The following is a 57671-nucleotide window of genomic DNA, read 5'->3' as shown; positions in this document are numbered from 1 at the left end:
GGGGCGGTCCACCCCGCACCGGGTCCGCTCGTCGTGCGGAGCGGGGCGGGGCGGCTACGGGATGGGATCGGCGGGGGCGAGGCCGCCAGGGAAGGCATTGTCGTCACCCATGAGCGAGTAGATTCGAACAGCAGGGAGCGGATGCCGAAATGAGGCGAAGCTGCGCGTCGCGGAAGACGGCCCTTGAGCGTCGGCTTCCCCGAAGCAGCCACAGCGGACGCATGGCGCAAGGTGCAGTGCGCTCAGTGAAACTCCTTACGGAATGAGGTCCTTGTGCGTCAACGTCCCCGGGAAAAGTGCCAGGAATTCCTTGTCCGATGGCACCACGAAGGTTCCCCACGAGTTGTCCATGAACCCGAACTGGAACTCTTTCCCGCTGCTTTCCCGGCGGCGGGTCCAGAGGAGGTCAGCACGGCGGAAGCAGGCGCCCGGCTCTACGGCGGGGATCTCCTGTGACCGGCGGACGTTCTGCACGTACACGAAGCGCAGATGGGTTGCGCTCAACGCCACATACGTGATGACGCCGGTCTCCGCCTGTGGCTGGCCCGCTGCCAGCCACAGGCCGGCCAGGCTGTCCCAGGTTCCGAAGAACCGGCCGTTCCTCTTCTGCCGCTTCGCCCGGTCCGCGGGGTCGTTGGTGGCCCTGACCGGTCCCGGTTTCGGGTCCGTGAGCGTCGCCGATTCAAAGAGGAACGACAGCAATCCGCGCCGTCGGTCCCCCGGACGCCTGCATCCGGCCAGTACCTTCGGCTGCCGCTCGGGCGGCGCGTCGGCGTCGTCCTCCCGGTTGCTGGCCATGGCGCGGCGGACCTCGAAGCTGCCCAGGAGTGTTTCGTCAGCGGGAAGCGCCGAAGCCAGTATCCGATTCAGTTCAGTTGGCACGGTTCCAGGACCCTTCGGTGATGCTCTTTCTCAGGGGCGGGCTGCAGGCATTCTGGGGGTTCGCGTTTCGGGATCGGGCAACGTGCCCATATGGAAGCCGAATCGCCTCTCATCGTAGGGGAGCCGACTCTTCGGGGCGCATTCCGCCCAGGTGAACCTGATAGCACAGGGACTGCTACCCCGATCGGTCCGTGACGCCTTGGTTCCTCCCTCTCAGCCGAAGAGGGAGTCATTGGCAGCGGAGGAGGTGCGGGTGCATGGCGCGATCACTTCTGCGGTGAACGTGCCGGCTTCGGCATTCACGGAGACGGTGAATGAGTGCCCCGCCGACCGCTGGGCGGCCTCGTCCCCGGCCAGAAGACTGACCCGCTCTCCGGTGCTCGCACCATCTGCCGACCACCCTTGCGACGTGAACCATTCGACCACCCGCGGCAGTGCACGGGCGAGGTCGCCGACGCTGACCTCACCGATGTACCAGCTGTGCTGGGCTGAACAGGCGGACCGCAGGCCCTTGGCCCAGCACGCGGCACAGGTGAGCGAGGCGACGTCTCCGCCGCCCATGCGGCCGCGCAGAGCAACGGAGTCCATCAGCCTGCTGGAGTGCCAGTACAGCTCCTGCTTCACCCCCTCTGCTGGTTCGACTGCTGTCGGGGTGCTCTGACTCATGGCGCGATAGTCCTCGATCTCCTGGTCCGTGCACCAGTCGATCGTCTTGAGGATCTCGGCAAAGAGCTCCGAGTGCAGCTCCCAGCCCTCCGGGGACGGGGATGCCAGTTCGAAGATCAGCATTTCCGCGGTGTTCGGCAGCGGCACGAAGACCTGAATCTCGGACTGCGCGACCAGCTCTTCCTGTCCGGTGGGGGAGACTTCTGAGGCCAGAGCGAAGCTGGAGCCACCTACCCGAGCGAGAGCTGGGCCGCATGGAAGTTCCACTGACTGGAGGTCGTCTTCCGGGTGTTTCCTCTCCAGTACTTCCTGGACGGTGCGCAGTGCAGACGCCTCATCCTCGCCGTCGTGCTCGACCTGGCTGGCCATGATCGTCGATACCGTGGGGCGCCCTTCGACCTCCAGGAAGCACAAGCCTGCGTAGATGACGTTGGCCTCCTCCATCGCCTCCAACTGCGCTCCCACTCCGAGCGCGAAGCGAAATTGATCGTCTGCGGAGTGATCGGGCAGGAGGTCGGTGGCGAGCGCATGCAGGCTCTCGACGACCTCGTCGGTATCCGTGCTGTTTACCGGCAGTTCCCGGACGAACTCCGGCATGATCCACCCGATGCGCAGCTGTGAGGAGCGTCGGACTGGCGTTGGTGCGGATGTCGCCTCGGCGCCGGCGGCTGGTTCCGTCAGGGACATTTCTCGACTCTCCTCTTACTCAGGCAGCGAGTGTCCGGTGGAATGTCGCTCCCGAAGTCGCAGCCCGGGCCTCGCCGCCATGATGCTGAGCGACGCCATGAATGAACGAACCCGTTTTCGTGGCGAACTGAATGCCGTGAATGGCGCCGTCCGAAAGTCCCTTGCCCATCGTGCCCAGGCCCTTGTTCATCCACTTCATGCTGAGTGGTTTAGCGAGCCCCTCGCGGATGGCATTGGGTGTTTCCTGCGCGATCTTCTTCACGTTCCCGAGGCCTTTGACGGCTCCACCGACTTTGGCCAGCTTCGATGCGGAGCTGACTCCCTTGAAGCCGGCACCTGCGGCCTTGAACACGCCGCCGACGCCCGGGAGGACGCCGAGGCCGTCCAGCACGATCTTCCACCCCGACGTGCCGTTGCCGCGCGCCATGCCCATCCAGTGCCCTGCCATGGCGCCGGCTGCGCAGACAGCGGAGGCCCCACCGAGGAGGGCGGACGCCGCCTGGCCCACGACGGGAATCACGTTGACGGCCAGTGCCGCCGCCGCCAGCCCGGCGGAGATGGTCGAGAGCGTGTCCGCGTGCTCGACCAGCCAGTCCTTGAATCCCCGCCACGCGCTCTTCAGGCCGTCGACCGCGCGGTTCCACCAGTGGATGTCCGGGGGGTGGTTCTCCGAGGCCTTGAGGATGGCGCGTTCAGCCTCGCCGGCGCGGTCCTTCCACTGGGCGTAGATCCGCTCCGCCTCGCGGACGAGGTCGTCGAGCTTGTCCTGGGAGTGGTCGGCCTTGTCCCGGGCGGAGTCCAGGTCCTTCTCCAGCTGTTTGGCCTTCTCCGGCTCCATCACCTGGCCGAAGTACGGCTCGCACTTGCGGTACACGGCGTTGTAGTGGTCGCGGTCGGAGTCCGCCTGCTTGCGAGCCGTCGCCGCCTCGGCCTCGATCTTCTCGGCCTTGTCCTGGAATCCCTGCAGATGGGTGTGCCAGCCGCGGAGCGCCTTCGCGCAGTCGTGCATGGACTCGCTGCCCTGCCGGAGGTACTTGGGCAGTTCGCCGAGCTTCTTCGCGAACTTCTGGGCGGCCTCGCCCTCCCAGGCGCCGTCGCTCTTGCCGACCGTCTTCAGCAGGTGGTCCAGCTCGTCCAGTTCGTCGCCGACGGACTTCACGTCCGAGGCGAGGGCCTGGATGGCGTGCAGGTCCCCCTTTGCCGGGTTGAAACCGACGCCGGGCCATCCCGAGTCGTCGTCGATGAACATGCTGCGCCAGGACATGGCAATCCCCCTAGATTGATGGCTTCACAAGTCGGACGTGGGCTACTTCTTGCCCATCATCTTGGCGTTCTCTTCCTCGCCCGCCTTATAGGCGTCCAGCGTGGTCTTGAGCTTCTCGTGAATGTCCTTCGCGGCGTCCGCGATCCGCTTGATGCCGTCTCCCCACTGGCCCTGGAATTCATCGCAGGCGTCGTCCAGGCCATCGGTTCCCAGAGCCTTCGGGCCGACCTTGTTGAGGCGTTGCTGGGCGTCGCGCATACGGTCGTCGGCGTTGGCGAGCTTATTGAGCATGCCCTGCACCCGCTCGACATCGATGGTGAAATCTGAACCCATGCCGAATGTCCCCCTCGTGCCTGTGCGTGTGTCGGCGCCGTGTATTCCGTGGCCCGCCGCGGGGAATCCGCGGGAGGCTTCCGTGCGGAATCGGGTACGCCGGTCGGAGCGCCCCGTTGCGGTCGGCGCATCAGTTCACCGTAGCGCGGCTCCGGTGGGTGGGGAAATGCGCCGTGGCTGAAAAGCCCTGGTCGGGTCGGGTGTCATGAGGTAAACGAAGGGAAGTGCGGGATACTTCGCGAGTCTGGTTATTTTCTCGGAAATGTCCGGTACGGGGAGGGTGGCGAAGTGGACGGGCAAAGTTCGGGCCGGGGCGGCAAGGCCCGTCCGGGGCTTTGTCGTTGTGTGGAGAAAGGGCCCCGTACGGCATGACGAAGGCACCCGTGCGGTTGAGGAGGGAAAGCGCCGCGCGGCCGGTCAGTTCTTCCGGTGCCCTATCAACCGAGGTCTCGCCTCCAGGTTTCCCAGGCCGTGCCAGGCCAGGTTGACCAGGTGGGCGGCGACCTCCGCCTTCTTCGGCTTGCGGGTGTCCACCCACCACTGGCCCGTGAGGGCGACCATGCCCACCAGGGCCTGGGCGTAGAGCGGGGCGAGCTTCGGGTCGAAGCCGCGGGCCTTGAACTCCAGGCCGAGGATGTCCTCGACCTGGGTGGCGATATCGCTGATCAGGGAGGCGAAGGTGCCCGTCGACTGGGCCACGGGGGAGTCGCGGACGAGGATGCGGAAGCCGTCGGTGTACGTCTCGATGTAGTCGAGGAGCGCGAACGCGGCCTGCTCCAGGAGCTCGCGCGGGTGGCCGGCGGTCAGCGCGCCGGTCACCATGTCCAGCAGCTGACGCATCTCGCGGTCCACGACCACCGCGTACAGGCCCTCCTTGCCGCCGAAGTGCTCGTAGACCACCGGCTTGGAGACGCCGGCCTTCGCGGCGATCTCCTCCACCGAGGTGCCCTCATAGCCGCGTTCGGCGAAGAGCGTGCGACCGATGTCCAGCAGCTGCTCCCGACGCTCGGCGCCGGTCATCCGGACCCTGCGGGCCCGGCGCGTCGCCGCGGCCGGAGACGGCTTGCCCTTGCTGATGTTCGTGCTGCTGTTCTCGATCGCCACCCGTCAATCATGCCTTCCTCAGCTACCGCTGGGGGGTACCCCCACGCTGGCCGGGTCCTGGCGGCGGGCATCGAGGCGGGATGCGTTCGGCCAGCGGACGTCATACGCCCAGCCCGCCTTCTCGAACCAGCGGATCAGCCGTGCACTGGAATCGAGCTGCCCCTTCAGCACGCCGTGCCGGGCGCAGGTGGGGTCCGCATGGTGCAGGTTGTGCCAGGACTCGCCGCAGGACAGCACCGCCAGCCACCACACGTTCCCGGAGCGGTCACGGGACTTGAAGGGGCGCTTGCCGACCGCATGGCAGATGGAGTTGATCGACCAGGTGACGTGGTGCAGCAGCGCCACCCGGACCAACGAGCCCCAGAAGAACGCGGTCAGCGCGCCCTGCCAGGACCAGGTGGCCAGGCCGCCCACCAGCGGCGGGACCAGCAGCGACACCGTCGTCCACAGCACGAACTGGCGAGAGACGGTGCGGACCGCGTCGTCCTTGATCAGGTCGGGGGCGTACTTGTGCTGCGGCGTCTGCTCCTCGTCGAACATCCAGCCGATGTGCGCCCACCACAGGCCCTTCATCAGGGCCGGGACGGTCTCGCCGAAGCGCCACGGGGAGTGCGGGTCGCCCTCGGCGTCGGAGAACTTGTGGTGTTTGCGGTGGTCGGCCACCCAGCGGACCACCGGGCCCTCCACGGCCAGCGAGCCCATGATCGCCAAGGCGATGCGGAGCGGACGCTTCGCCTTGAACGCGCCATGGGTGAAGTAGCGGTGGAAGCCGATCGTGATGCCGTGGCAGCCGATGAAGTACATCGCCGTCATCAGCGCCAGATCCAGCCAGCTCACCCCCCAGCCCCAGGCCAGCGGCACCGCGGCCACCAGCGCTACGAAGGGGACGGTGATGAAGAGCAGGAGTGTGATCTGTTCCACCGACCGGCGCTGCTCACCACCGAGCGTCGCGGACGGAAACGGAGCGTCGGCGGCCCCGGCGGGCGCACCGGCGGAAAGCGGCGGATCTTCAACGGCTTCAGAACCAGCGGTCATGGTGTCCCTCGTCGGGGGTCGGGGGCACGGCTACGGCTACGGAACCGTAACCTACGGTGTCGTAAGTATGGCAGTGCCCCCGCTACGGGCAAGGGCGTGACAGGCCCCACACCTGCGCCGCCCCGGCAGATGCCCACTCCTCGGACGGTGTGATCTGCCGGAACGGGGCAGACCTATCCTGGGGACGTCGGACAGCGCGGTCCGCAACCCGCCCGCATCAGATCCAGTTCATGCGTCGCCCCGCCACCGCCCACCCATGCGTGCGGTGCCACGCCCCTGATCGCTGCAAGGAGCCGCACCTGTGAGCAGTGCCGACATCACCGCCGCCGAGACCGCAGCCACCGACGGCCCGGAGGCCGGCGACAACATCGCCCTGCGCGCCGACATCCGCCGCCTCGGCGACCTCCTCGGAGAGACCCTCGTCCGGCAGGAAGGCCAGGACCTGCTCGACCTCGTCGAGCGGGTACGCGCCCTGACCCGCTCCGACGGCGAGGCCGCGGCCCGCCTCCTGGGCGAGACCGACCTGGCCACCGCGGCCAAGCTCGTGCGGGCCTACTCCACGTACTTCCACCTGGCCAACGTCACCGAGCAGGTGCACCGAGGCCGCGAGCTGGGCGCCCGGCGCGCCGCCGAGGGCAGCATCCTCGCCCGCACCGCCGACATGCTCAAGGACGCCGACCCCGAGCACCTGCGCGCCACCGCCGCCAACCTCGGCGTACGGCCGGTCTTCACCGCCCACCCCACCGAGGCCGCCCGCCGCTCGGTGCTCACCAAGCTCCGCAAGGTCGCCGAGCTGCTCGACCTCACCGACCCCGGCGAGCGCCGCCGCGCCGACCTGCGGCTGGCCGAGAACATCGACCTCATCTGGCAGACCGACGAGCTGCGGGTGGCCCGCCCCGAGCCCACCGACGAGGCCCGCAACGCCATCTACTACCTCGACGAGCTGGGCCGCGGCGCGGTCGGCGACGTCCTGGAAGACCTCGCCGCCGAGCTGGAGCGGGCCGGCACCGCACTGCCCGCCGGCACCCGCCCGCTCACCTTCGGCACCTGGATCGGCGGCGACCGCGACGGCAACCCCAACGTCACCCCGCAGGTCACCTGGGACGTGCTGATCCTCCAGCACGAGCACGGCATCACCGACGCCCTGGAGCACGTCGACGAGCTGCGCGGCGCGCTGTCCAACTCCATCCGCAACTGCGGCGCCACCGACGAGCTGCTCGCCTCGCTCCAGCACGACCTCGATCTGCTCCCCGAGATCAGCCCCCGCTACAAGCGGCTCAACGCCGAGGAGCCCTACCGCCTCAAGGCCACCTGCGTCCGGCAGAAGCTCCTCAACACCCGCGACCGGCTCGCCGGCGACACCCCGCACGTCCCCGGCCGCGACTACCTCGGCACCGCCGAACTCCTCGACGACCTCACCCTCATCCAGACCTCGCTGCGCGAACACCGCGGCGGCCTGGTCGCCGACGGCCGCCTGGAGCGCACCCTGCGCACCATCGCCGCCTTCGGCCTCCAGCTGGCCACCATGGACATCCGCGAGCACGCCGACGCCCACCACCACGCCCTCGGCCAGCTCTTCGACCGCCTCGGCGAGGAGACCTGGCGCTACGTGGACATGCCGCGCGACTACCGCCGCAAGCTCCTCGCCAAGGAACTGCGCTCCCGCCGCCCGCTGGCGCCCACCCCCGCCCCCCTCGACGAGGCCGGCGCCAAGACCCTGGGCGTCTTCCGCACCATCGGCAAGGCCAAGCAGACCTTCGGCCCCGAAGTCATCGAGTCCTACATCATCTCCATGTGCCAGGGCTCCGACGACGTCTTCGCCGCCACCGTCCTCGCCCGCGAGGCCGGCCTGATCGACCTGCACGCCGGCTGGGCCAAGATCGGCATCGTCCCCCTGCTGGAGACCACCGACGAGCTCAAGATCGCCGACCAGCTCCTCGACGAAATGCTCTCCGACCCCTCCTACCGGCGCCTGGTCGCCCTCCGCGGCGACGTCCAGGAAGTGATGCTCGGCTACTCCGACTCCTCCAAGTTCGGCGGCATCACCACCAGCCAGTGGGAGATCCACCGCGCCCAGCGCCTGCTGCGCGACGTCGCCCACCGGCACGGCGTCCGGCTGCGCCTCTTCCACGGCCGCGGCGGCACCGTCGGCCGCGGCGGCGGCCCCTCGCACGACGCGATCCTCGCCCAGCCCTACGGCACCCTCGAAGGTGAGATCAAGGTCACCGAACAGGGCGAGGTCATCTCCGACAAGTACCTCGTGCCGTCACTGGCCCGCGAGAACCTCGAACTGACCGTCGCCGCCACCCTCCAGGCGTCCGCCCTGCACACCGCCCCCCGCCAGTCCGACGAGGCCCTCGCCCGCTGGGACGCGGCCATGGAGACCGTCTCCGACGCCGCCCACGGCGCCTACCGCCGGCTCGTCGAGGACCCCGACCTGCCCGCGTACTTCTTCGCCTCCACCCCCGTCGACCAGCTCGCCGAACTCCACCTCGGCTCCCGCCCGTCCCGCCGCCCCGACTCCGGCGCCGGCCTCGACGGACTGCGCGCCATCCCGTGGGTCTTCGGCTGGACCCAGTCCCGGCAGATCGTCCCCGGCTGGTTCGGCGTCGGCACCGGCCTCAAGGCCGCCCGCGAGGCCGGACTCGACACCGTCCTCGACGAGATGCACGAGCACTGGCACTTCTTCCGCAACTTCCTGTCCAACGTCGAGATGACCCTCGCCAAGACCGACCTGCGGATCGCCCAGCACTACGTCGACACCCTCGTCCCCGACGAGCTCAAGCACATCTTCGACGTCATCAAGACCGAGCACGAACTCACCGTCGCCGAGGTCCTGCGCGTCACCGGGGAGAAGGAGCTGCTCGACGCGAGCCCCGTCCTCCAGCAGACCTTCCACATCCGCGACGCCTACCTCGACCCGATCTCCTACCTCCAGGTCTCCCTGCTGCACCGCCAGCGCACCGCAGCCGAAAGCGGCGCCGAACCCGACCCGGTCCTCGCCCGCGCCCTGCTGCTCACCGTCAACGGCGTCGCCGCGGGCCTGCGCAACACCGGCTGACCCCGACCGGCTCGCACACACCACGGCGGCCCGCCCCCATGGAGAGGGGGACGGGCCGCCGTCGTACGTCCTGACCCACAAGGGCCGCACACCACGGGCTACATCGCCGCGAACGCCGCCCCCAGCAGCACCGCGCCCAGCAGCCCCATCACCCACGCCGTACGCCGCAGCCGCATCCCCCCGGCCACCACCAGCGCCGCCAGCAACAGCGCCCCCGCGAACGGCACCCAGGCGTGCAGCACCCCAGCCGCACCGGTCCGCACCGCATGCGCCGTGCCCGGCTTCAGCACCACCTCGACCCGCTCGCCCTTGTCCGGCGCCGCCCCCGCGGCGATCGACACCTTCGCCCGCGGCCCGCCCTTCCCCGCCGTCGGCACGTACGGGCCGGTGCACGTCTCCTCCGTGCACGACGACACCGTCATCGTGCCCCGGCCCTCCGCCTTGACGAGCATCGCGTACTGCGCGGTGTTCCACGACGTCCAGACCCCCGCCACCAGCAGGAGCAGCGCCAGCAGACCCATCACCCCGGTCCTGGCCACGAGCAGCAGCCCGAAGGCGCTCTCACCCAGCCTCCGGCTACGACTGCGTCGGACCGAACTGGTGCGCGTACTGGTTCTGGGCATGGCGGCGATACTTGGCCATCCACCGGCGCCCGGTCAACCTCCGACGACCATTCGTCAGGGCCTGACCCGCGCTGTCCCGTTCAGGAGTTGTACGTGCCCTGCGCCCGTTCCAACCCGTCCACGATCAGGGTCTCCACCGCGTCCGCCGCCCGGTCCACGAAGTAGTCCAGCTCCCGCCGCTCCACCGACGAGAAATCCTTCAGCACGAAGTCCGCCACCTGCATCCGCCCCGGCGGCCGCCCGATCCCGAACCGCACCCGGTGGTACTCCGCACCCAGCGACTTCGTGATCGACTTCAGCCCGTTGTGGCCGTTGTCGCCACCCCCCAGCTTCAGCCGCAACGCACCGAAATCAATGTCCAACTCATCATGGATCGCCACGATATTGGCCACCGGCACCTTGTAGAAATCCCGCAGCGCGGTCGTCGGCCCGCCCGACAGATTCATAAACGACGACGGCTTGGCCACCACCACCCGGCGGCTGCCCGGACCCGGCGGCCCGATCCGGCCCTCCACCACCTGCGCCCGCGCCTTGTGCGCCTTGAAACGGCCCCCCATCCGCTCGGCGAGCAGATCGGCTACCAAGAACCCCACATTGTGCCGGTTGCCGGCGTACTCAGGACCGGGATTGCCCAGCCCCACCACCAGCCACGGGCTGACTGCATCCGTCATCTGCACGCTCCTTCAACGACGCGACCGTCGCCCCGCGCAGCAGCGCGGAACGACGGTCACAGCGAAACACACCGGGGCGCGCCCACGACGGAGACCGCCGGCGCCCTCCCCGGAAGGGGAATCAGGCCTCGGCGCCCGCTTCGCCCTCTTCAGCGCCCTCCTCGGCCGGAGCCTCGGCCTGCGCCGCGATGACCTGCAGCACGACCGCGTCCTCCTCGACGGCCAGCGAGGAGCCGGACGGCAGCGCAATGTCCTTGGCCAGCACCGAAGCACCGGCGTCCAGGCCCTCCACGGACACCGTGACCGACTCCGGGATGTGCGTGGCCTCGGCCTCGACCGGCAGCGCGTTCAGGACGTGCTCCAGCACGTGCTGGCCCGGGGCCAGGTCACCCTCGACGACGATCGGCACCTCGACGGCGACCTTCTCGCCCTTCTTCACGGCCAGGAAGTCCACGTGCACCAGGAAGCGACGGATCGCCTCACGCTGCACGTCCTTGGGGATGACCAGCTCGGACTGGCCGTCGAACTCCAGGCGGATCAGGGCGTTCGGGGTCTTCAGCGCCATCATCAGCGCGTGGCTGTCGATCGCCACGTGCTTCGGGTCGGCACCGTGGCCGTACACCACCGCGGGGACCTTGTTCTCGCGCCGCGCGCGACGGGCGGCACCCTTGCCGAAGTCGGAACGGACCTCGGCGGCAAGCTTGATCTCAGCCATGACGCACTCCTCGTGATCTCAGAAACATCTGGTGGGCGTCACCCGGCCCACGACAGACCTGCTACGAAGAGCGCGTCGATAACGGAGCACCACCACACAGGGGCGGCCTCCCTCGCCGAGCAACTCCACGAGTCTACCCGGCGGGAAGGCCGCCCCAAAGTCGATCAGTGCGGACCTAGCTCACCGCACGCCTCACTGCTCCTCGAAGAGGCTCGTCACCGAACCGTCCTCGAACACCTCACGGAGCGCCCGGGCGATCGTCGGCGCCATCGACAGCACCGTGATCTTGTCGAGCTCCAGCTCCGACGGCGTCGGCAGGGTGTTGGTGAACACAAACTCGCTCACCTTGGAGTTCTTCAGCCGGTCCGCGGCCGGACCCGACAGCACACCGTGCGTCGCCGTCACGATCACATCGGACGCACCGTTCGCGAACAGCGCGTCGGCCGCCGCGCAGATCGTGCCACCGGTGTCGATCATGTCGTCGACCAGGACACACACCCGGCCCTTCACATCACCGACGACCTCGTGCACCGTGACCTGGTTCGCCACGTCCTTGTCGCGCCGCTTGTGCACGATCGCCAGCGGCGCACCCAGCCGGTCGCACCAGCGGTCGGCCACCCGCACCCGGCCCGCGTCCGGCGAGACCACCGTCAGCTTGTCCCGGTCGACCTTCGCACCCACGTAGTCGGCCAGCACCGGCAGCGCGAACAGGTGGTCCACCGGGCCGTCGAAGAAGCCCATGATCTGGTCCGTGTGCAGATCCACCGTCACCACACGGTCCGCACCCGCGGTCTTCATCAGATCGGCGATCAGCCGCGCGGAAATCGGCTCACGGCCACGGTGCTTCTTGTCCTGACGCGCATAACCGTAGAACGGAACGACCACGGTGATGCTCCGGGCCGAAGCCCGCTTCAACGCATCAATCATGATCAGCTGTTCCATGATCCACTTATTGATCGGAGCCGTGTGGCTCTGAATCAAAAAGCAATCCGCGCCACGCGCCGACTCCTGATAACGGACATAGATCTCACCGTTGGCGAAGTCGAAAGCCTTCGTCGGGACCAGCCCCACACCCAGCTGATGCGCGACCTCCTCCGCCAGCTCGGGGTGGGCGCGGCCGGAGAAGAGCATCAGCTTCTTCTCGCCGGTCGTCTTGATCCCGGTCACAGCAAATCTCCTCGAATCACAGTTTGCCTGCGCTCATCACGGTACGCCCCGCACGGCGGACCCGTTGCACGATCACTGCTCGCCCTCCGACTCCCGGCGAGCAGCCGCAGCAGCCTGCGCGGCGGCACTTCCGGGCCGCTTACGCGCGACCCAGCCCTCGATATTCCGCTGCTGGCCGCGCGCGACCGCCAGCGAACCCGGGGGCACATCCTTGGTAATCACCGAGCCGGCCGCTGTATATGCGCCGTCCCCGACCGTGACCGGAGCCACAAACATGTTGTCCGACCCCGTCTTGCAATGCGAACCGACCGTGGTGTGGTGCTTGGCCTCACCGTCGTAGTTCACAAAGACACTCGCCGCACCGATATTGGTGAACTCACCAATGGTCGCATCCCCCACATACGACAGATGCGGCACCTTCGTGCCCTCACCGATCGACGCGTTCTTCATCTCCACGTACGTACCGGCCTTCGACTTCGGACCCAGATCCGTCCCCGGACGCAGATACGCATACGGACCCACCTGCGCCCCCGCGCCGATCCGCGCACCATCGGCCACCGTGAACGACACCACCGCATCCACGCCCACCGACGTGTCCGCCAGCCGCGACTGCGGGCCCACCTCGGCGCCCGTGGCCAGATGCGTCGTCCCCAGCAGCTGGGTACCGGGGTGCACCACGGCGTCCTGCTCGAACGTCACCGACACATCCACCCACGTCGACGCCGGGTCCACGACCGTCACACCGGCGAGCATCGCCCGCTCCAGCAGCCGCTCGTTCAGCAGCCGGCGCGCCTCGGCCAGCTGCACCCGGTTGTTGATCCCGAGGATCTCCCGGTGGTCGGCCGCCACGGCCGCCCCCACCCGATGCCCGGCCTCCCGCACGATGCCGAGCACATCCGTCAGGTACTCCTCGCCCTGGCTGTTGTCCGTGCGCACCTTGCCCAGCGCATCGACCAGCAGGCGGGCGTCGAAGGCGAACACCCCGGAATTGATCTCCCGGATCGCCCGCTGGGCCTCGGACGCGTCCTTGTGCTCGACGATCGCGGTGACGGCGCCGGAGGCCCCGTCCCGCACGATGCGTCCGTAACCGGTCGCGTCCGGCACCTCGGCCGACAGGACCGTCACGGCGTTCCCGTCCGCGGCGTGCGTCGTGCTGAGCCGCTGGAGGGTGTCGCCGGTCAGCAGCGGGGTGTCGCCGCAGACCACGATGACCGTGCCGTCGAGGGCCACACCGCGGTCACCGAGCTCCTCCAGCGCGGTGCGGACCGCGTGGCCGGTGCCCTTCTGCTCGTGCTGTACGGCGGTGTGTGCGGCCGGGTCGATCTCGGACAGGTGGCCCTGCACCTGCTCACGGGCGTGACCGACGACCACGATCAGATTCTCGGGGTCCAGCTCACGGGCTGCTGCGACGACATGTCCGACGAGGGAGCGGCCGCAGAGGGTGTGCAGGACCTTTGGGGTCGCCGACTTCATGCGGGTTCCCTCACCCGCTGCGAGAACGACGACGGCTGCCGGGCGGTTGGCGCTCACGGGGATGCCCTTCGGCTTCTTGGCTACTTCGGGTGGTGGTCACCCGAAGGATACCGGTGCGTATTGCAGCCGAAACGCGGGCGGGTCCTGACCTGGTGGTCAGGACCCGGAGAAGTAGGGAGAAGCGGATGGGGTGGTGTGGCTCCCCTGCCAGGACTCGAACCCGGACATAAGGCACCAAAAGCCTCAGTGCTGCCAATTACACCACAGGGGATAGCAAGTTGGGTCAAGTCGGACATTCGTCCGGCCTGCCCTGCGTGGCACCCCACACTATGCCGTACCACCAGCCTTCGATGCGACGATATAGCTCCGCACTTTGCAGCACTCTGATCACCAGGCAGCCGTGGTAGTGCTCGCCGGTGTTCTTGCGGTTGGTCTTCGGGTTGTGCTTCTTGAGCGTGGTCTTCTGGAGCGTCGCGACGTCGACGCCCACGAGATCGGCCCAGTAGCGCTCCGCGGCCCCCGCGTCGGCCGTGGCGTGGATCATCACGCGGTAGCCGATGCGCTCCGGTTCCACGCCCAGCAGGCGTAGCCAGGCCAGGAAGGTGCGGATCACGCCCGGGTCGCTGTTGACGAAGGCGACGTGTTCGCGCGGGTCGTGCGGCTTGCGCTTGGCGCCTTCGGCCCAGTACAGGGCCGCGCCCGTGAGGAGCAGCTCCCGGTCCGAGAGGGCGCCGATCTCGCTCGCGGCCCTGGCCCTGACCTCTTCCCGCTGCCGGTCCCGCGCCTCGCGGTACGGCGCCCAGCGAGCCTCGCGCATCCGGTGCAGCGATTCCGGGGACCTCTCCGGCCTGGGGAGGTCGCGGACCCACAGCGAGACCGAGCTCTTGGACACGCCGAGCTCCGCAGCGATCCGGTCGTAGGTCCAGGCTTGTCGGCGGAGCTCGCGGGCTTTCGCCCGCAGGTCGTCCTTGGCGTTGGGGCGCTTGGTCCACTCGGGCGGCGGTTCGCCCTCCAGGAGGCGGGTCAGGGCGGCGTCGGGCACCCCCAGGCGGTCGCGGATCTGGCGGCGGCTGAGGCCGGCGCGGCGCAGGGCGACGGCCTGGGGGCGTAACGCGGCGTGGTCGGGGGTTTCCCGATGGGTGTTCGGCATGGGAACAGCGTGTCGCGTACGGGTGTGTGAGGCGGGGAAAAGCTGGGCGATTCCGCACTTCGGGGGATAACCGGCGGTAAGGGCTTGTAATGGGTCAGACCTCGGCGTGGCAACTCTTAGGGGGATCCCCGGCGGGCGCCCGTAGGCTGGTCGGTATGACCACGACGGGGGCAGGCGAAGGTGTGGGTGCGCGGGGTGCGCCGGTGAGCGGGCCGTGGTGGTGGGCCCGGCGGCGGAGCGCGGTGTTGGACGTGCTGCTGGCGGTGGCGTCCGCGGTGGAGTGTGCGGTCGAGGGCGTCAATTTCGCGGGTGAGGCGCGGCTGCCGGAGGTGGCCGGGGTGCTGCTCGGCTTGCTGGTGGGTTCGGTGCTGCTGGTGCGGCGCCGGTGGCCGGTGGCCGTGGTGCTGGTGTCGATAGCGGTGATGCCCGCGGAGATGGGCGGGCTGCTGAGTGTGGTGGGGCTGTACACGCTCGCCGCGTCGGACCTGCCGCGCCGGGTCATCGCGCTGCTGGTGGGGATGACGGTGACCGGGACGTTGGTGACGACGTTCCTCGGTCTGCGGCAGGACGTGGCCACGCAGGAGGACTTCCATCCGCCGGGCTGGTTCGTGCCGGTGATGGCGCTCGCGGTGGGGCTGGTGCTGACGGCCCCGCCAGTGTTGTGGGGCCTGTACATCGGGGCCCGGCGGCGGCTGGTGGAGAGTCTGCGGGAGCGGGCGGACGGTCTGGAGCGGGAGTTGTCGCTGCTGGCGGAGCGGGCCGAGGAGCGTGCGGAGTGGGCGCGTAATGAGGAGCGGACCCGGATCGCGCGGGAGATGCACGATGTGGTGGCGCACCGGGTGAGTCTGATGGTGGTGCATGCGGCGGCGCTGCAGGCGGTGGCGCTGAAGGATCCGGAGAAGGCGTCGCGGAATGCGGTGCTGGTCGGTGACATGGGCCGGCAGGCGCTGACGGAGCTGCGGGAGATGCTCGGGGTGCTGCGGACGGCCGATGGGGCGGCGGTGCGGCCTGGTGCGGGGGCGGATGCGCCGGAGCGGTTGGCGGAGGTGGCGTCGCGGGCCGGGGCGAAGGCGCAGGCCGTGGTGCGGTCGTCGGTGCCGGCGCAGGCGCCGGCCGGCGGGGCGGTTGCCGCGGGGGTGGTGGAGCCGGACGGGGAGGGGCCCTCGCTCGCCGATCTGGGGGATCTGGTGGGGCAGTCCCGGGCGGCCGGGATGGTGGTGGAGCTTTCGGTCGATGGGGCTGTAGACGCTTCCGGGGACGGGTCCGTAGACGGATCCGGGGACGGGGAGGGTGAGTCGGCCGGGGGTGGCGGGCGTCGGTATGCGCCGGGGGTGGAGCAGGCGGTCTACCGGGTGGTGCAGGAGGCGCTGACCAATGTGCACAAGCATGCGCCGGGGGCCCGGGCGCGGGTGCGGTTGGCGCACCGGGACGGTGAGTTGGCGGTGCAGGTGGAGAACGGGCCGGTGGAGAGCGGTGCGGCGGATGCGGGGCTGCCGAGCGGTGGCAACGGTCTGGTGGGGATGCGGGAGCGGGTGACGGCCCTGGGGGGCGTGTTCGTCTCGGGGCCGACGGAGGCGGGGGGCTTCCGGGTCTCGGCGGTGGTGCCGGCCGCGGTGCCGGCGGGCTGAGTCCGCCGGGCGGAGCGTGCTGGGCCGCCGCCGTGGGGCGGGCGGCCCGGTCGCGTCAGCCGGCGACGCCGAGCCGGCTGGGCCGGGTGCCCAGCACCAGTGTGCCCAGGGCCGCGTCGATGTCGGGTCCGAGGTACCAGTCGCCGGTGTGGTCGAGGCTGTAGACGCGGCCTTCGGCGTCGATGGCGAGGGTGGCCTGGGTGTAGACGGTGCCGTTGAGGTCGGTGAGTTCCTCGCGCCCGAGGGGGGCGACGTCGGTGTCGAGGGCGCGGCCGAGGTCGCCGAGGGTACGGGCGAGGTGGAGGCCGTGCAGCGGGTCGATCACGAAGGGTGTGGGGGCGATGTGGCGGCCGGGGCCAGCGCCGGCGATGTGCAGGCCGCCGAACTCAGCCCAGGCTTCGACGGCGGTGGGGAAGACGGTGTGCCGGTGGCCGGCGGGGGAGGTGTGGGCGCGCAGGGCGTCGGCCCAGTGTTCGGCCTGGTGTATGTCCCAGCGGCCGGGTTGCCAGCCGGCGTTCTGGAGGGCGACGTCCACGGCCGCGGGGAAGCGGGTGGAGTCGGTGCGGTCGTGGGTGGGGGTGCGGGGGCCGGGGGTGGTGGGCGACATGGTGGCGGTCAGCTTCCTGTGGGCGTCGCGCCGACGGGCATGACGCCGAAGTGGGCGAGGAGGGCGTCGCAGGAGCGGCAGGGTGGGGCGTAGCTGCCGTGCTGGGGGTCGCCGTCCTCGCGGATGTGACGTGCGGTGATCTTGGAGTGTCTCAGGGCGCGGCGGGCCTCGCCGTTGGTGAGGGGCTTGCGGGAGGCGCGCTTGGAGCGGCTGCCTTCGACGGCGGTGAGGTGTCGGGAGAGCAGGACGGCCTCGGGGCACCGGCCGGTGAAGCGTTCCCGCTGTCCGGTGGCGAGGGTGTCGAGGAAGTCCTGTACGAGGGGGTGCAGGGCGGGGGGTTGTTCGCCGCGTCCCGCGGTGCAGGTGAGGGTTTGTCCGCGTACGGACAGGGCAGCGCCGATGGTGGGGAGGATGCCGTCGCGGCGTTGGTGGAGCGTGGGTGCGCGGTCGGCGTCGGCGGTGCCGCTCCAGCCGATGCGAGGGTCCCCGGCGGCGCTGCCGTGGCGTGTGGTGGTGCTCATGGTGCTGCTTTCCCTCCCTGCAATCCCCCCGGTTGCGGGGGATCAGACTGCCAAATGTGCTGGGTGTTCCGGTAGTCGGACGGCCTGTCGCAGAGATCACGAAGAGCTGACGGGGTGTCGGTCGGCGGTCAACGGGGCTGGTGAGCGGGGTGGTGCGCGGGGGGGCTCGTAGGTGGTGCGGCGGTGGGTGACGTCGGTGTGTCGCGGGGCTGACGTGCGGGGGGACGGGGCGCGGGCGGCTGTTGCGGCACGGCTTAGGCTGTGCCTCAAAGCCAGCTTCAGCCAGGGGGCAACCGCGATGACGTCAGGTCGGCCAGGGCTGGGAGTTCCTCCCGGCCCCCAGGCGGCGGGACATGCCGCGCCACCGAATTCGGCCTATGCCGGGCAGGTCGTGCATTTTCCGGACCCGGTGCGTGCCGCACGGTACCCCGCCGGGGTGCGGATGGACGAGCGGGGCTTCCCGGAGTTCACGCCGTATGCGCGGGCCGCGGCGGAGATCGCCGAGCCGCCGGAGGGCTTCGGCGTCGACGAGTTGCGGCTGACCGACTATGTGTCGGCGAACGCGGCGCTGCACGCCCAGGGCCACGAGCTGTGGATAGATGTGCCGGCCGTGGCGACCCCGCACGGCTGGACCTGGCATCACGTGGCCGGTACGCGGCGGATGGAGCTGATCCCGGTCGAGGTGAAGGCGCTGCTGCGGCACCACGGCGGGCTGGCGACGGCGCCCGTGGCGCACGACAAGCGGGGGACCAGGCCGTTGCAGGAGACCCGGCCGGCGCACTTCGGGCTGCCGCACCGCGATCTGGCGGTGGGTGAGGAGCAGGTGGCGCAGGCCGAGGAGACGCTCGGCTACCGACTGCCGGGCGCCTACCGCTCGTTCTTGAAGGCGGCGGGCGGCTGTGCGCCCGTCGGGGCGGCGCTGGACGCGGAGTTGGGGCTGCTGGTCGACCAGCCGTTCTTCTCGGTGCGCGATGACGCGGCGGTCAACGACCTGGTGTACGTGAACAAGTGCCTGCGGGACCACGTCACCAAGGACTACCTGGGCGTGGTGTTCGTCCAGGGGGGTGTGGTCGCGGTGAAGGTGCGCGGCGAGGCGGTGGGCTCGGTGTGGTTCTGCCCGTACGACGACGCCCGGGACCAGGACGGCTGGACGGTGCAGGAGCGGGTGGAGCGGCTGCTGCTGCCCTGCGGCGCGGATTTCGACGAGTTCCTGGAGCGGTTGGCGGGCAATCCGCCGGAGTTGGAGACGGTGGCGGACCTGATGGTGGACGGCGGATTCGCGTATGCCGTTCCGGTGGGGGGCTGAGCGCGATGGTGACGTATGCGCAGGCGCAGGAGCGCGCGGAGCGCTGGGTGAACGGCGAGGTGCCGGCGCCGCAGCAGCGCGAGGTGCGGGTGCGGGAGTTCGACCTGGGCTTTGTGTGCTGGGCGGAGGACCGGGAGGGCGGCCCGGCGGCGGATGCGGCGTCCGGTGAACCGGGCGGCGGCCGGGTCCGGTTGGTGATCGCGCGGGACAGCGGGGAGACCACGCTGTGGCCGGGGTTGCCGGTGGGTGAGGTGATCCGCCGGTACGAGGAGGAGTACGGCACGCCGGTGGACGGTGGGTCGGGCGCCGCCGAGCCGCCGCCGCAGCGGATCGACCTGGAGGCCACGTCGTTCCTGCTGACGCCGCCGGAGTGGCTGCAGCAGGCGGCGGATGCGCGGGGTGCTGCGGACCGGCGGAGCGATGCGGGGACGGGGGCCGGTACCGGCCCGGTGGCGCCGGCGGCGCCCGCCCCGGCGGAGCCGGTGCACACGTCCACCCCGCCCGCCCCTGCGGCCCCGGACGCCTGGGCCGGTGTGAGCGTCAACGGCGCCGGCGACACCGGTGCGCAGACCGGTGCCGGGCCGTCGGGCGCCCCGGGTGGCGCCGGTGACGCCTCCGGCTGGGCCGCGGCGGACACCACCGGCACCGACCAGGGGGCGGACGACCGTTCCGTGGGGCTGCCCCAGACGGTCTTCGCGCCGCCGCTGGCCGGGTTCGACGGGGAGGACGGGGCGGCGGACGCACCGCGTTCCCGGCCCGAGGCCAAGACCGAACTCCTGCAGGGCGGCAGCCAGTTGCCGCGTACTCAGGTGGCGCCCGCACTGGACCTGCCGGAGGGGGCCGCGCCCGCCGGCGGTCCGGCCGGTGCGCCCGCCGGCGGGCCGCTGCCGCCGCCAATGCCGTCCGCGCCGCCGGCAGCTCCCGGGCTGTCGGACCTGCCGCCGCCGTCCGGCCCGCCGGCCGCCGATGTGCCGCCCCCGCCGGGGACGGCCGGTCCCGGCGCGCCGGTGCCGCCCGCGCCGCCGGTGCAGGGCGGTCCCGGCGGGGGCGGGGTGCACGCCGCGGCGACCATGCTTGCCGACGGCTCGTCGTTGCCCGGCAACGCCGCCGCGGGCCCGCCCCCGCCCCCGGGTGTGCCCGGTGCGGGCCGGGCGGGCGGGCCCCAGGATCCGGCGGACCGCGCGGCGGCCGCCCCGGCGACGTCCGGCGGCCCGGCCGCGTCCGGCCCCGGTGCGCCGGCCGGCGGCTATGTGCCGACGCAGCTGGTCTCGCAGCTGGACGCCGCCGATCTCGACCTCAGTGCGGTGGACGGGCCCGGCGGCCCGGGAGGGGCGTCGTCCGACGGGCCCTCCGGCGGGACTCCGGCCGGCGATGCCTCGTCCGGTGGCGCCCCGTCCGGCGGTCCGGCTCCCGGCAGCGGCGGTCCCGGTGGCGGGGTGCATGCGGCGGCGACGATGCTCGCCGACGGTGCCGCGCTGCAGGCCGGCCCCGGCGGCGTCGGCGGTCCGGCCGGCGGCCCCGGTGGCCCCGGGGTGCCGCCGCCCCCACCGCCCGGTGTGCCCGGTGCGCCCAAGCCGCCCGGCCCGCCCGGCAAGCCCGGTGTGCCCGGTGGCGGCCAGGCAGGTCCGCCTCCGCCGCCCACGCCGCCCGCGCAGGGTGGTCCCGGTGCCGGCGGGGTGCACGCCGCGGCGACGATGCTCGCCGGTGGCGCGGTGCCCGGCCCGCCCGGTCCCGGCGCGCCCGGTGTCCCCGGCATGCCGCCGCCGGCTCCCGCCCCGGGCCCCGGCGCCCCGCCCCCCGGGGTGCCCGGTCCCCCGCCGGGGATGGCCGGTGCCCAGGGCCCCGGTGGCGCGGGGGCGCCCGGCGCCCCCGGTGCGTACGGCTATCCGCAGGCCCCCACGGGGCAGCCGACGGTCGGCCCCGGCTACATGGCGGTGCTCAGCTACCGCGCCCCGGACGGCTCGGAGCAGAAGATCGTGCGCCGCTCGGCGCCCGGTACGCCGCACCCGGAGTGGCAGCTGCTGCACGAGCTGCGCGGGATGAACGTCCCGCCGCAGCAGGTGCTGGAGCTGCACACCGAGCTGGAGTGCTGTGACCTGCCCGGCGGCTACTGCGCCCGGATGATCCGGGACAACTGGCCGCAGGTGCGGATCAGCCACACCGCCGCGTACGGCCGGGACCACGCCTCGCGCCAACAGGGCGTGCGGCACCTCGTCGAGCACCAGGGCGAGCTGCACCAGGTCGCCGACGGTCCGGCCCGGCCGGCGCCGGTGCGGGTGCCGTTGCCGCATCCCTCGCAGGTGCAGCCGATGCCGCCGGTCCCGCCGCAGGTGATCGGGCAGGAGCTGGAGCAGGCCTTCGGGCCGCAGGCGATCTTCCGCTTCGACCAGCGGGCGGTCTCCCGGCACGGCGTGCCCGACGTGGTGGCGCAGATGCTGGTGTGGGCCGGGCTGCCGGTCGAATTCGGGCCGTTCTTCTGGGCCCAGGCGCAGCCGCACCGCCCGGTGCCGACGCTGGCGGAGCTGGCGGCGGAGCGCGGGGTGCAGCCGGCGCCGGACGCCGGCTCGTACCTGGTGATGGGCAACGACTTCGGCCGTCAGCTGTGTGTGCAGTACGGGACCGCGAACATCGTGGCGGTGCCGCTGGAGGGCGCCGCCGCGGGCGCCGGGGCCGCGCCGCAGTTCGTCAACTCCGGCCTGCCGGAGTTCGTGCGCTGTCTGGCGATGCTGGGGCGGATGTGGCGGCTGCGCTACGGGCTGACGCCGGAGCAGGCGGGCCGCTGGACCGTCGACTTCCAGGCGCAGCTGGTGGCCCTGGACGCGCCGGCGCTCGGCTCGCCGGAGACCTGGTGGTCGGTGCTGCTGGAGCAGATGTGGGACGGGCTGCTGTAGCCCGGCGCACACCGGATACCGCGCCGGCTCTGCGGTAATCGTGCCTGGTCAGGGCGCTCGACCTGCGGGATGGGTCGGGCGCCTGGACCATGCGTATATGGGCCGTCCGATACCTCCGTCGTGGCCGGCGTCGTCGACGACGACGCTCTACCGGGCGGGGCGGCCGCGGTGGCGGCACCGCAGGCGGCCCCCGGTGCGGGCACGGGGACCGGCGCGCCGCCGCCGGTGGTCCTGGCTGGTGTGTCTGCTGGTGCCGCTGGTGGTGCTGGTGGTCCTGGTGGCGGCGGCCGGGGCCGGGCTGTCCATGCGGGCCGGGCGGCAGCTGCGGCACACCGCCGCGCTGGCGGACTATCCGGGCCGGCCAGCCGCGGGCCGGGGCACCAACTGGCTGCTGGTGGGGTCCGACAGCCGCTCCGGGCTGACCCCGCGCCAGCGCACCGAGCTGCACGTTGGCAACAACCAGGTGCGGAACACCGACACGATCATGGTGCTGCACTCCGGTGCGCACGGCCCGTACCTCGTCAGCCTCCCGCGCGACAGCTACGTCCCGATCCCGGGGCACGGCAGCCGGAAGATCAACGAGGCGTATGCGGACGGCGGTCCGAAGCTGCTGACCCGGACCGTGGAGCAGGCCACCGGGCTGCGCATCGACCGCTATGCCGAGGTGAACTTCCTGGGGCTGGTGCAGGTCGTGGACGCGCTGGACGGCGTCCGGCTGTGCCTTCAGAGGCCGCTGACGGACCAGAAGTCGGGCGCGGACTTCCCGGCCGGCTGCCGGCGGATGAACGGTGCCCAGGCACTGGCGTACGCCCGGGCGCGGTACACCGACCCACAGGGGGACCTCGGACGGGTGAAGCGGCAGCGGCAGCTGATCGGCGCGGTGGCGGACGCGATGACCGCCCCCGCGGTGTATCTGGACCCGCCGCGGCTGACCCGGGTGCTGGACGCCTCGGTGGCGGCGCTGACCGTGGACCAACGGGCGGGGATGGCGCAGCTGCTGGACATGGGCTGGTCGATGCGGCGGATCTCCGGGGGGTCCGGCGCGGCGGCCACGGTGCCGGTGCGGCAGCCCGGTGTCTTTGTGCCCGGCGCCGGGTCGGTCCTGCTGTGGGATGAAAACGGGGCGAAGCGGTTGTTCCAGTCGCTGCGCAACGATGATCCAATTCCGACTTCTGCCGATAAATGACGCATCCTGGTGCGGTGGGCCGGTCGGCGTGCCGCACGACCCGGGTCCGCAGTCGATCCGAAGAACAGCGCGTAACTGCACAGAGGGGCTTGAGGGATGAGTGCACCGGTTTCGCCTCACGGGTTCGAGACGGTACGAGGGCGGGGCTACCGGCCGGAGGACGTGGACCGCCGCTACGAGGGGCTCTCGGTCGACCGCGACTCCTGCTGGGAGCGTGCCGCGCGGCTCACCGTGCTGTGCAACGAGATGGAGGCCGAACTCGGCGAACTGCGGCTCTTCCTGGCGAAGCTGCCGCCGCAGACCTATGAATCCCTGGGCAGCGAGGCCCGGTTGATCCTCACCACTGCCGAGTCCGAGGCGCAGCGGCTGCGCACCGAGGCGGAGGAGGCCGCCGAGCAGCTGCGGGACGGGGCCGACCGGTACGGGCGCGAGGTCCGCGACGCTGCGGACCAGGCGGCGTACGCGCTGCGCACCGAGGCGGACGAACTGGCCCGGCGGACCGAGGAGCGGACGCAGGGCGAGGCGACGCGGCTGGTGGCCGCGGCCACCAAGGAGGCCGGGGAGCTGACCTGCGCGGCGGCCGAGCGGCTCGCGGAGACCGAGCGGCACACCGAGGAGCTGCTGCGCGACCAGGAGAAGTACCAGACCGAGACCTGGGACGCCGCCGGGCGGGAACTCGCCGAGCGGGAGGCGGCGGTGGACCAGCTCGTCGCGGAGCTCCAGACCCGGGGGCAGGCCGTACTCGCCGAGCAGCGCCGGCTCTACGCCGAGGCCGAGGAGGCCGCCCGGCACCGGCAGGAGGACGCCGAGGACCGCGGCGCCGGGCTGTTGGCGCGGGCGAAGGTCGAGGTGGAGCGCACCGAGCGGGCCACCGAGCGGATCCTGCGCGAGCACGACGAGGAACGCCAGGAGCTGCGCACCCATATGGCACACGTCCGCAACAGCCTGGCGGCGCTCACCGGCAAGGCCCCGCTGGCGGAGACCGGCGGCGCCGGCACCGCCGGCGGTCCCGAGGAGGAGGACACCGTGGAGACCGAGGTGCCCCGGCCGCGCCGCTGATGGCCCGCCTGCCGGTACGCCCTCTCCGCCGGCACATCCCGCCCGCCGGTACGCCGTGCACCCCGGTTGGGCCCGGCAACCCGGCTACGCCCTGCCCCCGGCTTGCGCCCCGCCGGCCTCGCTCCCGTCGTCGCCCTCGCCCGTACCGGCCGGGCCGCCCGCTTCGGTGCGCCCGTCGCCGGTGCGCCCGTCGCCGGTGTGTGCGTCGGCGGCCCGGGCTTCGGCGGCCCGGGCTTCGGCGTGCACCGGGAAGTGCCGCGGGGCCAGCAGCACCAGCGCGACGAGGGCGAGCCCGGCGGCCGCCGCGGCGCCCAGGTAGACGTGGTCGACGGTGGCGGCGACCGCCCGGCGGAGGTAGTCGGCGGTGTGGGCGGTGAGCGCGCCGGCGTGCTCCAGGGCGCGGGAGACCGCGTCGAGGTCGTCGGGCAGCCCCGTGCGGATGTCCCTCGGGGCGTCGGCGAGGCGGGAGTTGAGGGTGGCGTTGGCGACGGCGCCGAAGAGCGCGGCGCCGACGGACTGGCCGACCTGGCGGCAGAAGAGGATGGCGGCGGTGGCGGTGCCGCGCTCCGCATGGCCCACCGAGGACTGGACACCGATGATCAGCGGCAGTTGGAAGAGGCCGAGTGCCCCGCCCAGTGCCAGCATCACCAGCGCGGGCTGCCAGGCGGCGCCGGGGTAGGGCAGCAGCGGGAAGGCGAGCAGGACCAGCCCGGCGCCGCCGGTGCCGAGCATCGCGCAGTTGCGGATGCCGATGCGGCGGTAGACGTGACTGCTCAGGGCCGCCGACACCGGCCAGCTCAGGGTCATCACGGACAGCACGAACCCGGCGGCGGTCGGCCCCAGGCCCAGCACCGCCTGGGCGTAGGTGGGCAGGAAGACGGTCGGGGCGACCATCAGCAGCCCCAGCGCACCCAGGGCGAGGTTGACCGCACGGATGGTGGGGCGGCGCCAGACCCAGCCGGGGATGATCGGTTCGGCGGCGCGCCGCTCGATCAGCACGGTGGCCGCCGCGCACACCGCACTGCCGGCGAACAGCAGCAGCGACGGGGTGGACAGCCAGGGCCAGGCGACACCGCCCTGGACCAGCGCGGTCAGCAGCAGCCCGCCGCAGGCGAAGATCGCCAGCGCGCCGGGCCAGTCGACCCGGGTGCGGCGGGCCGTGGCGGGGCGGTGCCCGGTCTCGGTGAAGCAGCGCACGATCAGCCACAGCGCCACCAGGCCGACCGGCAGGTTGACCAGGAAGATCCACCGCCAGTCGGCGTAGGTGGTGAGCAGCCCGCCCAGCCCGGGCCCGACCACCGACGAGGCCGCCCACACGCCGGAGAGCTTCGCCTGGATCTTGGGGCGCTGCTCCATCGGGTACAGGTCGGCGGCGATGGTCTGCACGGTGCCCTGGAGCGCGCCGCCGCCCAGCCCCTGCAGCACTCGGAAGGCGATCAGGGACGCCATGTTCCAGGCGCTCGCGCAGGCCAGCGAGCCGGCGAGGAACAGCACGATGCCGGTGATCAGGATGGGCTTGCGGCCGAAGGTGTCGGAGAGCTTGCCGTAGACGGGCAGGGTGACGGTGACCGCTAGCAGGTAGCCGGAGAACAGCCAGGAGAAGACCGAGAAGCCGCCGAGGTCGCCGACGATCCGGGGGACGGCGGTGGCGAGGATCGTGGAGTCCAGCGCGGCCAGCGCCATTCCGAGCATCAGGGCCGCGACGACCGGGCCGCGCCGGCGGGTGTCCGTCCCGCCGGCGCCCGGTATCGGGGGGCGGCCGTCGCCCGGCCCCCGTTCCGTGGGGCTGTCACTGTCCTTGGCGGTGCGGCGCACGGTTCCCCCTCCGTGGGTCTGGCCCGGTTGTGTGTAATGGGCACGGTTCCCGGCACAGCCAACCATGCGCGGCCAGGATGCGGAACGGCGTTTCCCGGCATCCGGACGCCCCCGGCGTGCGCCGCGCCCGCCGCACGGGGAACGGGACGGGGCGCCGCCGGGGGCGGTCCGCTCCGGCGGCAGCGTGTCGGTGGTCGGGCGTATCGTGGGCAACCCGCCCGTGCCACGCCGCGGGCTGTTCGCGTTGTTCGCCTCGCTTGCTGGGACGGAAGCCTTTCATGAGCCTGACAGGTCTGCTCGACGCCGTCGTACGGGATCCGGCGCTCGCCGAAGCGGTGCAGGCCGCGGCCGACGGACACCGTCCGCACGTCGATCTGGTGGGTCCGCCGGCCGCCCGCCCGTTCGTGATCGCCGCGCTGGCCCGCTCGGCGCAGCGCCCCGTACTCGCGGTGACCGCCACCGGCCGGGAGGCCGAGGACCTCGCCGCGGCGCTGCGCAGTCTGATGCCCGCCGGCCAGGAGAACTCCGTCGTGGAGTTCCCGTCCTGGGAGACGCTGCCGCACGAGCGGCTCTCCCCACGCTCGGACACCGTCGGCCGGCGCCTGGCGGTGCTGCGCCGGCTGGCCCACCCCAGCCCGGACGACCCGACCGCCGGGCCGGTCTCGGTGGTCGTCGCGCCGATCCGCTCCGTGCTCCAGCCGCAGGTCAAGGGGTTGGGCGAGCTGGAGCCCGTCAGCCTGCGCAGCGGCCGGACCGCGGACCTCGAAGAGGTCGTCGACGGGCTGGCGGCGGCCGCCTACGCCCGCGTCGAACTGGTCGAGAAGCGCGGTGAGTTCGCGGTCCGCGGCGGCATCCTGGACGTCTTCCCGCCCACCGAGGAGCACCCGCTCCGGGTCGAGTTCTGGGGCGACGACGTCGAGGAGATCCGCTACTTCAAGGTCGCCGACCAGCGTTCCCTGGAGATCGCCGAACACGGCCTGTGGGCGCCGCCGTGCCGGGAGCTGCTGCTGACCGAGGAGGTCCGCGGCCGCGCCGCGGCGCTCGCCGAGCAGCACCCGGAGCTGGGCGAACTCCTCGGCAAGATCGCCGAGGGCATCGCCGTCGAGGGCATGGAGTCGCTGGCCCCGGTCCTGGTCGACGAGATGGAGCTGCTGCTGGACGTGCTGCCCAAGGGCTCGATGGCCGTGGTCTGCGACCCCGAGCGGGTGCGCACCCGGGCCGCCGACCTGGTGGCGACGAGCCAGGAGTTCCTGCAGGCGTCCTGGGCGGCGGCCGCGATGTCCACGGACGACGGCCGTTCCCCGGCGGGCGCCGGCGCGGCGCCGATCGATGTGGGCGCCGCCTCACTGTGGGGCATCGCCGACGTCCGCGACCGGGCCCGTGAGCTGGGCATGATGTGGTGGTCGGTGAGCCAGTTCTCCGCCGGCGACCTCGGGCCCGGCGCGCCGGGCGAGGAGCCGACCGCCGAGGACGGCGACACCCTCACGCTGGGCATGCGCGCCCCCGAGACCTACCGCGGCGACACCCAGCGGGCGCTGGCCGACACCAAGCAGTGGCTGGCCGACGGCTGGCACACGGTCTACCTCACCGAGGCGCACGGCCCGGCGGCCCGGACCGCCGAGGTCCTCGGCGGCGAGGGCATCCCCGCCCGCCTGGACGCCGACCTCCCCGAGATCTCGCCGTCCGTCGTCCATGTCTCCTGCGGCTCCCTCGACAACGGCTTCATCGCCCCGCAGCTCAAGCTCGCCGTCCTGACCGAGACCGACCTCTCGGGCCAGAAGGCGGCCGGCAAGGACGCGGCCCGGATGCCGGCCCGCCGCCGCAAGACCATCGACCCGCTGACCCTCCAGGCCGGCGACTTCATCGTCCACGAGCAGCACGGCGTGGGCCGCTACATCGAGATGGTGCAGCGCACGGTCCAGGGCGCCACCCGCGAGTACCTCCTGGTCGAGTACGCCCCCGCCAAGCGCGGCCAGCCCGGCGACCGGCTCTACATCCCCACCGACCAGCTGGAGCAGGTCACCAAGTACGTGGGCGGCGAGGCCCCGACGCTGCACCGGCTCGGCGGCGCCGACTGGACCAAGACCAAGGCGCGCGCCAAGAAGGCGGTCAAGGAGATCGCCGCCGACCTCATCAAGCTCTACTCGGCCCGGATGGCGGCCCCCGGCCACACCTTCGGCCCGGACACCCCCTGGCAGCGCGAGCTGGAGGACGCCTTCCCGTACGCGGAGACGCCCGACCAGCTCACCACCATCGCCGAGGTCAAGGAGGACATGCAGAAGTCGGTCCCGATGGACCGGCTGATCTGCGGCGACGTCGGCTACGGCAAGACCGAGATCGCGGTCCGCGCCGCCTTCAAGGCCGTCCAGGACGGCAAACAGGTGGCGGTCCTGGTCCCGACGACCCTCCTCGTCCAGCAGCACTACGGCACGTTCACCGAGCGCTACGGCCAGTTCCCGGTCAACGTCCGGGCGCTGTCCCGCTTCCAGACCGACACCGAGGCCACGGCGACGCTGGAGGGCCTGCGGGACGGCTCGGTCGACATCGTCATCGGCACCCACCGCCTGTTCTCCTCAGAGACCAAGTTCAAGGACCTGGGCCTGGTCATCGTCGACGAGGAGCAGCGCTTCGGCGTCGAGCACAAGGAGCAGCTCAAGAAGCTCCGCGCCAACGTGGACGTCCTGACGATGTCCGCCACCCCGATCCCGCGCACCCTGGAGATGGCGGTCACCGGCATCCGCGAGATGTCGACGATCACCACCCCGCCCGAGGAGCGCCACCCGGTCCTGACCTTCGTCGGCCCCTACGAGCAGAAGCAGATCGGCGCCGCCATCCGTCGTGAACTGCTGCGCGAGGGCCAGGTCTTCTACATCCACAACCGCGTGGAGTCGATCGACCGGGCCGCCGCCCGCCTGCGCGAGATCGTCCCCGAGGCTCGCATCCAGACCGCGCACGGCCAGATGGGCGAGTCCCAACTGGAGCAGGTCGTGGTGGACTTCTGGGAGAAGAAGTTCGACGTCCTGGTCTCCACCACGATCGTCGAATCGGGCATCGACATCTCCAACGCCAACACCCTGATCGTCGAGCGCGGCGACAACTTCGGCCTCTCCCAGCTGCACCAGCTGCGCGGTCGGGTCGGCCGGGGCCGGGAGCGCGGCTACGCCTACTTCCTCTACCCGCCGGAGAAGCCGCTGACCGAGACCGCCCACGAGCGGCTGGCGACCATCGCGCAGCACACCGAAATGGGCGCCGGTATGTACGTCGCCATGAAGGACCTGGAGATCCGCGGTGCGGGCAACCTCCTGGGCGGCGAGCAGTCCGGCCATATCGCCGGCGTCGGCTTCGACCTCTACGTCCGCATGGTCGGCGAGGCGGTCGCCGACTACCGGGCCTCCCTCGAAGGCGGCGTGGAGGAGGAGCCGCCGCTGGAGGTCAAGATCGAGCTCCCGGTGGACGCGCACGTCCCGCACGACTACGCGCCGGGCGAGCGGCTGCGCCTACAGGCCTACCGCGCGATCGCCTCGGCCGCCACGGAGGAGGACATCGCCGCCGTCCGCGAGGAACTCACCGACCGCTACGGCAAGTTGCCCGAGCCGGTCGAGAACCTCCTGCTCGTCGCCGGCCTGCGGATGCTCGCCCGCTCCTGCGGCGTCGCGGACATCACCCTGCAGGGCAGCAACATCCGCTTCGGCCCGGTGGAGCTGCGCGAGTCCCAGGAGCTGCGCCTCAAGCGGCTCTACCCGCGCACGGTCCTCAAGCCGGCCACCCAGCAGATCCTGGTGCCCCGCCCCACCACCGGCAAGATCGGCGGCAAGCCGCTGGTCGGCCGTGAACTGCTGGCGTGGGTCGGGGAGTTCCTCACCACGATCCTGGGGTGATCCCCACGTAGCTGGCTCTCCCGCCGTACCGTGCCCGCCTACGGCGGGAGGGGGCTGTGGGGCGGGGCCCCGGGTGGGTGGTGGGTGCCGGTGGCGGCCCTCCGGGGCCTGTGGTGTGGACTGCTTCGCTTTACGTCCACACCACAGGCCCCTCCGGCCCGCCCCCTTCCGTACGCGAACGGGGCCCCGCCCCGGTGGGGAGAGAAGGTGACCAGGTGCGCTGCCGCGCACCTGGTCCTTGCACTGCTCCCCGGGCTTGGGCGCCGCACCCGGAGGTCCGGCCCCGGCACCCACCCCGGGGCGGCCCCGCCCCACCACCCCTCCCGCCGAAGGCGAAAACACCCCCCACCCGCCGAAGGCGGGCACGGCACGGCGGGGGCCGACCACGTGGGAAGTCACCCGGCAGACGTGCGGTGCAGCACCAGGAGGTCCGCCGCGCCCCCCAGGACGACATAGGTGGACCGGGGGTGGCGGACGGCGGCGTCGGCCAGGGCCTGGCGCGCGGTGCCGTTGTCGCGGAGCTGGAGGGCGATGTAGTCGGGCGCCAGCCCGCCCGTGTCGCCGGTCCAGAAGACCCGGGTGCGGCCGGTGAGCCGGCTCAGCGGGCGGATGTCGGACTCCACGGTCGCGCCGTCGGGTATCCGGTCCAGCAGCCGTTCGGCGGCGGGGACGCCGGGCGGGGTGCGGTAGGTCGTCGCGTCGGTGAGGCGGGACAGCGGCAGCGCGGTGGTCAGTGCCAGGGCGGCGGCCAGCACGGCGGCCGGCAGGTGGTGGGCGTAGGAGCGCAGCCAGGGGCGGGTGGCGACGCGGACCCGCGGCAGCGCGTCGATCAGGGCGAAGAAGACCACCGGCATCAGGACGGCGTTGTAGTGCCAGTCGATGCCCCAGTAGTGCGGCTCGTGGGAGAGGAACCGCCAGCCGAGGGTGGGCAGCGCGACCAGCAGCAGCGGGGAGCGCAGGGCGAGCAGGCCGGTGGTGGGGAGCAGCACCCACAACGTGGTGCGCAGCGCGGTGTCGAGGGGGATGGTGGCGCCGCCGCCGTCCGCCCCGAACTTGCTCCAGTAGTCGTACGAGCCCGAGCCGTTGAAGGCGGGGATCAGCACGCCGAGGGTGAGGGCGGTGGCGCTCAGGCCGAAGGCGACCAGGGCGATCGGCAGGGGGCTCGCCCGCCGGGTGCGGAGCAGGGCGAGCGCGCCGATGGTGGCGGCGGTGACGCCCAGGTCCTCCTTGACCAGCACCAGCGGCGCGGCCCAGCACACCGCCGCGGTCCAGCGTCCGCGCAGCACCGCTTCGAGGGCGAAGGCCAACAGCGGCAGCGCGAAGGCGATCTCGTGGAAGTCGAAGTCGACGGCCTTCTGCACGCCCCAGGACATGCCGTACGCGAGGCCGAGGGCGAGCCCGGGGAAGCGGCCCAGGTAGCGGGCGGCGGCGCGGGTGACCGGGAGGACGGACAGCGCGAACAGGGCGGCCTGGGTGATCAGCAGCGTCTGCCCGGAGGGGAAGAGCCGGTAGAGGGGGGCGAGCACGATCAGGACGGGGCTGAAGTGATCGCCGAGGATGTTGGTGCCGGGGCCCTTGAGGTCGACGATCGGCGCCCCGAAGTGGGCGTAGCCCCGTACGGCCTGCTCGAAGATGCCCAGGTCCCAGGAGGAGATGGACATGTCGCGGAAGCGGGTGAGCGACAGCAGCGCGTAGCAGAGGAAGAAGAACCCGGCGGTCCAGTAGGGGTCCAGACGGGCGGCGCGCAGTGGCGCGGTCCGCTCCTCCAGGTGCCGGGCGGCGCGCCGCAGCGGTCCCGGTGCGGCGGGGGATATCGCGTCGGCGGCCGCGTCGGCGGTCCGGGGCCGCGGCACGGTGGTGCCGTCCTCGCCCAGGATCCGCCCCGGGACGCCCCCAGCCGATGCTGCGGCCGTGTCCATCAGGGTCCTCGCTCACTCTCAACTGCCGGAAAGATACGTGACCTGCCGGATCGGGCGGGCCGGCGGGCGGGCCGGTCCAGTGGTTCAGACGCCGCATCAGGGCCGTCCGTTCCCGGGGCAGTACGCCGCCCGGCCCGGTACCGCGGGGGCGTGGCACCGGGCCGGGGGCCGGGTGAGTGGGGGAGGGGAGTCGTCGGGGGCGCGGGTTTCCGAGGGTCAGCTTCCCGCGCACGGAGTCCGGAAGGAGGTCCGGGCGGCCTCGGGGTCCAGGCCTCTGGCGGCGGGCAGCACCTCGAGGGCGAGGTCCACGGTGGAGGCCGCGCCCGGCCGGTCTCAGGAGAGCCGCAGGGTGTACCAGGGAATGGTCTCGCCCGGCAGCAGATAGCGCTCGACCTCCACGAAGCCCTGCCGCTCCGCGAACCGCAGCCCTTCGGTGTTGGAGGCCAGCACCACCGTTTCGACCACCTCGGCGCCGAGATCCCGCGCCCGCTCCAGCCCTCGCGCGTAGAGCCGCCGGCCGAGCCCCCGCCCGCGGTGGCCGGGGAGCACCCGGGCGATCACCGTGGCGGTGCCGTCCTCGGGCGGGCGCACCGTGCTGCAGCCCGCCAGGACGTCGTCGAGGTACGCCACCTCAAGGTGGTTGCGCCCGGACCGCTCCCGCACCTCGTCGAGCGAGAGCCGGTGGGTGGGGATGATCCGGTTGTGGACGTGCTGCCAGTCCGTCAAGGAGGCCTCGTCGTCGGGCTGTTCGATGCGAAGGAGCGACATCGCAGCAGGAAAGCCAGCGCCGCCCCGGCCCGTCAACGGCATTTCCGCTCCGGGGCGGCGCCGGTGCGGCCCGCCGGCCCGGTGCGGGGAAACCGACCCCGCCGCGGATCGTTGGCCGAAGCAGTGGCCTGGGCCACCACGACTCCATAGCATCGATCACTCAAGGTCGAGACTCCGTCGCACGATCTGCCGGGAGGCCATGTGTTCCGCCGTAGGACAGCGCTCTCCGTTTCCGCCGCCACCGCTCTGCTGGCCGCGACCCCGCTGCTCACCGCCTGTGGGGGCGAGGCCCACCCCGGTGCCGCGGCCGTTGTCGACGGCAAGCGGATCACCGTCGCACAGCTACAGGCCAAGGTGAAGGACGTACGGGCCGCGCAGGCCAAGTCCCCGCAGGGCGGCCAGCTGATCATGAACACCGGACGGCTGAGCCTGGCCACCCTCAACGGCATGATCTTCGACCGGGTGTTGGCGCGCAGCGCCGCGGACGCCGGGGTGGAGGTCACCCGCCGTGACGTCCAGAAGTGGCGCGCCCGGGCCGAGCAGCAGGCCGGTGGGGCCGAGCGGCTGCAGGCGATGTGGCTGCAGCAGGGCATCGCCCCCGACGAGGTCGACGGCATGGTCCGCAACCAGCTGCTGTTGGACGGCGTCGCCCAGCACCTGCACGCCGACCGGGGTCGGCCCGAGGGCCAGCAGAAGCTCGCCCGGGAGCTGTCCCGGACCTCCCGGGCCATGGGCATCGACGTCAACCCGCGCTTCGGCAGCTGGGACGACCAGCAGGTCATCCTCGGCCGGACCAAGGACCCCTGGATCACCAGCGCGCCGCCGAAGCAGCAGGCCTGACGGCCCGGGGCGCTCCCGCGCCGCCGGGGCGGTGCGGGAGCGGCGGCCGGCGCCCGGCGCTGTCGGTGCGGTGCGTTACGTTCGAGGCGTGAACGCTGACGCCTCTGCCGCCGACACCGGCGCCGACGCCCGCACCGAGGGCGGCGGCACCGGACGCCTGGTCCTGCTCACCACCAGCCACCGGGTCGCCCCCGGCCTGCTGTCCTGGCCCGCGTGGCAGCTGCTGCGGGCGGCCGCGCGGGTGCTGTGCGCCGACGCGGACCACCCGCAGCTGCCGTATCTGCGCGAGGCCGGCATCGCGGTGGAGACCGCCGCCCCGACGGCCCGCGAGCTGGTCGACTACTGCGTGCCGGACGACCGTACGGCCGTGGTGCTGACCTCGGCGGACGGTGAGAGCGCGCTGACCGACGGGCTGGCCCGGCTCGCCGGATCCGGCCGCGAGACCATGCCCGACCTGGAGCTGCTGCCCGGCTCGTACGACCTGCCCGGAGCCCGGCTGCTCGACCTCGTCCAGGTCATGGACCAGATCCGCGCGGAGTGCCCCTGGAGCAGCATCCGCACCCACCGCGACCTGGCCAAGTACGGCATCGAGGAGGCGTACGAGCTGGTCGAGGCCATCGAGGAGGGCGACCGGGAGGCGCTGCGCGAGGAGCTGGGCGACGTCCTCCTCCAGGTCGTCTTCCACGCCCGGATCGCCCAGGACGACCCGGACGAGCCGTTCTCCCTCGACGATGTGGCCGGCACGATCGTCGACAAGCTGATCCACCGCCACCCCCATGTCTTCGGCGAGGAAGCGGCCGAGACCCCCGAGGACGTCAAGGCCCACTGGCTGCGGACCAAGGCGCAGGAGAAGCGGCGGCAGTCGGTGACCGAGGGCGTCCCGCTGGCCCAGCCCGGGCTGGCGCTCGCCGCGAAGCTGGCCTCGCGGGTGCGGACCGCGGGGCTGGACGTCGCCCCGCCGGCGGGCGAGGGCATCGGCTACGAACTCCTGGCGATGGCGGTTCGGGCCGAGGCCGAGGGCGTCGACCCGGAGGCCGCCCTGCGGGCCGCGGCACGGACCTACCGCGACGCGGTGCTGGCCGCGGAGGCCGGTACGGAGTAGGACCCTCGGGGTGCGGGCACCGCCGGGCGCTGCGGGGGCACCGGCCGCAGCCGGTCGTAGGTCCACACGGCCACGACCGCCGCCGCCAGGCCGGCACCCAGGGCGCACACCCCGGTCCAGCCGGCGGCGCCCCACACCGCCGAGGTGAGCGCCGACCCCGCCGCCCCGCCGGCGAAGTAGCTGGTCATATACGCCGAGTTGAGGCGGTTGCGGGCCTCCGGGCGCACGCCGTACACCAGGTTCTGGTTGCTGATGTGGAGTGCGTGCGCGGCCAGGTCCAGGGTGACCACGCCGGCCAGCAGCGCCGCCAGCGCCCCGGTGCCGCCCACACCGCCCAGCGCCAGCAGGCCCCAGGAGCCCAGGAGCAGCAGCGCCGCGGTGCCGGTGACGTGGTGGGCCAGGCCCCGGTCGGCCAGCCGGCCGCCCACCGAGGCGGCGAGCGAGCCGGCGGCGCCGACCAGCCCCAGCAGCCCGATGGTCGACTCCCGCCAGCCGTAGGCCGGGCCGGACAGCAGGAACGTCAGCGCGGTCCACAGCGTGCTGAAGCCCGCGAAGGTCAGTGCCCCCAGCGCCGCCCGCCGGCGCAGCACCGGCTCCTGGCCGAAGAGGGCCAGGGTGGAGCGCAGCAGCGCGGGGTAGCGCAGGCCGGCCGTGGTGTGCAGGGCGGGCAGCTTCAGCCGCAGCAGCACCGCCATCAGCAGCATCAGCGCGGCGTTGACCCAGTAGACGGTGCGCCAGCCGCCGAACTCCGCGAGCAGCCCGGCCGCGGTACGGGCCAGCAGGATGCCCAGCAGCAGCCCGGTCACCACGGTGCCCATGGTCCGGCCGCGCTCGGCGGGCGCCGCCAGGGTCGCCGCGAAGGGCACGACGACCTGGGCGGCGACCGACGCCAGGCCGGTCAGGGCGGTGCCGGTCAGCAACAGGGCGGTGTTCGGTGCGCTGGCGGTGAGGGTGAGGGAGGCGGCGGTCGCCGCGCACAGGGTGACCGCCAGCCGGCGGCGCTCCAGCAGGTCGCCGAGCGGTACCAGCAACAGCAGGCCGAGGCCGGAGCCGACCTGGGCGACGGTCACCACCAGCGCGGCGGTGGCGGCGGACAGGCCGAGGTCGCGGCCGATGACGTCGAGCAGCGGCTGGGCGAAGTAGTTGCCGGCGACGGACAGCCCGGCGGCGAGCGACATCAGCAGCAGGGTGCCGCGTCCGAGCCCGCCGGGCCGCCCGTCCCGCGGTGTGGGTCCCGGCTCCGGGCCGTGGTCGGGATCCATCGATGACCTCCCCGTTCGGTGGGTGTGCGGGTGCCCGGCACCACCGGGGCGGCGGGCGCCACCCAGCCTGGGTCCGGCTCCATCGATGAGTCCAACGCATTGTTGTCATTTCATCCATCGCTTATCGCGATCGTTGCCGCCTAGCATCGACGCCATGGAGCTCCAGCAGATGCGCTACGTCGTCGCGGTGGCCGAGACCGGCGGCTTCACCCGGGCCGCGGAGCGCTGCCATGTGGTGCAGTCCGCGCTGAGCCATCAGATCGCCCGGCTGGAGAAGGAGCTGGGGGCGCGGCTGTTCGACCGGACCAGCCGCAGCGTCCGGCTGACCGTGGCCGGCGAGGCCTTCGTACCGGTCGCCCGGCAGGCGTTGCAGGCGGCCGAGCGGGCCCGGGCGGAGGTGGCGGCGGCGACCGGCGAGGTGCGCGGCCGGCTGGCGGTGGGGGCGATCTCGACCGTCGCGGCGGTGGACCTGGCCCGGGAGTTGGGCGACTTCCGCAGCCGCTGTCCGCAGGTGCGGATCGGCCTGCAGATGGAGATGAGCGATCCGCTGATCGCGAAGGTGCGGGAGGGGACCCTGGACGTCGCCTTCGTCGGCCTGGCGCCCGGCGTGCGCACCGTCGGCGTACGGGAGCGGGTGCTGGCGCGCGGTGAGCTGGTGGCGGTGGTGCCACCGGGGCATCCGCTGGCCGGGCGGGAGTGGACCACGCTCTCCCGGCTGGCCCGGGAGACCTTTGTGGACTTCACGGCGGGGTCGGCGGCCCGCCGGCAGCGCGATGAGGCGTTCCGGGCGGCGGGGCTGACCGCGGAGGTGGCCTTCGAGGTGACCACCGTCGAGTTCCTGGCGCAACTGGTGCGGGCCGGGCTGGGCATCGGCATGGTGCCGGAGGCGATCGCCTCGAAGCTGTCGGGACTGCACCTGGTCCGGGCCCGGCCGGCGCCAGAGCGCACCGAGCGGGTGGTGTGGAGCGCGCTCGGGCCCTCGCCGGCGGCGCTGGCGTTCCTGGCGGGGCTGGGGGTGGACGCGGGGGAGGGGTAGGGCGCGTCGTCCGGAGCGGGCCCGGTTGTCGAGCCGGGCCTGGTTGTCGGGCCGGGCCCGGTGGGGAGCGGGCCCGGTGCCCTTCCGTCCGTCGGAGCGCCGTTGTGCGCCCACCGGTTACGGTCGGAAGGTGCACCACGAGCCCCACGCCCATCCCGCGCCGAACCCCGCCGCCGCCCCGGGCACCGCCCCCGGGACCGGCCCCGCCCAGCCCCCCGCCGGCTGCCCGGCGTCGGCCGCCGACCCGGCCGGGCGGCCCCCCGCCCCCGAGCTGTTCACCTGGGAGTTCGCGGCCGACCCGTACCCCGCGTACGCCTGGCTGCGCGAGCACGCCCCGGTGCACCGCACGGCGCTGCCCAGTGGCGTCGAGGCCTGGCTGGTGACCCGCTACACCGAGGCGCGGCAGGCGCTCGCCGACGCCCGGCTCTCCAAGAACCCGGTGCACCACAGCGAGTCCGCGCACGGCAAGGGCAAGGTCGGCATCCCCGGCGAGCGCAGCGCCAACCTGATGACGCACCTGCTCAACATCGACCCGCCCGACCACACCCGGCTGCGCCGGCTGGTCTCCAAGGCCTTCACCCCGCGCCGGGTCGCGGCCTTCGCCCCGCGCGTCCAGGAGCTGACCGACCGGCTGATCGACGGCTTCGCCGGGCGCGGGGAGGCCGATCTGATCCATGAGTTCGCCTTCCCGCTGCCGATCTACGCGATCTGCGACCTACTGGGCGTCCCCGAGGAGGACCAGGACGACTTCCGCGACTGGGCGGGCATGATGATCCGCCACGGCGGGGGGCCGCGCGGCGGGGTCGCCCGCTCGGTGAAGAAGATGCGCGGCTACCTCGCCGAGCTGATCCACCGCAAGCGGGCGTCCCTGGGGGAGCACCCCGAGCCGGACGAGGACCTGATCTCCGGCCTGATCCGGGCCTCCGACCACGGCGAGCACCTCACCGAGAACGAGGCCGCCGCGATGGCGTTCATCCTGCTGTTCGCCGGCTTCGAGACCACCGTCAACCTCATCGGCAACGGCACCTACGCCCTGCTGCGCCACCCCGCCCAGCGCGAGTTGCTGCAGAAGTCGCTGCTGGCCGGCGACACCGAGCTGCTGACCACCGGCATCGAGGAGCTGCTGCGCTTCGACGGCCCGGTGGAGCTGGCGACCTGGCGGTTCGCGACCGAGGAGCTGACGCTCGGCGGGCAGCGGATCGCCGCGGGCGACCCGGTCCTGGTGGTGCTGGCCGCCGCGGACCGCGACCCGGAACGCTTCACCGAGCCGGACGTGCTCGACCTGACCCGGCGGGACAACCAGCACCTGGGGTACGGGCACGGCATCCACTACTGCCTGGGCGCACCGCTCGCCCGGCTTGAGGGGCAGACCGCCCTCGCGACGCTGCTGACGCGCCTTCCGGACCTGAAGCTGGCGGCGGATCCGGAGGCGTTGCGCTGGCGCGGCGGGCTCATCATGCGCGGACTGCGTTCGCTGCCGGTGGAGTTCCGGCCCGAGCAGCCCTGACCAGCGGTGGGACCGAAACTGACGTGACGTCAGGTGCGTGACCTAAGCGTGATCTGCGCTACACCGACTTGTGACTACCCGTGACCCCGGCTACCTTTCCACCGACGATCGACAGGATCCGAGGGGATTCACTCGATCGGCGGAAGCGGTGACGGGGCGGACCGAGGTAAGGGGACGCCTTGCCCGCATCGGCCGGCGGGTGGCCCGTCGGCACGTTCGTGGGAAGCGAACGGGGTCGTCCGACAACTCAACCGCCGCGCGAAAGGCACCTGCATGCGTTCCGGGAACGGCCGACACCGTCGCCCCCGTCAGGCACCGGCCATCTTTGTCACGGCGGGAGTCACCGGCGCGGGACTCGCGCTGCCGCTGCTCTCCGCCGGCGGTGCACACGCCGCCGACACCGCGACCTGGGACCGGGTCGCCCAGTGCGAGAGCGGCGGGGTGTGGAGCGCGGCCTCGGGCAACGGCTTCTACGGCGGGCTGCAGCTGACCCAGCAGATGTGGGACCACTACGGCGGCTCGGCCTACGCCTCCCGCCCCGACCTCGCCAGCCGCGCCCAGCAGATCGCGGTGGCTGAGTCGATCCTGGACGACCGCGGTCCGGACGCCTGGCCGAGCTGTGCGGTGAACGCGGGGCTGACCCAGGACGGGCGGATACCGCAGGTCGACCCGGGCAGCACCAGCACCCCCCGGCCCGCCCCGTCCGACGGCGACGGGTCCACGGACTCCTCCGACGAGCCCGGGGCCCCCGACAGCGGCCTGTCCGACAGCCTGCCCGGCCCCTCCGGCGAGCCGTCCCAGGCCACGCCCTCGCCCTCCGCGCCCACCGAGGACCCGTCCGGCTCCGACGGCGCCGACCGCAGCGGAGGGAAAGACCGGGAGCCGTCCGGCCCCGCCGCGCCCGGCGGTGACGAGGACGGCGGGGCCGGCTCCGGCAGCGCCGACGGCGCCACCGACCCGTCCGCCCCGGCCGACCCGTCCGACGGCGCCACCGACCCGTCCGCCCCGGCCGACCCGTCCGACGGCGGCAGCCGCCCCGACACGACCGGCACCCCGCACGACGAGCCCACCAAGGGCCGGCACCGTGGCGGTGCGGACGCGCACGAGGGTGACGGGGCCGACCGCGCCTCCGGTGGCCGGCACGCCTCCCGCGGCGACGACGCGCACCGCAGCGACCCGGTCGGCGGCGGGGACTACACCGTGCGCCCCGGTGACAGCCTGTCAGCCATTGCCCGCGCCCACCGGCTGTCCGGTGGCTGGACCGCGCTCTACGAGCGGAACGAGGGTGTCATCGGCTCCGACGCGGACCTGATCCAGCCTGGGCAGCGGCTCGATCTCGGGCGCGACGCGGGGTAGTTCACGGCCCTTCGCCCGGTTTGGCGAAAGTGAGACAAGCGTCTCGTTGCGCCGGGTGAACCCCGATCCGTACGGGGCTGTCACACGGTGCCCCACCTGCGGAGATGTGACCAGGTCGTGATCAAAAGTAGCCAACTCGGTTCAGTTGAGGGTGTTTGAACATCCCGAGGGTTACTGATTACGTTCATGACCGCTCGCTAAAGCGGGCCCTTCGACCGCACGCCGAATCCTGCCGGCGGCCGGAGGCACTTGACGCGCACGCGCCGAAGGCAGGAGCGGGGGACCCAAGGTAAGTGCCGCCCCGGCCCGTGAAAGCGGGTCAGCCGGCTTGGGGTGAAGCCGGGTGTGGGACCCACACCCGGCCGGGCCACTCACAGCCCGAACCCGACAGCTCACCTCGTAGGCGTCGGTGAGGAAACGAACCAACCATGCTGATCTTCAAGGGCAAGCACCGTCGTCCCTCCAAGGCCGCCCGCGTCGCCACCCTCGCCGGTGTCGCCGGTGCCGCCGTGGCCGTCCCGCTGATGGGCGCCACCTCTGCCTCCGCCGCCTCCGTCGCCACCTGGGACAAGGTCGCCCAGTGCGAGTCCGGCGGCAACTGGTCGATCAACACCGGTAACGGCTACTACGGTGGCCTGCAGTTCTCCAACTCCAGCTGGGCCGCCGCCGGCGGCACCCAGTACGCGCCGCGCGCCGACCTGGCCACCAAGTCCCAGCAGATCGCCGCCGCCGAGAAGCTCCTGGCCATCCAGGGCCCGGGCGCCTGGTCCTGTGCCGGTGCGGGCGGCCTGACCGCCGGCGGCCCGGCCGCCAACGTCGACACCTCCGGCTCCTCGGCCCAGACCAAGTCGGCCCCGCAGCAGGACCAGGGTGCGACCAAGAGCGAGGCCAAGAAGGCCCCGGCCGCCGAGCAGCACGCCTCGCGCTCCACCGAGCGCAAGTCCCTGGGCCACGGCAACTACACCGTCAAGGCGGGCGACACCCTCGCCAAGATAGCCAAGGCCCACGGCACGAGCTGGAAGTCCGTCTACGAGGCCAACAAGTCGGTCATCGGCGGCAACCCGAACCTGATCTTCCCGGGCCAGAAGCTCCACGTCTGAGCCGTCCGGTACCGGGATCGACCGGGCCCGGGCGGCGGGCACCGGCGGTCCCGTCCGGATCGCGTTCCTCCTGAGACGACCCCGCCGCGGCGCGCACTTCCCCCAGCGCGCCGTGGCGGGGTTTCTCGGTTCGGCCCGCTCTGCCACCCGCCGCTGACCGGCCACGATCTTGGGTTTTCCCCGTTCCGCGAACAATGTGGGTAAACATCCCGCGAACTAGGCCTTTGCTAAGTATTCCGGGCCGTTCCGTCCCACGGAGCGGGCCAAGGGCAGGCGGACGCGCCCGGGGCCGTTAGGCTCGTGCTGCAACTCCAGACACCCATGAAGGAGACAACGTGCCGTCCATCGACGTCGTCGTAGCCCGCGAAATTCTCGACTCGCGAGGTAATCCCACGGTCGAGGTCGAGGTCGGCCTCGACGACGGCAGCACGGGCCGTGCCGCCGTGCCGTCCGGCGCCTCGACCGGTGCCTTCGAGGCCATCGAGCTCCGCGACGGCGACCCGAACCGCTACCTCGGCAAGGGCGTCGAGAAGGCCGTCCTCGCCGTCATCGAGCAGATCGGCCCGGAGCTGGTCGGCTACGACGCGACCGAGCAGCGGCTGATCGACCAGGCGATGTTTGACCTGGACGCCACCGACAACAAGGGCTCGCTCGGCGCCAACGCCATCCTCGGCGTCTCCCTCGCCGTCGCGCACGCCGCCTCCGAGGCCAGCGACCTCCCGCTGTTCCGCTACCTCGGCGGCCCGAACGCGCACGTGCTGCCGGTCCCGATGATGAACATCCTCAACGGCGGCTCGCACGCCGACTCCAACGTGGACATCCAGGAGTTCATGATCGCGCCGATCGGCGCGGAGTCCTTCTCCGAGGCGCTGCGCTGGGGCGCGGAGGTCTACCACACCCTCAAGAAGGTCCTCAAGGAGCGCGGCCTGTCCACCGGCCTCGGCGACGAGGGCGGCTTCGCTCCCAACCTGGGCTCCAACCGCGAGGCCCTGGACCTGATCCTGGAGGCCATCCAGCAGGCCGGTTACACCCCCGGCCAGGACATCGCGCTCGCCCTGGACGTCGCCGCCTCCGAGTTCTACAAGGACGGCTCGTACGAGTTCGAGGGCAAGGCCCGCTCGGCCGCCGAGATGACCGAGTACTACGAGGAGCTGGTCTCCGCGTACCCGCTGGTCTCCATCGAGGACCCGCTGTTCGAGGACGACTGGGCCGGCTGGAAGGTCATCACCGACAAGCTCGGCGCCAAGGTCCAGCTGGTCGGCGACGACCTGTTCGTCACCAACCCCGAGCGCCTGGCCCGCGGCATCGAGGAGGGCTCCGCCAACGCCCTGCTGGTCAAGGTCAACCAGATCGGCTCGCTGACCGAGACCCTGGACGCCGTCGAGCTGGCCCAGCGCAACGGCTTCAAGTGCATGATGTCGCACCGCTCCGGCGAGACCGAGGACGTCACCATCGCCGACCTGGCCGTCGCCACCAACTGCGGCCAGATCAAGACCGGCGCCCCGGCCCGCTCCGAGCGCGTCGCCAAGTACAACCAGCTGCTGCGCATCGAGGAGATCCTCGACGACGCCGCGGTGTACGCCGGCCGCTCCGCCTTCCCGCGGTTCCGCTCCGCGGGCCAGTAAGGACGGCGCGCCGCCCAGCAGCGGGCACGCGCGTCCCTGCGCGCAGCGCGGCCACGACGCGGCGTCCGCCCGTCACCAGCACGTCCCCGGCGACGGTCCCGTACCGTTGCCGGGGACGTACCTGCTTGATGCAGTCCGGCGTGATGCCCTCCGGCGTCAGCCAGCGAAGGGGAGACGACGTGCCCGCGGACCGGTTCTCGACCGCGACCCGACTCAAGGCGCTCGGCGAGCAGGCCGCCGCCCGCGTCTACCGCGCCCGCCCGGCCCGCCGCAACCGCCTCACCGGCCGCGCGGCCCTGCTGGCGCTGGTGATGTGCTCCCTGGTCGTCGCGCTGGCGTACCCGATAAGGCAGTACGTCTCCCAGCGCTCCGACATCGCCGACCAGCGCCGCAGGGCCCAGGACGCCGGCGCCGCGCTGGACCGGCTGCGCGAGCAGAAGGCCCGCTGGCAGGACCCCGCCTACGTACGCCAGCAGGCCCGCCGGCACCTGCACTACGTCATGCCGGGCGAGACCGGCTACATCGTCCAGGACGGCACCGGCACCGGCGCGGCCCCCAAGGGCCCGCAGGCAGCACAGCGCCCCTGGTACGAGAACCTGTGGAGTGCGGTCGACTCGGCCGACAAGCGTTAGGCCGGCCCCGGCCCGGCCGCCGGTGTGTCCCGGGCCGTACCGCCGGTGCCCGCCGGCCCGTACTGTCGACAGGGACGGCCCCCGCCGCCTCACCACCCATCTCACCGAAAGCGCACATGGAAACCCCTCCGCCCCAGACCGAGCCCACCGAGCCCACCGCCGCGGACATCGCCGCCTTCAAGGAGCAGCTGGGCCGCCCGCCGCGCGGACTGCGCGCCATCGCGCACCGCTGCCCCTGCGGCCAGCCGGACGTCGTCGAGACCGCGCCGCGCCTGGAGGACGGCACGCCCTTCCCCACGCTCTACTACCTCACCTGCCCGCGCGCGGCCTCCGCGATCGGCACGCTGGAGGCCAACGGCGTGATGAAGGAGATGTCCGAGCGGCTGGCGACCGACCCGGAACTGGCCGCCGCCTACCGCGCGGCCCACGAGGACTACATCCGGCGCCGGGACACCATCGAGGTGCTGGCGGGCTTCCCCAGCGCCGGCGGGATGCCCGACCGGGTCAAGTGCCTGCACGTCCTGGTCGGCCACTCGCTGGCGGCCGGCCCGGGCGTCAATCCGCTCGGTGACGAGGCGATCGCGATGCTGCCGGAGTGGTGGAAGAAGGGGCCGTGCGTCAGCCCGTGCGCCGGTGACGACAACGACGAGGGGGAGTCCCGGTGAAGCGCGTCGCCGCCATCGACTGCGGCACCAACTCCATCCGCCTGCTGGTGGCGGACGCGGACCCCCGGACCGGCGAGCTCAAGGAGCTCGACCGCCGGATGCAGATCGTCCGGCTGGGCCAGGGCGTGGACCGCACCGGGCGGCTGGCGCCCGAGGCACTGGAGCGCACCTTCGCGGCCTGCCGGGAGTACGCCGCGGTGATCAAGGGGCTGGGCGCGGAACAGGTCCGCTTCGTGGCGACCTCGGCCTCCCGGGACGCGGAGAACCGCGAGGACTTCGTCCGCGGCGTGGTGGACATACTGGGCGTGCAGCCCGAGGTGATCACCGGCGACCAGGAGGCGGAGTTCTCCTTCACCGGCGCCACCAAGGAGCTCACCGCCATTGGGGCGGCAGGCGCGGAGCGGCTTCCCGGGGAGGGGGGCGGTGGGCGACGGGTGGGCCTCCCGCAGCCCTACCTGGTGGTGGACATCGGCGGCGGCTCGACCGAGTTCGTCCTCGGTGACGGCTCGGTACGGGCCGCGCGCTCGGTCGACATCGGCTGCGTGCGGATGACCGAGCGGCACCTGGTGCACCAGGGCGAGGCCCACCCGTCTCCCGACCACCGCCCCGCAACGAGTGCTTCGCACACCTCGCTCACCGACCCGCCCGCACCGGCGCAGATCGCCGCCATGAAGGCCGATATCGCCGCAGCGCTGGACCGGGCCGAGGAGGCCGTCCCGCTGGGCGAGGCGGCCACCCTGGTGGGCCTGGCCGGTTCGGTCACCACCGTCGCCGGTATCGCGCTGGGCCTGGCCCACTACGACTCGGCGGCCATCCACCACTCCCGGATCCCGCTGGCGAAGGTCCGTGAGATCACCGAGCACCTGCTGACCTCCACCCACGCCGAGCGCGCGGCCAGCCCGGTCATCCACCCGGGCCGGGTCGATGTGATCGCCGCGGGCGCGCTGGTGCTGCTGTCGGTCATGGAGCGGTCCGGCGCCAGGGAGGTCGTGGTCAGCGAGCACGACATCCTCGACGGCATTGCCTGGAGCATCGCCGGCTGAGCCGCCGCCGGGCCGGCGCACGGCAGGCAGGGGCCGGCAACGGCCTCTGCCGACGGGGCTCTTGAGCGAGCCGGCGGCCCGTCCGAGCGGCTCAGGAAGGCCTGAAGGAGGTCGCTGCGCGCGTCTGGGAAAAAAGGTTCGTGAAATCCTTCACATGAAAAAGCCTCCCGTTGGGCGAACAATCTGATCGTCCGACCCTCATTCGAAGGTCCTAGGCCCTCTCGACCCGGAAGTTGCGTGGGTGCCGCCGCGCCGGCGGTCCGCCCGTGGAAGGCGTGATTCGGCCTCCTGTGGGGGGAGAGGCCCTGATCAGTAGGGGTCTCCAACGCCTCGCGCGGCACGGTGGTTCCGCCCCGGACTATGGCGTCGGTCACGAAGCCGGCGGAGTGTAGCAGATACCCCCTACGTTCTTGTGAAGGGGCTCACGAGCGACCCCCCATGTGGGGGTGGATACTCGATTGCATGAGCACCACGGAGCGTCCCAGGATCCTCGTAGTAGGCGGTGGGTACGTAGGCCTGTACGCAGCTCGGCGCATTCTCAAGCAGATGCGCTACGGCGAGGCGACCGTCACGGTCGTCGACCCGCGGTCGTACATGACCTACCAGCCCTTCCTCCCCGAAGCCGCCGCCGGCAGCATCTCCCCCCGGCACGTCGTCGTCCCGCTGCGACGCGTGCTGCCCAAGGCGGAGGTCCTCACCGGCCGGGTCACCACCATCGACCAGGACCGCAAGGTCGCCAGCATCGCCCCGCTGGTCGGCGAGGCGTACGAGCTGCCCTTCGACTACCTGGTGGTCGCGCTGGGCGCCGTCTCCCGCACCTTCCCGATCCCCGGCCTCGCCGAGAACGGCATCGGCATGAAGGGCATCGAGGAGGCCATCGGCCTGCGCAACCACGTCCTGGAGCAGCTGGACAAGGCCGACTCCACGACCGATGAGGACGTCCGCCGCAAGGCGCTGACCTTCGTCTTCGTGGGCGGTGGCTTCGCGGGTGCGGAGACCGTCGGTGAGGTCGAGGACATGGCCCGCGACGCCGCCAAGTACTACAAGAACGTGAAGCGCGAGGACATGCGCTTCCTGCTGGTCGACGTCGCCGACAAGATCCTCCCCGAGGTCGGCCCGAAGCTCGGTGCCTACGGCAAGGAGCACCTGGAGTCCCGCGGCGTCGAGGTCTACCTCAAGACCGGCATGGACTCCTGCGTCGACGGCCACGTCAAGCTGAACAACGGCCTCGAGGTCGACTCCAACACCATCGTGTGGACCGCGGGCGTCAAGCCCAACCCGGCGCTGGCCCGCTTCGGCCTGCCGCTCGGCCCGCGCGGTCACGTCGACACCGCCGCCACCCTCCAGGTGCAGGGCACCGACTACATCTGGGCCGCGGGCGACAACGCCCAGGTGCCGGACATGGTCGGCCGCAAGAACGGCAACGAGAACGCCTGGTGCCCGCCGAACGCGCAGCACGCGCTGCGGCAGGCCAAGGTCCTCGGCGACAACGTGCTCTCCGGCATGCGGGGCTTCCCGCAGAAGGAGTACAGCCACGCCAACAAGGGTGCGGTCGCCGGTCTGGGCCTGCACAAGGGCGTCGCGATGATCGTCATGGGCAAGATGAAGATCAAGCTCAAGGGCCGTCTCGCCTGGTACATGCACCGCGCGTACCACGGCATGGCGATGCCGACGTTCAACCGCAAGATCCGGGTCTTCGCCGACTGGACGCTGGCGATGTTCCTCAAGCGCGAGGTCGTCTCGCTCGGCGCCATGGAGAACCCCCGCGAGGAGTTCTACGAGGCGGCCAAGCCGGCCCCCGCTCCGGCCGCGGCCGACAAGCCGAAGGCCAAGGCCTCCTGAAGTCCCGGTCGGGTACCCCGACCAGCCCGAAGGGCGTCCGCCATCCGTGGGGCGGGCGCCCTTCGGCGTGTGCGCCGTGGCCAAAAGTCGCCGATGTGCGGTTCCCTAGCGGGTGAACGGGACTATCCGGGCGGCCCCTTGACGTTTACGTGGTGGGTGAAACTGCTTTCGCCCGGATGCCCGACTCGTCAACACGGAGGTGTGCGACATGGCCGACGCCGCTGGGCGGCTCACCAAGCTCGCCGAGGAGGTGCTGGGGGCTCCGCTCCCGGTACGGATCCGCGCCTGGGACCACAGCGAGTCGGGTCCGCCGGGTGCCCCCACCCTGGTCTTCCGCAACCGCCGCGCCCTGCGCCGCCTGCTGTTCAAGCCCGGCGAACTCGGCCTGGCCCGCGCCTGGGTGGCCGGTGACATCGACATCGACGGCGATCTCTACGCGGCTCTCGACCTGCTCGCCGGGCTGATCTGGGAGCGCGGCCCCGACGCCCCCGGGCACCCGAGGGCCACCGCACTGCGCGCCCTGGCCCGCCCGGGGGTCCGTACCGCCGTCCGCGACCTGCTCGCCCTGGCCGGCGCGCCCGTCCCGCCCGCCCCGCCCGCCGAGGAGCTCAGACGCCGCCGGGGACCGCTGCACACCCTGCTGCGCGACAAACAGGCCATCAGCCACCACTACGACGTCGGCAACGACTTCTACGAGCTGGTGCTCGGCCCGTCCATGGTCTACTCCTGCGCGTACTGGGGCTCCGCCGACGGCACCCTGGGCACGCTGGAGGACGCCCAGCGCGACAAGCTCGACCTGATCTGCCGCAAGCTCGGCCTCACCGAGGGGCAGCGGCTGCTGGACGTGGGCTGCGGCTGGGGCTCGATGGTGCTGCACGCCGCCCGCGAGTACGACGTACGGGCCGTCGGCATCACCCTCTCCGAGGAGCAGGCGACCTACGCCCGCAAGCGGATCGCCGAGGCCGGGCTCGGCGACCGGATCGAGATCCGGGTGCAGGACTACCGCGAGATCCATGACGAGCCGTTCGACGCGATCTCCTCGATCGGGATGGCCGAGCACGTCGGCCGGGCACAGTACGCGGAGTACGCGGGCGCGCTGTACGCCCTGCTGCGGCCCGGCGGGCGGCTGCTCAACCACCAGATCGGCCGGCGGCCGCTGCCCGACGAGGAGGCCTACCGCGTCGACGAGTTCATCGACCGGTACGTCTTCCCCGACGGGGAGCTGGCGCCGGTCGGCCGGACCGTGGCCCAGCTGGAGGAGGCCGGGTTCGAGGTGCGGGACGTGGAGGCGATCCGCGAGCACTACGCCCTGACCCTGCGGGCGTGGGTCGCCAACCTGGAGGAGCGCTGGGGCCGGGCGGTGCGGCTGACCTCGCCGGGGCGGGCCCGGGTCTGGCGGCTCTACATGGCGGCGTCGGCGCTGTCCTTCGAGCGCAACCGCATAGGAGTCAACCAGGTGCTGGCGGTCCGGACCCCGGAGCCGGGCACCTCGGGGATGCCGCTGCGCCCGCGGGTCTGGGCGGGCTGACGCCTCTGGGCGGGGCTGATACGGAAGGGCGCCGGGCCCCGTCCGGGCCCGGCGCACTTCCGGCGGCTGTTCCGCGCTACTCCGCCTTGATGGCCTCCAGCATGTTCAGCCGGGCCGCCCGGCGGGCCGGCCACAGCGCCGCCAGCACACCGACCGCCGCCGCCGCTGCGAGGAAGAGGCCGATCCGGCCCCAGGGCAGCACCAGTTCGTACGTCTTCAGGTCGGCGCTGATCAGTTCACCGGCCGCCCAGCCGAAGAAGATGCCCAGGCCGATGCCGAGCACCCCGCCGAAGAGCGAGATCGCCAAGGACTCCAGCCGCACCATCCGCTTGATGCCGCTGCGGTCCAGGCCGATGGCGCGCAGCATGCCGATCTCCTGCGAGCGCTCGAAGACCGACATCGCCAGGGTGTTGATGACGCCGAGCACCGCGACGATCACGGCCATGGCCAGCAGCCCGTAGAGCATGTTCAGCATCAGCGTGAACGCCTGGGCGATCTCCTCGGAGACCTGCTTCTTGTCGGCGACGGAGATCGCCGGGTTCTTGCCGAGCGCCGTGACCAGTGCTTCCTTGGTGGCGTCGGTGGCGCCACCCCGGGTCTTGACCAGCACCTGCGTATCGGTGGCCTGCTTCTGGTGCGGGGCCAGGGTGGCGTTGTCCAGGATGACGCCCCCGAGCATCTGGTTGCCCTGGTAGACACCCGAGACGGTCAGCGTGGTCTTCTTGCCGTCCTCGAAGGTCACCGGGAGGCGGGAGCCGGGGTGCAGGCCCTTCTGCTTGGCGGTGTGGTCGTCCACGACCACGTGGTTGCCGTGGAGCGCGCCCAGCGAGCCCTGGGTGAAGTCGAGCCGGGTGAGCTTGTCGAAGTCCTTGCCGTTGACGCCGGCCAGTACCGTGTGGTCGCTGCCGGCCCGGGCCCCGGACAGGCGCAGTGGGCTGACGGCGGTGACCTCGTCCAGGGTGGCCAGCTTCTTCGCCACGTCGGGGGAGAGCGGCGTGCGGGTGGACATGGAGACCACGTAGTCGGCCTTGAGCGCGGCGGTGGCCTGCTTGTCGATGCCGGTCTGCACACTGCCGGCGATCACCGTCATTCCGGTGATCAGCGTCAGCCCGACCATCAGCGCGGACGCCGTGGCGGCCGTACGGCGCGGATTGCGGACCGCGTTCTGCCCGGCGAGGGTGCCGGCGATCCCGAAGACCCGCAGGACGGGCCTGGCCAGCGCGATCAGCGGCCGGGACAGCAACGGCGTCAGGACGAACACACCGATCAGCAGCAGCACCGCGCCGCCACCCATCACCAGCTTGCCGTCGGACATGCCGGTGGCGACCAGCACCCCGGCGGCACCGGCGCCCGCGAACAGCGCACCTATGGTGTTGCGCAGCACCAGCGACTTGGTGGTGGCGGTGGCGTGCACGCTGTTCATCGCGGCGACCGGCGGGATCCTCGCGGCGCGGCGCCCCGGCAGCCAGGCGGCCAGCACGGTGATGACGACGCCGACGACCAGGGAGATCAGCACGGTCGAGGGGGAGACCACCAGGGGACCGTCCGGAACGGTGTTGCCCAGGTTGCTCATCAGGGCGCGCAGTCCGGCGCCGATGCCGATACCGACGGCCATGCCGGTGACCCCGGCGACCGTGCCGACGACGAACGCCTCGATCAGCACCGAGCGGGTGACCTGGCGGCGGCTGGCACCGACCGCGCGCAGCAGCGCCAGCTCCTTGGTGCGCTGGGCGACCAGCATGGTGAAGGTGTTGGCGATGAGGAAGACGCCGACGAACAGCGCGATACCGGCGAAGACGAGCAGGCCGGTCTTCATGCCGTCCATCTTCTCGGCGACCATCTTGGCCATGTCGTCGGCCAGTTGCTTGCCGGTGGTGGCCTCGGCACTGCCCTTGGGCAGCACCTTGTCGACCGCGGACTTCAGCTCCGTCTGCGAGGTGCCGGGCGCGGCCTTGACGTCGATCTCGCTGAAGCCGCCGGGCATGCCGTACAGCTTCTGGGCGGTCGCGGTGTCGAACAGGGCGAGGCTGCCGCCGGCCGCGACAGCGCCGTCGTCGGTGGTGAAGATGCCGGTCAGCTTCTGCTCGTGGACCGGTCCGTCGACGGATATCCGTACGGTGTCGCCGACCTTGTAGCCGCCCTTGTCCGCGGTGCGCGCGTCCAGTGCGAACTCGTGCGGGCCGTGGGGGGCCTCGCCGCTCTGCATCGGATAGCGGGCGTCCTTGCCGTCGGAGCCGGGGTAGTAGTTGCCGCCGCTGGTGGAGAAGCCGTTGCCGAGCAGTTCGCCCTTCTTGTCGGCGATGGCGGCGAAGCCGGAGACGATGCCGGTGGCGGAGGCCGCGTTGGGCACCCGGGCGGCCTTGTCGAGCAGCTTCTGGTCGAGGGGGGCGGGTGCGCCGGGGCCGCTGTCGCCGGAGTGCGGCCGGATGGCCACGTCGACGTCGTCGAAGCCCTTTTGAGAGCTGGCCTGGTACGCGTCGGAGATGGTCGAGGTGAAGACCAGGGTGCCGGAGACGAAGGCCACGCCGAGCATCACGGCGAGGACGGTCATCAGCAGCCGGGCCTTGTGCGCGAGCACATTGCGCAAGGCGGTACGGAACATGGTGGGTCAATCCTGGAGGAGAGGTCCGGAGTGCGGATGGCTGCTGGGGGTCAGCTGGTGCGGCCCTTGGCGTCGAAGCCCTTCATCCGCTCCAGCACCAGGTCGGCGGTCGGGTCGGGCATGTCGTCGACGATCCGGCCGTCGGCGAGGAAGACCACGCGGTCCGCGTAGGACGCGGCGACCGGGTCGTGGGTCACCATGACCACGGTCTGGCCCAGTTCGCGCACGGAGTTGCGCAGGAAGCCCAACACCTCGGCGCCGGAGCGGGAGTCGAGGTTGCCGGTGGGCTCGTCGGCGAAGATGATCTCGGGCCGGGAGGCCAGCGCGCGGGCGACCGCGACGCGCTGCTGCTGGCCGCCGGAGAGCTGGCTGGGCCGGTGCTTGAGCCGGCCGGCGAGGCCGACGGTCTCCACCACGCGGTCCAGCCAGGCGCGGTCCGGCTTCCGGCCGGCGATGTCCATCGGCAGGGTGATGTTCTCCAGGGCGTTCAGGGTCGGCAGCAGGTTGAACGCCTGGAAGATGAAGCCGATCTTGTCGCGTCGCAGCTGGGTGAGCTTCTTGTCCTTCAGGCCGGTCAGTTCGGTCTCGCCGATCCTGGCGGAGCCGCCGGAGATCGAGTCCAGGCCGGCCATGCAGTGCATCAGGGTCGACTTGCCGGAGCCGGACGGGCCCATGATCGCGGTGAACTGGGCCTGCCGGAACTCGACGGAGACCGCGTCCAGGGCGACTACCTGGGTCTCGCCCTGTCCGTAGACCTTGCTGAGATCCGTGGCGCGGGCGGCCACCGCGGTGGTGCGGCCGGCGGTGGCGACGCCGGAGTGGGTGGTGGTCACGGGAGTGAGCTCCTGTCGTACGAGGGTGCCATCGGGGCCGCGGGGTGAGGGGGAACACCGCGGACGTCAGCGGACGGTTTCCATCGTGGGTCAGGAGAACGAGGAGGACGTCAGCCCCTGTGGCCGTCCTCGACCACCCCTGGGAAGTAGCCGCGGACCGCTCGATCCTCCCTGGGGAGGAGACGGGACCCTCAGGTGCGGGCGCGGTGCGGGCGCGTCGCGGGGCGGTCGGAGGCCGCCACCCGCAGGGGTGACGGGCAGGATGACGGGGCGTCGAGTTTCCGTCAATTCGGGCACCAATTTGCGCCGCGGGGGGTTCTGGCGCGGTCAGGCTTCCGGCATGTGCCGAAGGCCTGTACCCAGCGCTGATGCACCCTCAGTTGCCAATAAAATAAGACAACCTCGGGATGAGCGGCCGATCTGCATCGTGCGCTGCGGGCTACGCTCGTGCTGCCCTCTTTGAGGTGGCATGGGGGATCCCAGGCCCGGATGGTGGAATGCAGACACGGCGAGCTTAAACCTCGCTGGCCTACGGGCCGTGCCGGTTCAAGTCCGGCTCCGGGCACTGCCGCGAACCGCGGGTCAAAGACAGGCGCTTGGCTGAATTTTCAACGAGAAGGGCCGCCGGTGAAAGCCGGCGGCCCTTCTCGCATTCTTCCGTTGTCGGGCGGGCGGTTGCCCTAGCGCTCGATGAGCTCGAACAAGCTCTCCCACCGGGCGACAATCTCGTCCGTCGAGAACCGCTGGATGTTCTCCCGGGCGGCTTCGCCCATCGTGTCCCGGAGCGCCTTGTCGGACATCAGGGTGTCGAGATGGCGGGCGAATTCGGTGATATTGCCCGGGGGGGCGAGGAAGCCGTCCGCGCCGTCCGTGATGATCTCGTGCACGCCCGGGGCCACATCGAAGGCCACACACGGCACGGCGGTCGCCATCGCCTCCATGGGTGCCAGCGGGAAGCCCTCACCGCGCGAACTCAGCGCGAACACCGCGCTCTCCCGCAGCGCCCCGGGGACATCGCCGGTGCGCCCCATCCACTCGACCGACGAGGCCACCCCGAGCTCCGCCGCCTGCTTGCGCAGCGCCTCGGCCTCCTCGCCGGAGCCGTAGATCCGCAGCGTCCAGTCGGGGTGCTGCGGCGCCACCTGTGCCCAGGCCTCCAGCAGCAGGTCGACGCCCTTCTCCTCGTGCAGCCGGCCGATGCTGACCACGCACTTGCGCGAGCGGTCCGAGGGGACGTCCGGGAAGAACGGCAGCGGGTTCGGCATGAACCCGACGTTGTCCATCCGCTGCCGGATCCAGCGGTCGGCGTCCTCGCGGGTGAGCGTCAGCATCCGGTCGACGTCGCAGTAAAAGCGCTTGACGCGACCGAAGCGGGATGACTTACGACATGTCTCGAACGATTCATGGCTCATACCGATCACCGACAGGCCCGCAGTATCGGCCAGCGCCACCCACTCCATCGCCCACACCTGGGTGACGATCACCACCGCGCCCGGCCCGGCCGCCCGGAACAGCGTGCTCATCTTCGCCGCCTGCGCGTGCATGCCCGCCTCCCGGGCGGCCCGGCGGCGCTGCTCGGCGAGGTTGAGGCGGTCCTTCAGCCCGCGCACGGGGCGGACGGTCGGCGGGTGTTCGGTGTAGAGCGTGGTGGTCTTGAACGGCAGGTCGTCGGCCAGCTCGTGGACCCGCCCCTCGGGCGGCGGCACGATGCCGATGAGGTGCACCCGGTGGCCCCGCTCGCTGAACAGGCGCGCCATCTGGTGCGACCAGCTGGTGACGCCGCCCACCTCGTTGACGCTGTTGGAGACGAAGAAGATGTCCCGCGGCTCGGCTGCGTACGGCTTGGTCATCAACGGCTCCACTGCGCAAAGAACTGATCGACGATGCTCCGGGCGGCGTCGCCCCGGTCGTATTCCCCGAACTTGGCGACGAATTCCCCGCGGCTCCCGGCGTATTCGAGGGCCTGCGTCTCGAACGCCTTGATCGCCTGGTGGAATTCGTCCTCGGTACGGACCACCGGGCCCGGGGCGTGCTCCAGCAGATCGAAGTACGTGCCCCGGCCCTCGTGGACGTATTCGTCGTAGTCGTAGGTGAAGAACACCAGCGGACGGTCGAGCAGCGCGTAGTCGAACATCACCGACGAATAGTCCGTGATCAGGCCGTCGGCCAGCTCCAAGATCGGCGTCACGTCATGGCGCGCCGATACGTCGATGACCCGGCCCTGCACGGTCGGCGGCAGCACCACATGGTTGAGGTAGTGGGCGCGCACCAGGAGCACATAGCGGTCGCCGAACTGGTCGGCGAAACGCTCGACGTCGAAGGGCAATTCGAAGCGCCCGTGCCGGCCGCCGGCCTTGCGGAAGGTCGGCGCGTAAAGCAGCACCGTCTTGTCCTCGGGAATGCCCAACTCCGCTGCCAGCGGCCCGCGTTCGCGCCGCCCGAGCTCCTCCTCGCGCTGCCGGGCGTGCACCAGTGCGTCATTGCGTGGGTACCCCACCCGCAGCAGCGTCCGCTCCTTGAGCCGGAAGGCCCGGGCCAGGGTGCGCACATCGTGCTCGGAGCGGACCAGGAACCGGTCGAAGCGGTCCAGGGCGCGCTGCTGCTCGGTCTGCTGCTGCCGGGTCTGCGCCTTCAGGGACGGCAGGTCGAAGCCCATGTTCTTCAGCGCCGAGCCGTGCCAGGTCTGGACGTAGGTGGTCTCCGGGCGCTTGGTGAGCTTGAGCGGGTAGCTCTGGTTGTCCACCCAGAACTCGGCCTGTGCCAGCGCCTTGAGGTAGGGCAGCGACCAGCGCTTGACGAGGGTGACGCCCTTGGGGAAGTCCTTGGGCGACCCGGCGTACGACCAGATGGCCTCGAAGTCCAGGCCCTGCCGCTTCATCTCCTCGTAGATCGCGCGCGGGCTGTCGCTGTACTGCTTGCCCAGGTGGCTCTCGAAGACCACCGTGCGCTTCTTGATCGGCAGCCGGCAGAACACCTCGTGGTAGGCGCGGAGCTTGTTGTCGCCGGAGGTGACCTTCTGGCGCAGCGCCTTCGCCTTGCGGTAGCCGGACTTGGCCAGCGTCCCCGGCTTGCCGCGGACCCCGCGGGTGATCAGCTCCTGTACGCGCTCGGCGTTGCGGTTCTCGCTGATCAGGCGGAACGCCAGATGGCCCTTGGCCGAGGCGTGCGGCTCCAGGTGGTCGGCGACCATCCGGGTCAGCCGCGGCCGGACCGGCAGGCCGCCGGACAGCTCGGTGTCGGCGACGGTGAGCCGGGTGGTGGTGCGCACCCCGTCCACGTCCAGGTGCAGCCGGACGTCCCAGATGGTGTCGACGATGCCCAGCGGGCGCAGCTTCGCGGTGAGGTCGGCCACCGCCTCCCAGTGGATGGTGTCGCCCTCGTGGCGCAGCGCCCGCACCGGGAACTGGAAGGACTGCAGGCTCCGCCGCCGGGCGCTGAACTCCAGCCGGCCCTTCAGTGCGGCGCCCGCCGGGATCACGCCCAGCGGATTGGTGATCCGTCCGGTCAGCGCGACCGACCGGCCGGACTCGCGGTAGCCGGTCAGCTGGTTGCGCAGGAACAGCTGGTTGACCGGCTTCTCGTGGTAGCCGAGACCGGTCACGTCCAGCACGGTGCGCCCGAACGCGTCGTCGAAGTGGCCGTCGCACCAGTAGATCCGGCCGTCGTGCTCGACGAGCGGCGAGGAGACCTTGGTGCGGTTGGTGAGCGTGTCGACCGCCGGGATCAGGTTCTCCCAGTCACCTTGCTGGAGCAGATACGCGCAGATGGCCTGTATCGGCTGAACGCGCTCGTACGCCTCGGGGGAGATGCCGGCGAGGTACTCCCGGGAGAGCTCGGCGAACTCCCGGCGGTAGGCGTTGTCCCGGAATGGCAGATCCCGCAGATGCAGCACGAGGTCGTGCTTGAGGAATTTGACGTCCTTGGCGAGCTTTATCTCGGTCAGCCCGCGTTCCGCCAGCATGGCGTCGATCCGCTTGTGGACCTCCAGCCGGTGGATGTAATTCTTCATCTCGTGTCGACGGTTTGTCACCGACTTCACGGCGCCCTGCGTGTAGACGTTCCAGAAATAGACCTGATTGGGGATCAGGGTGATCCGCTTCGCGGCGAGGTAGGCATCGGCGATAAACAGCAGATCCTCGTAGAACAACCCCTTGACGAAGTGGAGATTGTTTTCCATGAGGAATTCGCGCCGATAGCACTTGTTGGTGGACAGGGTGTCCCACACAAACAGATCGGGGAATTCCGTTACGGAATCAACGGTGCGGGTGGTGGAGTACAGCCAGGAATACCACTCGTCCCGCTTCTGGTTGCGGGTGTCCACATGCAGCCGCACACACTGACCGGAAACGATGTCGGAGCCGTTTTTCTCGGCCGCCTCCAGCATGTTCCGGCACGCATTGGCCTCCAGGACGTCATCGCTGTCCAGGAACATGACGTACCGGCCCTGGGTGTGCTGGATGCCGAAGTTGCGCGGCTCGCCGCAGCCACCGCTGTTCTCCGGTAGCTGGAAGGCTCTGGCCCGTCCGGGATGATCCGCCGCGAGTTGCTGCGCCACTTCGAAAGAACGGTCGGTGCTGCAGTCGTCGACGATCACCACCTCGACGTCCCGGAGCGTTTGATCTAGCACGGACTGAACCGCGGTCGGCAACCGGTCGGCGTCGTTGTAGACGATGACGACTACTGAGACGTCAGGCACAGGGACCTCAACCCTCTTTCGCTGCTGTTTCCCGCCAGAATAGCCCTATCTGTACCCTCGGATTACAACCGATCGCGCCGGTGGCGCTACGCACAGTGAGTCACTGGCGCATCAGGAAGGGCGGTCCGGCGTTCGGATCTTGACCATGTGTCCTCTTGGCACATCCGCCCGCCGGGGCGGGTTCCGGCCAGAGTGGAAGACGGGTCCCCCGCTGAATCGGTTGCCTGTCGGCCCTGTGAGCCGTGTTGCGATCAGACATTTATCGGATTCCGTGCGCAGTGTTGCCGGCGGAAGTGATCAAAGAGGCGGTCGGTAATCGGAAGGAGCGGCACATAGTCGGAAGTGGCCGGAAGCGCGGGGAAATAACAGTTCGAGTCCGCCATGGCGGTCGGCCGCCCGGTCCGGGCACCTCCGCGCCGTCCCGTACGTCCTCCTCATGGCGGACGTGTCCTCCCAGGATCGGGGAAAGATCCTGCTCAAGAACGAGCGACGCGTCTTTGCCAAGCTATTACGCTTGCCGTCAAGGCCGCGCAGGGCGGCCATGGAGGAGTGAGGATGAGGAGCAGCAACCCGGTCTTCTCGCGACGGGGCTTCAGCCGCGACACCGGCTACGCGGGCTTCAACGCACCGCCGCAGGCCGGGGGGCCCACCGCGCAGCCGTACGCCGGCACCAACCCCTACGCACAGGGCGGTAACCCCTACGCCCAGGCCCCGGCCACCCCCTACGTCCAGGGCCAGCAGCCCGGCACCCAGGCACCGCCGCAGTACGCGCCGCAGACCCGCACCATGACGATGGACGACGTCGTCATGCGCACGGGCATGACGCTCGGCACGGTCATCGCCGGTGCCACGGTCGGCTGGCTGTTCCTGACCGAGCGGCTCGGCTTCGCCGTCGGCGCCGGCCTGGTCGCGATGGTGCTGGGCCTCGTCCAGTCCTTCAAGCGCAAGCCGTCGCCCGCGCTGATCCTGTCGTACGCGGCGCTGGAGGGTGTCTTCCTCGGCGCGCTCAGCGGCTTCCTCAACGACCTGCCGAAGATGAGCGGCGCCCCGATGCAGGCGGTGCTGGGCACGATGGCGGTCTTCGTGGCGATGCTGGTCGCCTACAAGACGCGGATCGTGCGGGTCACCGCCCGCTTCACTCGCTTCGTGATGATCGCGGCGCTGGGCTTCGTCCTGCTGTCGCTGGTCAATGTGCTGTTCATGGCGTTCGGCGGCGGCGAGGGCCTCGGCTTCCGCAGCGGCGGCCTGGGCATCGTCTTCGGCATCGTCGGTGTGGTCCTCGGCGCGCTCTTCCTGGCGCTGGACTTCAAGCAGGTCGAGGACGGCATCGCCTACGGTGCCCCGCGTGAGGAGTCCTGGCTGGCCGCGTTCGGCCTGACCCTGACCCTGGTGTGGATCTACATGGAGATGCTGCGGCTGATCTCGATCCTCCGGGGCGACTGACGCCAAGGCGCCGGCACCGCCGGCCCGGACGAACGGCCGAAGGGCCCGCAGGCACGGCGGTTTCTAGGGGTCGTCGCAACACGTGGTCGTGTTGATCAGGCCGCGAGCAGTTTATGCAGGCGCTCGGCTGGGGTTTCCCAGCCGAGCGTT

The 57671-nt window shown here is 71.6% G+C and carries 42 protein-coding genes, 2 tRNA genes and 1 riboswitch; of the genes, 21 read left to right on the top strand and 23 right to left on the bottom strand.

Going from position 1 to position 57671, the window contains the following annotated elements; translation table 11 throughout:
* Nucleotides 1–255: 255 nt before the first annotated feature.
* The 6 genes from AB0G84_RS09675 to AB0G84_RS09650 form a co-directional block, all read right to left on the bottom strand.
* Nucleotides 256–882 (bottom strand): hypothetical protein, encoded by a 627-nt coding sequence (locus tag AB0G84_RS09675; RefSeq protein ID WP_361317954.1) that lies wholly within the window; start codon nucleotides 880–882, stop codon nucleotides 256–258.
* Nucleotides 883–1095: 213 nt separating this feature from the next.
* Nucleotides 1096–2235 (bottom strand): hypothetical protein, encoded by a 1140-nt coding sequence (locus tag AB0G84_RS09670; protein ID WP_361317952.1) that lies wholly within the window; start codon nucleotides 2233–2235, stop codon nucleotides 1096–1098.
* 19 nt (nucleotides 2236–2254) lie between these two features.
* Nucleotides 2255–3484: a putative T7SS-secreted protein gene (locus tag AB0G84_RS09665; RefSeq protein WP_361317950.1), complete on the bottom strand. Its 1230-nt coding sequence runs from the start codon at nucleotides 3482–3484 to the stop codon at nucleotides 2255–2257.
* A gap of 57 nt (nucleotides 3485–3541) precedes the next feature.
* Nucleotides 3542–3832, bottom strand: coding sequence for a type VII secretion target (locus AB0G84_RS09660; RefSeq protein ID WP_361317948.1), 291 nt, complete (start codon nucleotides 3830–3832; stop codon nucleotides 3542–3544).
* Between the two features lie 417 nt (nucleotides 3833–4249).
* Complete coding sequence (locus AB0G84_RS09655; RefSeq protein WP_361317944.1) at nucleotides 4250–4936, bottom strand: TetR/AcrR family transcriptional regulator; 687 nt, start codon at nucleotides 4934–4936, stop codon at nucleotides 4250–4252.
* An 18-nt stretch (nucleotides 4937–4954) separates the two neighbouring features.
* Nucleotides 4955–5971, bottom strand: coding sequence for a fatty acid desaturase (locus tag AB0G84_RS09650; protein WP_361317942.1), 1017 nt, complete (start codon nucleotides 5969–5971; stop codon nucleotides 4955–4957).
* A 316-nt stretch (nucleotides 5972–6287) separates the two neighbouring features.
* Here AB0G84_RS09650 and ppc point away from each other — a divergent pair, with 316 nt between their 5' ends.
* Nucleotides 6288–9032 (top strand): phosphoenolpyruvate carboxylase, encoded by a 2745-nt coding sequence (ppc, locus tag AB0G84_RS09645; RefSeq protein WP_361318557.1) that lies wholly within the window; start codon nucleotides 6288–6290, stop codon nucleotides 9030–9032.
* 98 nt (nucleotides 9033–9130) lie between these two features.
* Here ppc and AB0G84_RS09640 read toward each other — a convergent pair whose 3' ends face one another.
* The 7 genes from AB0G84_RS09640 to AB0G84_RS09610 form a co-directional block, all read right to left on the bottom strand.
* Nucleotides 9131–9655, bottom strand: a complete 525-nt coding sequence (locus AB0G84_RS09640) for a hypothetical protein (protein WP_361317940.1) — start codon at nucleotides 9653–9655, stop codon at nucleotides 9131–9133.
* A gap of 80 nt (nucleotides 9656–9735) precedes the next feature.
* Entirely contained in the window at nucleotides 9736–10326 is a 591-nt protein-coding gene (pth, locus tag AB0G84_RS09635; RefSeq protein ID WP_361317938.1) for an aminoacyl-tRNA hydrolase, read from the bottom strand.
* A gap of 121 nt (nucleotides 10327–10447) precedes the next feature.
* On the bottom strand, nucleotides 10448–11041 hold the full coding sequence (locus AB0G84_RS09630) for a 50S ribosomal protein L25/general stress protein Ctc (RefSeq protein ID WP_361317936.1): 594 nt from the start codon (nucleotides 11039–11041) through the stop codon (nucleotides 10448–10450).
* 192 nt (nucleotides 11042–11233) lie between these two features.
* Nucleotides 11234–12208 carry a ribose-phosphate diphosphokinase gene (locus AB0G84_RS09625; RefSeq protein WP_361317934.1) on the bottom strand — a complete coding sequence of 325 codons (975 nt, stop codon included), beginning with the start codon at nucleotides 12206–12208 and terminating at the stop codon, nucleotides 11234–11236.
* Nucleotides 12209–12280: 72 nt separating this feature from the next.
* The gene (gene glmU / locus AB0G84_RS09620) at nucleotides 12281–13738 is read right to left on the bottom strand and encodes a bifunctional UDP-N-acetylglucosamine diphosphorylase/glucosamine-1-phosphate N-acetyltransferase GlmU (RefSeq protein WP_361317932.1); all 1458 of its coding nucleotides are present in this window, start codon (nucleotides 13736–13738) and stop codon (nucleotides 12281–12283) included.
* Nucleotides 13739–13877: 139 nt separating this feature from the next.
* A tRNA-Gln gene (locus AB0G84_RS09615) sits at nucleotides 13878–13952 on the bottom strand.
* A gap of 12 nt (nucleotides 13953–13964) precedes the next feature.
* Entirely contained in the window at nucleotides 13965–14831 is an 867-nt protein-coding gene (locus AB0G84_RS09610; RefSeq protein WP_361317930.1) for a hypothetical protein, read from the bottom strand.
* Between the two features lie 155 nt (nucleotides 14832–14986).
* Between AB0G84_RS09610 and AB0G84_RS09605 the strand changes: the two genes are divergently transcribed.
* Complete coding sequence (locus AB0G84_RS09605) at nucleotides 14987–16459, top strand: histidine kinase (protein WP_361317928.1); 1473 nt, start codon at nucleotides 14987–14989, stop codon at nucleotides 16457–16459.
* A 55-nt stretch (nucleotides 16460–16514) separates the two neighbouring features.
* Here the strand turns inward: AB0G84_RS09605 and AB0G84_RS09600 are convergent, their stop codons facing one another.
* Together AB0G84_RS09600 and AB0G84_RS09595 are read right to left on the bottom strand one after the other, a co-directional pair.
* Nucleotides 16515–17066 (bottom strand): SUKH-3 domain-containing protein, encoded by a 552-nt coding sequence (locus AB0G84_RS09600; protein ID WP_361317926.1) that lies wholly within the window; start codon nucleotides 17064–17066, stop codon nucleotides 16515–16517.
* 8 nt (nucleotides 17067–17074) lie between these two features.
* Entirely contained in the window at nucleotides 17075–17587 is a 513-nt protein-coding gene (locus AB0G84_RS09595) for a YwqJ-related putative deaminase (RefSeq protein ID WP_361317924.1), read from the bottom strand.
* Nucleotides 17588–17885: 298 nt separating this feature from the next.
* Between AB0G84_RS09595 and AB0G84_RS09590 the strand changes: the two genes are divergently transcribed.
* The 4 genes from AB0G84_RS09590 (at nucleotide 17886) to AB0G84_RS09575 (ending at nucleotide 24029) form a co-directional block, all read left to right on the top strand.
* Nucleotides 17886–18893: an HNH endonuclease gene (locus tag AB0G84_RS09590; protein WP_361317922.1), complete on the top strand. Its 1008-nt coding sequence runs from the start codon at nucleotides 17886–17888 to the stop codon at nucleotides 18891–18893.
* Nucleotides 18894–18898: 5 nt separating this feature from the next.
* Nucleotides 18899–21784 carry an SUKH-4 family immunity protein gene (locus AB0G84_RS09585; RefSeq protein WP_361317920.1) on the top strand — a complete coding sequence of 962 codons (2886 nt, stop codon included), beginning with the start codon at nucleotides 18899–18901 and terminating at the stop codon, nucleotides 21782–21784.
* 250 nt (nucleotides 21785–22034) lie between these two features.
* On the top strand, nucleotides 22035–22970 hold the full coding sequence (locus AB0G84_RS09580) for an LCP family protein (protein ID WP_361318555.1): 936 nt from the start codon (nucleotides 22035–22037) through the stop codon (nucleotides 22968–22970).
* A gap of 96 nt (nucleotides 22971–23066) precedes the next feature.
* A complete protein-coding gene (locus AB0G84_RS09575; RefSeq protein WP_361317918.1) occupies nucleotides 23067–24029 on the top strand; it encodes a cellulose-binding protein in 963 nt (320 codons plus the stop codon).
* Nucleotides 24030–24113: 84 nt separating this feature from the next.
* Here the strand turns inward: AB0G84_RS09575 and AB0G84_RS09570 are convergent, their stop codons facing one another.
* On the bottom strand, nucleotides 24114–25778 hold the full coding sequence (locus tag AB0G84_RS09570; protein ID WP_361318553.1) for an MFS transporter: 1665 nt from the start codon (nucleotides 25776–25778) through the stop codon (nucleotides 24114–24116).
* A 344-nt stretch (nucleotides 25779–26122) separates the two neighbouring features.
* Between AB0G84_RS09570 and mfd the strand changes: the two genes are divergently transcribed.
* Entirely contained in the window at nucleotides 26123–29722 is a 3600-nt protein-coding gene (mfd, locus tag AB0G84_RS09565) for a transcription-repair coupling factor (protein ID WP_361317916.1), read from the top strand.
* A gap of 395 nt (nucleotides 29723–30117) precedes the next feature.
* Here mfd and AB0G84_RS09560 read toward each other — a convergent pair whose 3' ends face one another.
* Both AB0G84_RS09560 and AB0G84_RS09555 read right to left on the bottom strand, forming a co-directional pair.
* Nucleotides 30118–31641, bottom strand: a complete 1524-nt coding sequence (locus tag AB0G84_RS09560; RefSeq protein WP_361317914.1) for a DUF2079 domain-containing protein — start codon at nucleotides 31639–31641, stop codon at nucleotides 30118–30120.
* 333 nt (nucleotides 31642–31974) lie between these two features.
* The gene (locus tag AB0G84_RS09555) at nucleotides 31975–32409 is read right to left on the bottom strand and encodes a GNAT family N-acetyltransferase (protein WP_361317912.1); all 435 of its coding nucleotides are present in this window, start codon (nucleotides 32407–32409) and stop codon (nucleotides 31975–31977) included.
* A gap of 201 nt (nucleotides 32410–32610) precedes the next feature.
* Between AB0G84_RS09555 and AB0G84_RS09550 the strand changes: the two genes are divergently transcribed.
* Nucleotides 32611–33249, top strand: a complete 639-nt coding sequence (locus AB0G84_RS09550) for a SurA N-terminal domain-containing protein (protein ID WP_361317910.1) — start codon at nucleotides 32611–32613, stop codon at nucleotides 33247–33249.
* Between the two features lie 88 nt (nucleotides 33250–33337).
* Complete coding sequence (locus tag AB0G84_RS09545) at nucleotides 33338–34351, top strand: nucleoside triphosphate pyrophosphohydrolase (RefSeq protein WP_361317908.1); 1014 nt, start codon at nucleotides 33338–33340, stop codon at nucleotides 34349–34351.
* Here the strand turns inward: AB0G84_RS09545 and AB0G84_RS09540 are convergent.
* Entirely contained in the window at nucleotides 34309–35613 is a 1305-nt protein-coding gene (locus AB0G84_RS09540) for an MFS transporter (RefSeq protein ID WP_361317906.1), read from the bottom strand. The two genes, AB0G84_RS09545 and AB0G84_RS09540, sit on opposite strands and share 43 nt — an antisense overlap.
* A 154-nt stretch (nucleotides 35614–35767) precedes the next feature.
* On the opposite strand from AB0G84_RS09540, the gene AB0G84_RS09535 reads away from it, so the two are divergent.
* The 10 genes from AB0G84_RS09535 (at nucleotide 35768) to AB0G84_RS09490 (ending at nucleotide 47947) form a co-directional block, all read left to right on the top strand.
* On the top strand, nucleotides 35768–36649 hold the full coding sequence (locus AB0G84_RS09535; RefSeq protein WP_361317904.1) for a LysR family transcriptional regulator: 882 nt from the start codon (nucleotides 35768–35770) through the stop codon (nucleotides 36647–36649).
* 271 nt (nucleotides 36650–36920) lie between these two features.
* Nucleotides 36921–38156, top strand: a complete 1236-nt coding sequence (locus AB0G84_RS09530) for a cytochrome P450 (protein ID WP_361318551.1) — start codon at nucleotides 36921–36923, stop codon at nucleotides 38154–38156.
* A gap of 273 nt (nucleotides 38157–38429) precedes the next feature.
* The gene (locus AB0G84_RS09525; protein WP_361317902.1) at nucleotides 38430–39512 is read left to right on the top strand and encodes a transglycosylase family protein; all 1083 of its coding nucleotides are present in this window, start codon (nucleotides 38430–38432) and stop codon (nucleotides 39510–39512) included.
* A gap of 251 nt (nucleotides 39513–39763) precedes the next feature.
* Nucleotides 39764–39933, top strand: a riboswitch (cyclic di-AMP (ydaO/yuaA leader).
* Nucleotides 39934–39940: 7 nt separating this feature from the next.
* Nucleotides 39941–40612 carry a transglycosylase family protein gene (locus tag AB0G84_RS09520; protein WP_361317900.1) on the top strand — a complete coding sequence of 224 codons (672 nt, stop codon included), beginning with the start codon at nucleotides 39941–39943 and terminating at the stop codon, nucleotides 40610–40612.
* Between the two features lie 335 nt (nucleotides 40613–40947).
* On the top strand, nucleotides 40948–42237 hold the full coding sequence (gene eno, locus AB0G84_RS09515; RefSeq protein WP_361317898.1) for a phosphopyruvate hydratase: 1290 nt from the start codon (nucleotides 40948–40950) through the stop codon (nucleotides 42235–42237).
* A 179-nt stretch (nucleotides 42238–42416) separates the two neighbouring features.
* Entirely contained in the window at nucleotides 42417–42869 is a 453-nt protein-coding gene (locus tag AB0G84_RS09510; RefSeq protein WP_361317896.1) for a septum formation initiator family protein, read from the top strand.
* A 116-nt stretch (nucleotides 42870–42985) separates the two neighbouring features.
* On the top strand, nucleotides 42986–43534 hold the full coding sequence (locus tag AB0G84_RS09505; RefSeq protein ID WP_361317894.1) for a DUF501 domain-containing protein: 549 nt from the start codon (nucleotides 42986–42988) through the stop codon (nucleotides 43532–43534).
* Nucleotides 43531–44577 (top strand): Ppx/GppA phosphatase family protein, encoded by a 1047-nt coding sequence (locus AB0G84_RS09500; protein ID WP_361317892.1) that lies wholly within the window; start codon nucleotides 43531–43533, stop codon nucleotides 44575–44577. Before AB0G84_RS09505 ends, AB0G84_RS09500 begins: the two co-directional genes overlap by 4 nt.
* 462 nt (nucleotides 44578–45039) lie before the next feature.
* Nucleotides 45040–46419, top strand: a complete 1380-nt coding sequence (locus AB0G84_RS09495; RefSeq protein WP_361317890.1) for an NAD(P)/FAD-dependent oxidoreductase — start codon at nucleotides 45040–45042, stop codon at nucleotides 46417–46419.
* A 208-nt stretch (nucleotides 46420–46627) separates the two neighbouring features.
* The gene (locus AB0G84_RS09490; protein ID WP_361317888.1) at nucleotides 46628–47947 is read left to right on the top strand and encodes a cyclopropane-fatty-acyl-phospholipid synthase family protein; all 1320 of its coding nucleotides are present in this window, start codon (nucleotides 46628–46630) and stop codon (nucleotides 47945–47947) included.
* A 76-nt stretch (nucleotides 47948–48023) separates the two neighbouring features.
* On the opposite strand, the gene AB0G84_RS09485 is transcribed toward AB0G84_RS09490, so the two are convergent.
* The gene (locus AB0G84_RS09485) at nucleotides 48024–50549 is read right to left on the bottom strand and encodes an FtsX-like permease family protein (protein ID WP_361317886.1); all 2526 of its coding nucleotides are present in this window, start codon (nucleotides 50547–50549) and stop codon (nucleotides 48024–48026) included.
* Nucleotides 50550–50599: 50 nt separating this feature from the next.
* Nucleotides 50600–51382 carry an ABC transporter ATP-binding protein gene (locus tag AB0G84_RS09480; protein ID WP_361317884.1) on the bottom strand — a complete coding sequence of 261 codons (783 nt, stop codon included), beginning with the start codon at nucleotides 51380–51382 and terminating at the stop codon, nucleotides 50600–50602.
* Nucleotides 51383–51865: 483 nt separating this feature from the next.
* Here AB0G84_RS09480 and AB0G84_RS09475 point away from each other — a divergent pair.
* Nucleotides 51866–51947, top strand: a tRNA-Leu gene (locus AB0G84_RS09475).
* 115 nt (nucleotides 51948–52062) lie between these two features.
* On the opposite strand, the gene AB0G84_RS09470 is transcribed toward AB0G84_RS09475, so the two are convergent.
* Nucleotides 52063–53232: a glycosyltransferase gene (locus AB0G84_RS09470; protein ID WP_361317882.1), complete on the bottom strand. Its 1170-nt coding sequence runs from the start codon at nucleotides 53230–53232 to the stop codon at nucleotides 52063–52065.
* Nucleotides 53232–56078, bottom strand: a complete 2847-nt coding sequence (locus tag AB0G84_RS09465; RefSeq protein ID WP_361317880.1) for a CDP-glycerol glycerophosphotransferase family protein — start codon at nucleotides 56076–56078, stop codon at nucleotides 53232–53234. Before AB0G84_RS09465 ends, AB0G84_RS09470 begins: the two co-directional genes overlap by 1 nt.
* A 555-nt stretch (nucleotides 56079–56633) precedes the next feature.
* Between AB0G84_RS09465 and AB0G84_RS09460 the strand changes: the two genes are divergently transcribed.
* Nucleotides 56634–57521, top strand: coding sequence for a Bax inhibitor-1/YccA family protein (locus tag AB0G84_RS09460; protein WP_361317878.1), 888 nt, complete (start codon nucleotides 56634–56636; stop codon nucleotides 57519–57521).
* Nucleotides 57522–57671: the final 150 nt, after the last annotated feature.

Source organism: Streptomyces sp. NPDC020742, assembly GCF_040641675.1.
In the GTDB taxonomy this organism is placed as follows: domain Bacteria; phylum Actinomycetota; class Actinomycetes; order Streptomycetales; family Streptomycetaceae; genus Streptomyces.
Note: the sequence above shows the minus strand (reverse complement) of the source record. Positions and strands in the feature narration are given on the sequence as shown.

Excerpts from the sequence above, each read along its gene's own strand:
- AB0G84_RS09670 (WP_361317952.1), bottom strand. The coding sequence starts at position 2,235 with ATGTCCCTGACGGAACCAGCCGCCGGCGCCGAGGCGACATCCGCACCA.
- AB0G84_RS09665 (WP_361317950.1), bottom strand. The coding sequence starts at position 3,484 with ATGTTCATCGACGACGACTCGGGATGGCCCGGCGTCGGTTTCAACCCG.
- AB0G84_RS09660 (WP_361317948.1), bottom strand. The coding sequence starts at position 3,832 with ATGGGTTCAGATTTCACCATCGATGTCGAGCGGGTGCAGGGCATGCTC.
- AB0G84_RS09650 (WP_361317942.1), bottom strand. The coding sequence starts at position 5,971 with ATGACCGCTGGTTCTGAAGCCGTTGAAGATCCGCCGCTTTCCGCCGGT.
- AB0G84_RS09640 (WP_361317940.1), bottom strand. The coding sequence starts at position 9,655 with ATGCCCAGAACCAGTACGCGCACCAGTTCGGTCCGACGCAGTCGTAGC.
- pth (WP_361317938.1), bottom strand. The coding sequence starts at position 10,326 with ATGACGGATGCAGTCAGCCCGTGGCTGGTGGTGGGGCTGGGCAATCCC.
- AB0G84_RS09630 (WP_361317936.1), bottom strand. The coding sequence starts at position 11,041 with ATGGCTGAGATCAAGCTTGCCGCCGAGGTCCGTTCCGACTTCGGCAAG.
- AB0G84_RS09610 (WP_361317930.1), bottom strand. The coding sequence starts at position 14,831 with ATGCCGAACACCCATCGGGAAACCCCCGACCACGCCGCGTTACGCCCC.
- AB0G84_RS09605 (WP_361317928.1), top strand. The coding sequence starts at position 14,987 with ATGACCACGACGGGGGCAGGCGAAGGTGTGGGTGCGCGGGGTGCGCCG.
- AB0G84_RS09600 (WP_361317926.1), bottom strand. The coding sequence starts at position 17,066 with ATGTCGCCCACCACCCCCGGCCCCCGCACCCCCACCCACGACCGCACC.
- AB0G84_RS09595 (WP_361317924.1), bottom strand. The coding sequence starts at position 17,587 with ATGAGCACCACCACACGCCACGGCAGCGCCGCCGGGGACCCTCGCATC.
- AB0G84_RS09590 (WP_361317922.1), top strand. The coding sequence starts at position 17,886 with ATGACGTCAGGTCGGCCAGGGCTGGGAGTTCCTCCCGGCCCCCAGGCG.
- AB0G84_RS09585 (WP_361317920.1), top strand. The coding sequence starts at position 18,899 with ATGGTGACGTATGCGCAGGCGCAGGAGCGCGCGGAGCGCTGGGTGAAC.
- AB0G84_RS09575 (WP_361317918.1), top strand. The coding sequence starts at position 23,067 with ATGAGTGCACCGGTTTCGCCTCACGGGTTCGAGACGGTACGAGGGCGG.
- mfd (WP_361317916.1), top strand. The coding sequence starts at position 26,123 with ATGAGCCTGACAGGTCTGCTCGACGCCGTCGTACGGGATCCGGCGCTC.
- AB0G84_RS09560 (WP_361317914.1), bottom strand. The coding sequence starts at position 31,641 with ATGGACACGGCCGCAGCATCGGCTGGGGGCGTCCCGGGGCGGATCCTG.
- AB0G84_RS09555 (WP_361317912.1), bottom strand. The coding sequence starts at position 32,409 with ATGTCGCTCCTTCGCATCGAACAGCCCGACGACGAGGCCTCCTTGACG.
- AB0G84_RS09540 (WP_361317906.1), bottom strand. The coding sequence starts at position 35,613 with ATGGATCCCGACCACGGCCCGGAGCCGGGACCCACACCGCGGGACGGG.
- AB0G84_RS09535 (WP_361317904.1), top strand. The coding sequence starts at position 35,768 with ATGGAGCTCCAGCAGATGCGCTACGTCGTCGCGGTGGCCGAGACCGGC.
- AB0G84_RS09525 (WP_361317902.1), top strand. The coding sequence starts at position 38,430 with ATGCGTTCCGGGAACGGCCGACACCGTCGCCCCCGTCAGGCACCGGCC.
- AB0G84_RS09520 (WP_361317900.1), top strand. The coding sequence starts at position 39,941 with ATGCTGATCTTCAAGGGCAAGCACCGTCGTCCCTCCAAGGCCGCCCGC.
- AB0G84_RS09505 (WP_361317894.1), top strand. The coding sequence starts at position 42,986 with ATGGAAACCCCTCCGCCCCAGACCGAGCCCACCGAGCCCACCGCCGCG.
- AB0G84_RS09495 (WP_361317890.1), top strand. The coding sequence starts at position 45,040 with ATGAGCACCACGGAGCGTCCCAGGATCCTCGTAGTAGGCGGTGGGTAC.
- AB0G84_RS09490 (WP_361317888.1), top strand. The coding sequence starts at position 46,628 with ATGGCCGACGCCGCTGGGCGGCTCACCAAGCTCGCCGAGGAGGTGCTG.
- AB0G84_RS09485 (WP_361317886.1), bottom strand. The coding sequence starts at position 50,549 with ATGTTCCGTACCGCCTTGCGCAATGTGCTCGCGCACAAGGCCCGGCTG.
- AB0G84_RS09470 (WP_361317882.1), bottom strand. The coding sequence starts at position 53,232 with ATGACCAAGCCGTACGCAGCCGAGCCGCGGGACATCTTCTTCGTCTCC.
- AB0G84_RS09460 (WP_361317878.1), top strand. The coding sequence starts at position 56,634 with ATGAGGAGCAGCAACCCGGTCTTCTCGCGACGGGGCTTCAGCCGCGAC.